The 55242-nt window shown below is 65.1% G+C and carries 56 protein-coding genes (2 of these 56 only partly in view); 38 read left to right on the top strand and 18 right to left on the bottom strand.

Translation table 11 applies throughout. The features are described 5' to 3' along the window. The 4 genes from ACUYMZ_RS13345 to ACUYMZ_RS13330 form a co-directional block, all read left to right on the top strand. Positions 1-1546, top strand: partial view of a transporter gene (locus ACUYMZ_RS13345; RefSeq protein ID WP_481603800.1) — the 3' portion only. Its footprint begins 26 nt before the window's first position; only the last 1546 of its 1572 coding nucleotides appear in the window; the start codon falls outside the window, past its left edge; it ends in the stop codon at positions 1544-1546. Between the two features lie 77 nt (positions 1547-1623). Further along, complete coding sequence (gene nagB, locus ACUYMZ_RS13340) at positions 1624-2406, top strand: glucosamine-6-phosphate deaminase (RefSeq protein WP_426003192.1); 783 nt, start codon at positions 1624-1626, stop codon at positions 2404-2406. A gap of 8 nt (positions 2407-2414) precedes the next feature. Further along, complete coding sequence (locus ACUYMZ_RS13335) at positions 2415-2750, top strand: DUF3039 domain-containing protein (protein ID WP_426003190.1); 336 nt, start codon at positions 2415-2417, stop codon at positions 2748-2750. Between the two features lie 112 nt (positions 2751-2862). After that, positions 2863-4635: a DEAD/DEAH box helicase gene (locus tag ACUYMZ_RS13330; protein WP_426003189.1), complete on the top strand. Its 1773-nt coding sequence runs from the start codon at positions 2863-2865 to the stop codon at positions 4633-4635. A gap of 66 nt (positions 4636-4701) precedes the next feature. On the opposite strand, the gene ACUYMZ_RS13325 is transcribed toward ACUYMZ_RS13330, so the two are convergent. Together ACUYMZ_RS13325 and ACUYMZ_RS13320 are read right to left on the bottom strand one after the other, a co-directional pair. Next, a complete protein-coding gene (locus tag ACUYMZ_RS13325) occupies positions 4702-5328 on the bottom strand; it encodes an isochorismatase family protein (RefSeq protein ID WP_442423586.1) in 627 nt (208 codons plus the stop codon). Next, positions 5328-6683 carry a nicotinate phosphoribosyltransferase gene (locus tag ACUYMZ_RS13320; protein ID WP_442423587.1) on the bottom strand — a complete coding sequence of 452 codons (1356 nt, stop codon included), beginning with the start codon at positions 6681-6683 and terminating at the stop codon, positions 5328-5330. Before ACUYMZ_RS13320 ends, ACUYMZ_RS13325 begins: the two co-directional genes overlap by 1 nt. A gap of 11 nt (positions 6684-6694) precedes the next feature. Between ACUYMZ_RS13320 and clpS the strand changes: the two genes are divergently transcribed. The 6 genes from clpS to rdgB all read left to right on the top strand — a co-directional run bounded on the left by clpS (position 6695) and on the right by rdgB (position 11090). After that, the gene (gene clpS / locus ACUYMZ_RS13315; protein ID WP_426003185.1) at positions 6695-7057 is read left to right on the top strand and encodes an ATP-dependent Clp protease adapter ClpS; all 363 of its coding nucleotides are present in this window, start codon (positions 6695-6697) and stop codon (positions 7055-7057) included. Next, complete coding sequence (locus tag ACUYMZ_RS13310) at positions 7050-7616, top strand: DUF2017 domain-containing protein (RefSeq protein WP_426003184.1); 567 nt, start codon at positions 7050-7052, stop codon at positions 7614-7616. Before clpS ends, ACUYMZ_RS13310 begins: the two co-directional genes overlap by 8 nt. A 212-nt stretch (positions 7617-7828) precedes the next feature. After that, on the top strand, positions 7829-8782 hold the full coding sequence (gene murI / locus ACUYMZ_RS13305) for a glutamate racemase (RefSeq protein ID WP_442423615.1): 954 nt from the start codon (positions 7829-7831) through the stop codon (positions 8780-8782). Next, a complete protein-coding gene (locus tag ACUYMZ_RS13300) occupies positions 8779-9576 on the top strand; it encodes an MBL fold metallo-hydrolase (protein ID WP_426003182.1) in 798 nt (265 codons plus the stop codon). The genes murI and ACUYMZ_RS13300 overlap by 4 nt, the downstream gene beginning before the upstream one ends. A 96-nt stretch (positions 9577-9672) precedes the next feature. After that, a complete protein-coding gene (rph, locus tag ACUYMZ_RS13295) occupies positions 9673-10431 on the top strand; it encodes a ribonuclease PH (RefSeq protein ID WP_426003181.1) in 759 nt (252 codons plus the stop codon). Further along, on the top strand, positions 10428-11090 hold the full coding sequence (gene rdgB / locus ACUYMZ_RS13290; protein ID WP_481603791.1) for an RdgB/HAM1 family non-canonical purine NTP pyrophosphatase: 663 nt from the start codon (positions 10428-10430) through the stop codon (positions 11088-11090). Before rph ends, rdgB begins: the two co-directional genes overlap by 4 nt. 72 nt (positions 11091-11162) lie before the next feature. Here rdgB and ACUYMZ_RS13285 read toward each other — a convergent pair whose 3' ends face one another. After that, a complete protein-coding gene (locus ACUYMZ_RS13285) occupies positions 11163-11927 on the bottom strand; it encodes a VTT domain-containing protein (RefSeq protein ID WP_426007565.1) in 765 nt (254 codons plus the stop codon). A gap of 142 nt (positions 11928-12069) precedes the next feature. On the opposite strand from ACUYMZ_RS13285, the gene ACUYMZ_RS13280 reads away from it, so the two are divergent. From ACUYMZ_RS13280 to ACUYMZ_RS13260, 5 genes are all read left to right on the top strand, one after another. Then, positions 12070-12468, top strand: coding sequence for a GntR family transcriptional regulator (locus tag ACUYMZ_RS13280; RefSeq protein WP_426007564.1), 399 nt, complete (start codon positions 12070-12072; stop codon positions 12466-12468). Next, positions 12465-13397, top strand: a complete 933-nt coding sequence (locus ACUYMZ_RS13275; protein WP_481603789.1) for an ABC transporter ATP-binding protein — start codon at positions 12465-12467, stop codon at positions 13395-13397. The genes ACUYMZ_RS13280 and ACUYMZ_RS13275 overlap by 4 nt, the downstream gene beginning before the upstream one ends. Continuing rightward, positions 13394-14080: a hypothetical protein gene (locus ACUYMZ_RS13270; RefSeq protein ID WP_481603787.1), complete on the top strand. Its 687-nt coding sequence runs from the start codon at positions 13394-13396 to the stop codon at positions 14078-14080. Before ACUYMZ_RS13275 ends, ACUYMZ_RS13270 begins: the two co-directional genes overlap by 4 nt. Positions 14081-14177: 97 nt before the next feature. Further along, complete coding sequence (locus tag ACUYMZ_RS13265) at positions 14178-15215, top strand: 3'-5' exonuclease (RefSeq protein WP_481603785.1); 1038 nt, start codon at positions 14178-14180, stop codon at positions 15213-15215. Between the two features lie 66 nt (positions 15216-15281). Then, positions 15282-15827 carry a DUF4395 domain-containing protein gene (locus ACUYMZ_RS13260; protein WP_481603783.1) on the top strand — a complete coding sequence of 182 codons (546 nt, stop codon included), beginning with the start codon at positions 15282-15284 and terminating at the stop codon, positions 15825-15827. 6 nt (positions 15828-15833) lie between these two features. Here ACUYMZ_RS13260 and ACUYMZ_RS13255 read toward each other — a convergent pair whose 3' ends face one another. Next, the gene (locus ACUYMZ_RS13255) at positions 15834-16904 is read right to left on the bottom strand and encodes an ADP-ribosylglycohydrolase family protein (protein ID WP_481603781.1); all 1071 of its coding nucleotides are present in this window, start codon (positions 16902-16904) and stop codon (positions 15834-15836) included. Positions 16905-17001: 97 nt separating this feature from the next. On the opposite strand from ACUYMZ_RS13255, the gene ACUYMZ_RS13250 reads away from it, so the two are divergent. From ACUYMZ_RS13250 to ACUYMZ_RS13225, 6 genes are all read left to right on the top strand, one after another. Continuing rightward, positions 17002-17358 (top strand): YidH family protein, encoded by a 357-nt coding sequence (locus ACUYMZ_RS13250; RefSeq protein ID WP_426003169.1) that lies wholly within the window; start codon positions 17002-17004, stop codon positions 17356-17358. 2 nt (positions 17359-17360) lie between these two features. Then, positions 17361-17708 carry a DUF202 domain-containing protein gene (locus ACUYMZ_RS13245; RefSeq protein ID WP_426003167.1) on the top strand — a complete coding sequence of 116 codons (348 nt, stop codon included), beginning with the start codon at positions 17361-17363 and terminating at the stop codon, positions 17706-17708. 100 nt (positions 17709-17808) lie between these two features. Beyond that, positions 17809-18741 (top strand): MIP/aquaporin family protein, encoded by a 933-nt coding sequence (locus ACUYMZ_RS13240; protein ID WP_481603778.1) that lies wholly within the window; start codon positions 17809-17811, stop codon positions 18739-18741. Positions 18742-18813: 72 nt separating this feature from the next. After that, on the top strand, positions 18814-19983 hold the full coding sequence (locus tag ACUYMZ_RS13235; RefSeq protein WP_481603776.1) for an exonuclease SbcCD subunit D: 1170 nt from the start codon (positions 18814-18816) through the stop codon (positions 19981-19983). Beyond that, positions 19980-22982 carry an AAA family ATPase gene (locus ACUYMZ_RS13230; protein ID WP_481603774.1) on the top strand — a complete coding sequence of 1001 codons (3003 nt, stop codon included), beginning with the start codon at positions 19980-19982 and terminating at the stop codon, positions 22980-22982. The genes ACUYMZ_RS13235 and ACUYMZ_RS13230 overlap by 4 nt, the downstream gene beginning before the upstream one ends. An 86-nt stretch (positions 22983-23068) precedes the next feature. After that, the gene (locus ACUYMZ_RS13225) at positions 23069-24481 is read left to right on the top strand and encodes an MFS transporter (protein WP_481603772.1); all 1413 of its coding nucleotides are present in this window, start codon (positions 23069-23071) and stop codon (positions 24479-24481) included. A 1-nt stretch (position 24482) separates the two neighbouring features. On the opposite strand, the gene ACUYMZ_RS13220 is transcribed toward ACUYMZ_RS13225, so the two are convergent. Beyond that, positions 24483-25127, bottom strand: a complete 645-nt coding sequence (locus tag ACUYMZ_RS13220; RefSeq protein ID WP_426003160.1) for a TetR/AcrR family transcriptional regulator — start codon at positions 25125-25127, stop codon at positions 24483-24485. Between the two features lie 187 nt (positions 25128-25314). On the opposite strand from ACUYMZ_RS13220, the gene ACUYMZ_RS13215 reads away from it, so the two are divergent. From ACUYMZ_RS13215 to ACUYMZ_RS13190, 6 genes are read left to right on the top strand one after another with little or no spacing between them, the layout of a single operon-like run. Continuing rightward, on the top strand, positions 25315-27024 hold the full coding sequence (locus ACUYMZ_RS13215; RefSeq protein ID WP_442423594.1) for an amidohydrolase: 1710 nt from the start codon (positions 25315-25317) through the stop codon (positions 27022-27024). Positions 27025-27040: 16 nt separating this feature from the next. Next, a complete protein-coding gene (locus tag ACUYMZ_RS13210) occupies positions 27041-28033 on the top strand; it encodes an ABC transporter substrate-binding protein (RefSeq protein ID WP_481603770.1) in 993 nt (330 codons plus the stop codon). Positions 28034-28060: 27 nt separating this feature from the next. Further along, entirely contained in the window at positions 28061-28834 is a 774-nt protein-coding gene (locus ACUYMZ_RS13205) for an ABC transporter permease (RefSeq protein ID WP_426003156.1), read from the top strand. Continuing rightward, positions 28834-29613 carry an ABC transporter permease gene (locus ACUYMZ_RS13200; RefSeq protein ID WP_426003155.1) on the top strand — a complete coding sequence of 260 codons (780 nt, stop codon included), beginning with the start codon at positions 28834-28836 and terminating at the stop codon, positions 29611-29613. The genes ACUYMZ_RS13205 and ACUYMZ_RS13200 overlap by 1 nt, the downstream gene beginning before the upstream one ends. After that, the gene (locus ACUYMZ_RS13195; RefSeq protein ID WP_481603767.1) at positions 29610-30485 is read left to right on the top strand and encodes an ABC transporter ATP-binding protein; all 876 of its coding nucleotides are present in this window, start codon (positions 29610-29612) and stop codon (positions 30483-30485) included. The genes ACUYMZ_RS13200 and ACUYMZ_RS13195 overlap by 4 nt, the downstream gene beginning before the upstream one ends. Continuing rightward, a complete protein-coding gene (locus ACUYMZ_RS13190) occupies positions 30482-32089 on the top strand; it encodes a sulfatase family protein (RefSeq protein WP_481603765.1) in 1608 nt (535 codons plus the stop codon). The genes ACUYMZ_RS13195 and ACUYMZ_RS13190 overlap by 4 nt, the downstream gene beginning before the upstream one ends. 55 nt (positions 32090-32144) lie before the next feature. Here ACUYMZ_RS13190 and ACUYMZ_RS13185 read toward each other — a convergent pair whose 3' ends face one another. Next, positions 32145-33104, bottom strand: a complete 960-nt coding sequence (locus ACUYMZ_RS13185; protein WP_481603763.1) for an AraC-like ligand-binding domain-containing protein — start codon at positions 33102-33104, stop codon at positions 32145-32147. 259 nt (positions 33105-33363) lie between these two features. Here ACUYMZ_RS13185 and ACUYMZ_RS13180 point away from each other — a divergent pair, with 259 nt between their 5' ends. After that, entirely contained in the window at positions 33364-34836 is a 1473-nt protein-coding gene (locus ACUYMZ_RS13180; protein ID WP_481603761.1) for an APC family permease, read from the top strand. Between the two features lie 63 nt (positions 34837-34899). Here ACUYMZ_RS13180 and ACUYMZ_RS13175 read toward each other — a convergent pair whose 3' ends face one another. Beyond that, the gene (locus ACUYMZ_RS13175) at positions 34900-35694 is read right to left on the bottom strand and encodes a MoaF C-terminal domain-containing protein (protein WP_426003147.1); all 795 of its coding nucleotides are present in this window, start codon (positions 35692-35694) and stop codon (positions 34900-34902) included. A 138-nt stretch (positions 35695-35832) separates the two neighbouring features. Then, the gene (locus ACUYMZ_RS13170) at positions 35833-36579 is read right to left on the bottom strand and encodes an IclR family transcriptional regulator (RefSeq protein WP_426003146.1); all 747 of its coding nucleotides are present in this window, start codon (positions 36577-36579) and stop codon (positions 35833-35835) included. A 175-nt stretch (positions 36580-36754) separates the two neighbouring features. Between ACUYMZ_RS13170 and ACUYMZ_RS13165 the strand changes: the two genes are divergently transcribed. Next, complete coding sequence (locus tag ACUYMZ_RS13165) at positions 36755-38089, top strand: MFS transporter (protein WP_481603758.1); 1335 nt, start codon at positions 36755-36757, stop codon at positions 38087-38089. Between the two features lie 45 nt (positions 38090-38134). Here the strand turns inward: ACUYMZ_RS13165 and ACUYMZ_RS13160 are convergent, their stop codons facing one another. Continuing rightward, the gene (locus ACUYMZ_RS13160) at positions 38135-38785 is read right to left on the bottom strand and encodes a phosphoribosyltransferase (protein WP_442423600.1); all 651 of its coding nucleotides are present in this window, start codon (positions 38783-38785) and stop codon (positions 38135-38137) included. A gap of 86 nt (positions 38786-38871) precedes the next feature. On the opposite strand from ACUYMZ_RS13160, the gene ACUYMZ_RS13155 reads away from it, so the two are divergent. Further along, the gene (locus ACUYMZ_RS13155) at positions 38872-39285 is read left to right on the top strand and encodes a MarR family transcriptional regulator (RefSeq protein ID WP_481603756.1); all 414 of its coding nucleotides are present in this window, start codon (positions 38872-38874) and stop codon (positions 39283-39285) included. Positions 39286-39306: 21 nt separating this feature from the next. Here ACUYMZ_RS13155 and ACUYMZ_RS13150 read toward each other — a convergent pair whose 3' ends face one another. The 5 genes from ACUYMZ_RS13150 to ACUYMZ_RS13130 all read right to left on the bottom strand — a co-directional run bounded on the left by ACUYMZ_RS13150 (position 39307) and on the right by ACUYMZ_RS13130 (position 44097). Next, the gene (locus ACUYMZ_RS13150; protein ID WP_442423601.1) at positions 39307-40134 is read right to left on the bottom strand and encodes an alpha/beta fold hydrolase; all 828 of its coding nucleotides are present in this window, start codon (positions 40132-40134) and stop codon (positions 39307-39309) included. A 1-nt stretch (position 40135) separates the two neighbouring features. Then, a complete protein-coding gene (locus ACUYMZ_RS13145; RefSeq protein WP_426003137.1) occupies positions 40136-40465 on the bottom strand; it encodes a biotin/lipoyl-containing protein in 330 nt (109 codons plus the stop codon). Next, positions 40458-41528: an alpha-ketoacid dehydrogenase subunit beta gene (locus ACUYMZ_RS13140; protein ID WP_426007563.1), complete on the bottom strand. Its 1071-nt coding sequence runs from the start codon at positions 41526-41528 to the stop codon at positions 40458-40460. The genes ACUYMZ_RS13145 and ACUYMZ_RS13140 overlap by 8 nt, the downstream gene beginning before the upstream one ends. A 4-nt stretch (positions 41529-41532) precedes the next feature. Further along, positions 41533-42573, bottom strand: coding sequence for a thiamine pyrophosphate-dependent dehydrogenase E1 component subunit alpha (locus tag ACUYMZ_RS13135; RefSeq protein WP_426003136.1), 1041 nt, complete (start codon positions 42571-42573; stop codon positions 41533-41535). Positions 42574-42711: 138 nt separating this feature from the next. After that, on the bottom strand, positions 42712-44097 hold the full coding sequence (locus tag ACUYMZ_RS13130) for an amino acid permease (RefSeq protein ID WP_442423602.1): 1386 nt from the start codon (positions 44095-44097) through the stop codon (positions 42712-42714). 177 nt (positions 44098-44274) lie between these two features. On the opposite strand from ACUYMZ_RS13130, the gene ACUYMZ_RS13125 reads away from it, so the two are divergent. From ACUYMZ_RS13125 to ACUYMZ_RS13100, 6 genes are all read left to right on the top strand, one after another. Next, on the top strand, positions 44275-44748 hold the full coding sequence (locus ACUYMZ_RS13125) for an Lrp/AsnC family transcriptional regulator (protein ID WP_426003133.1): 474 nt from the start codon (positions 44275-44277) through the stop codon (positions 44746-44748). A gap of 102 nt (positions 44749-44850) precedes the next feature. Continuing rightward, entirely contained in the window at positions 44851-45570 is a 720-nt protein-coding gene (locus ACUYMZ_RS13120; RefSeq protein WP_481603753.1) for an NUDIX hydrolase, read from the top strand. Then, on the top strand, positions 45567-46874 hold the full coding sequence (nadA, locus tag ACUYMZ_RS13115) for a quinolinate synthase NadA (RefSeq protein ID WP_426003131.1): 1308 nt from the start codon (positions 45567-45569) through the stop codon (positions 46872-46874). Before ACUYMZ_RS13120 ends, nadA begins: the two co-directional genes overlap by 4 nt. A gap of 63 nt (positions 46875-46937) precedes the next feature. Then, positions 46938-48701, top strand: coding sequence for an L-aspartate oxidase (locus ACUYMZ_RS13110; protein ID WP_481603751.1), 1764 nt, complete (start codon positions 46938-46940; stop codon positions 48699-48701). Then, a complete protein-coding gene (gene nadC, locus ACUYMZ_RS13105) occupies positions 48694-49572 on the top strand; it encodes a carboxylating nicotinate-nucleotide diphosphorylase (protein ID WP_481603749.1) in 879 nt (292 codons plus the stop codon). Before ACUYMZ_RS13110 ends, nadC begins: the two co-directional genes overlap by 8 nt. Then, positions 49569-50732 (top strand): cysteine desulfurase family protein, encoded by a 1164-nt coding sequence (locus tag ACUYMZ_RS13100; protein WP_481603747.1) that lies wholly within the window; start codon positions 49569-49571, stop codon positions 50730-50732. Before nadC ends, ACUYMZ_RS13100 begins: the two co-directional genes overlap by 4 nt. A gap of 64 nt (positions 50733-50796) precedes the next feature. Here ACUYMZ_RS13100 and ACUYMZ_RS13095 read toward each other — a convergent pair whose 3' ends face one another. The 3 genes from ACUYMZ_RS13095 to ACUYMZ_RS13085 are packed head-to-tail and all read right to left on the bottom strand — an operon-like array spanning position 50797 to position 52759. Next, entirely contained in the window at positions 50797-51294 is a 498-nt protein-coding gene (locus ACUYMZ_RS13095; protein WP_481603745.1) for a GtrA family protein, read from the bottom strand. 17 nt (positions 51295-51311) lie between these two features. After that, positions 51312-52160, bottom strand: a complete 849-nt coding sequence (locus ACUYMZ_RS13090) for a fumarylacetoacetate hydrolase family protein (RefSeq protein WP_481603743.1) — start codon at positions 52158-52160, stop codon at positions 51312-51314. A 29-nt stretch (positions 52161-52189) separates the two neighbouring features. Next, the gene (locus ACUYMZ_RS13085) at positions 52190-52759 is read right to left on the bottom strand and encodes a DM13 domain-containing protein (protein ID WP_481603740.1); all 570 of its coding nucleotides are present in this window, start codon (positions 52757-52759) and stop codon (positions 52190-52192) included. A 133-nt stretch (positions 52760-52892) separates the two neighbouring features. On the opposite strand from ACUYMZ_RS13085, the gene ACUYMZ_RS13080 reads away from it, so the two are divergent. Then, on the top strand, positions 52893-54143 hold the full coding sequence (locus ACUYMZ_RS13080; protein WP_481603738.1) for an SLC13 family permease: 1251 nt from the start codon (positions 52893-52895) through the stop codon (positions 54141-54143). 13 nt (positions 54144-54156) lie between these two features. On the opposite strand, the gene ACUYMZ_RS13075 is transcribed toward ACUYMZ_RS13080, so the two are convergent. Beyond that, complete coding sequence (locus tag ACUYMZ_RS13075; protein WP_426003119.1) at positions 54157-54807, bottom strand: DUF1684 domain-containing protein; 651 nt, start codon at positions 54805-54807, stop codon at positions 54157-54159. A gap of 162 nt (positions 54808-54969) precedes the next feature. Here ACUYMZ_RS13075 and ACUYMZ_RS13070 point away from each other — a divergent pair, with 162 nt between their 5' ends. Then, on the top strand, positions 54970-55242 hold the 5' portion of the coding sequence (locus ACUYMZ_RS13070; RefSeq protein WP_442423608.1) for a transglutaminase-like domain-containing protein. 534 nt of this gene lie beyond the right edge of the window; 273 of the gene's 807 nt are visible here — the first part of the coding sequence; the start codon lies at positions 54970-54972; its stop codon lies beyond the right edge, outside the window.

Genomic DNA, 55242 nt, shown 5'->3' with positions numbered 1-55242 from the left:
GTGGCGTCTCCTGCTGAATGGCTTCAAACGGAGCCCTTTGCAGTTGATCGGCATAGGGCTGGGCCTCCTGTATGCCCTGGGCATGCTGTCCCTTGTCATCGGCGGCCTGGTGGCACTGCGTTGGGCTGATGCCGGCGTTGCCCAGACCGTCGTGGTGCTCGGCGGTGCCGCGACTGTGCTGGGTTGGGCCATTATCCCGCTCGTCGCCTCAGCTGCGGACATGACCCTTGATCCTTCCCGTTTCACCGGGTTTGCCGTGCCGCCCCGGCAGCTCCTGGCGGGCCTGGCACTGTCCGGCTTCATCGGCGTCCCCGGAATCGCCACGTTGCTCGCAGCCCTGGGTACTGCAGGCACCTGGTGGCGAAGCGTCCCTGCCGTGGCAGGAGCATTGCTTGGCGCGCTGCTGGGTGCCCTGACATGTGTTGTCCTGTCCAAAGTCGTCACCACGGCCACTGCCGGGCTGGCTTCGTCACGGCGCTTCAAGGATGTCAGCAGCATCGTGGTATTCATCCCGCTGATGCTCATGGGACCGATCATGGTGGGGATCATTGACGGCGTGCGGGGCAGCGCCGATTACTTACCCGTGCTCGCGCGGACAGTCGCATGGACGCCGCTTGGTGCCGCCTGGTCCCTCGGAGGCTCGCTGGATGCCGGGGATTACTCGGGCGCGGGGCTCAAGGCGCTTATTGCCGCCGGCACCATCGCGGTCCTTCTCTGGTGCTGGCACCTGCTCCTGCAGCGTGCCCTGGTCACTCCGCCCTACTCCGGAGGCTCTTCGAAGAGGGGTGGGAAACCCGGCCTCTTCGGCGTTTTGCCTGCTACTCCGGCAGGCGCGGTGGCCGCACGGGCGTTGATTTATTGGCTGAAGGATCCCCGCTATGCCGGGTCCCTGGTAGTGGTTCCGCTGTTGCCGGTGATCTTTTTCTTCGCAGGATCGCAGGAAGGCAGCTACGGCACCCTGATGATCCTGGGGCCCCTGACGGCGTTCATCATGGCCTGGGCCATTTGCGCCGACGTTTCCTACGACAACACCGCTTTTGCCCTCCACCTGGCAGCCGGAGTGCGCGGTATCGATGACAGGCTGGGCAGGGCCTTGGCATGCATGGCTATATCGTTGCCGGTTGTTGTGGTCTTCACTGTGGGACCGCTGTTCGTCACCGGTTCCTGGGAGTGGCTGCCGAACCTGCTCGGCTTGTCACTGGGAACGCTCTTTACTGGACTGGGGTTGTCCTCGGTGCTCTCGGCACGCTACAACATAGCTGTTCCCCTGCCGGGGGACAGCCCGTTCAAGAAGCCTCCGGGGAACGTGGCCCAGACGCTGGCGGTGCAGGCCATAGGCATGGGCGTGCTGGCGGTCCTGCTGATACCGGAGCTGGCTTTCGTGGCAGTGCAGCTCTTTGCCGGCAGCCCGGAAGCCGGCTGGATCAACCTGGCGGTGGGGCCGGTGCTGGGCACCGTGCTGTTCGTTGCAGGAGTTCGCCTGGGCGGAAAATGGCTGGATGCGCGTGGGCCGGAAATGTTCGCGCAGCTCAGCGTGAACCGCTGAATCCGTAACAATAGTGCATAGGTCGGACATGGGATAACCTCGCACTGAGCTCATTTTTACTAGGAAGGCCGTAGACGATGGAAGTTGTTATTCTCCCCGGTACCAAGCAGATCGGGGCCCTGGCGGCCGATGCCATCGAGGCCTTGGTCCGTCGAAAGCCCAACGCCGTGCTGGGCCTTGCCACGGGCTCTTCCCCCCTCCCCATCTACGATGAGCTGGCTCGACGGTACGAGGCCGGCGGCCTGGACTTCAGCCAAGCGCATGGCTTTGCGCTGGATGAATATGTTGGCCTGGAAACAGGGCATCCGGAGTCCTACCGTGAGGTCATTCGGCGTGAGTTCACCAACCGAGTCAACATCAAGCCGGAAAACGTCCACGGCCCCGATGGTGCAGCCGAGGATCTCGAAGCGGCATGCCAGGCGTACGAGGACGCAATAAAGGCCGTCGGCGGCGTGGACCTGCAGATTCTGGGTGTTGGTACGGACGGGCACATCGGCTTCAACGAGCCCGGTTCTTCGCTGGCATCGCGGACGCGCATCAAGACCCTGATCGAGCAGACCCGCAAGGACAACGCCCGTTTCTTCGACTCCATTGACGATGTACCCCACCATGTCGTTACGCAGGGGCTGGGCACCATCATGGATGCCCGGCACGTGATCCTGGTAGCGACGGGAGCTCAGAAGGCCCAGGCTGTCAGGGATTTCGTCGAAGGTCCGGTCGCGGCAATCTGTGCCGCTTCCATCCTGCAGATGCACCCGCACGCGACGATTCTGGTGGACGAAGCCGCCGCATCCTCGCTCAAGCTGGCCGATTACTACCGCCACACCTACGACAACAAGCCGGAGTGGCAGGGGCTGTAGACGGTAGGATGGATGCCATGACTACGCTTCCTCCGGATCCATTCGAGAACGACCCCATGCGCGAGCTTTCCGGAGCCGGAACGTCCACCGCCACCATTGAGCGCGAAGAGACGCGCCAGGAAGTGGAGCCCGGCGACCGTGAGCGCTTTGCGCACTACGTGCGCAAGGAAAAGATCATGGAGTCGGCCATGACCGGCGAGCCTGTAATTGCGCTCTGCGGCAAGGTCTGGACCCCGGGGCGGGATCCCAAGAAATTCCCGGTCTGCCCGGAATGCAAGGAGATCTACGAAGGCCTCCGTCCCGGTGACGACGGCGGAAACAGCGGCCCGGGCAACTCCAAGTAGTGGGTGGGGAGAACAACAAGGTCCCCTCTGACTACCACCGCCCAGCGGTGCAATGCCGCGTGCCCGGGGTTCCGGGACGCGCCGGCGCTGCCGTCAGGACGGGGGAGTCCGTATGACAGAAACACTTTTTGGTGGTCCGTCCCTGCCCCCGGCGTACCCGGAGCGGGCAGCCTGGGGTACAGCTCCCAAGCTCCGCGCCTGGCAGCAGGAGGCCCTGGACCTTTACATGACGCGCAAACCCAAGGACTTCCTGGCCGTTGCTACACCCGGCGCCGGAAAGACCACGTTTGCGCTGCGTATTGCCACCACGCTGCTGGATAGCGGAGTGGTCAACAGGGTCACGATCGTGGCACCCACTGACCACCTCAAGCGCCAATGGGCTGACGCGGCGGCCCGGGTTGGCATCGCCATCGACCCGAACTTCAAGAATTCGGACGGGCAGCACGGACGCGGATTTGTGGGCGTCGCCGTGACCTATGCGCAGGTGGCCAGCAAACCAATGCTGCACCGGGCCAAGACAGAGGCGGCCCGGACCTTGGTGATCCTCGATGAAATCCACCATGGCGGCGAGGCTTTGTCATGGGGCGACGGTCTTCGTGAAGCGTTCGATCCCGCCGCCAGACGGCTCGCCCTGACGGGAACGCCTTTCCGCTCGGACACCTCCCCGATCCCCTTCGTGGAATACGTCGAGGACCGGGACGGTATCCGCCGGTCCAAGGCCGATTACACCTACGGCTACGGCAACGCCCTGCGCGACCACGTGGTGAGGCCCGTGCTGTTCATGGCCTATTCGGGCCAGATGCGGTGGCGGACCAGCGCGGGCGATGAAATGGCGGCCTCGCTGGGTGAGGCAGCCGTTACGAAGGACATCACCTCCCAGGCGTGGCGCACGGCCCTGAACCCCGCGGGGGAGTGGATTCCCGCCGTCCTGGCGGCAGCCGACAAGCGCCTCAGCGAGGTCCGCCGGACCGTTCCCGACGCCGGGGGCCTGGTCATCGCCACGGACCACGAGGACGCGCGCGCCTACGCCGGCCAGCTCAAGAAGATCACGGGGGAGTCCCCCACGGTCATCCTTTCCGACGACTCCAAGGCATCCAGCAAGATCGAGGAGTTCTCGGCGGGGGACAAGCGCTGGATGGTTGCCGTGCGCATGGTGTCCGAAGGCGTCGACGTCCCGCGGCTTTCGGTGGGCGTCTACGCCACGTCCACGTCCACGCCGCTGTTCTTCGCCCAGGCCGTGGGGCGTTTCGTCCGTGCGCGCAAAAGGGGAGAGACGGCGTCGGTGTTCCTGCCGTCCGTACCACCGCTCATGGTGCTGGCCAACACCATGGAGGCCGAGCGGGACCATGCGCTGGACCGTCCGGACAAGGACGACGACGGCCTCTTCAGCCCTGAGGAAAACCTCATGGCAGAGGCCAACCGGGAGGAAAAGGCCTCTGACGAACTGGCCAAGGGCAAGTTCGAAGCCCTGGACTCGCAGGCTTCGTTTGACCGGGTCCTTTTCGATGGCGGCGAGTTCGGTACGGGTGCCGATATCGGCTCGGATGACGAACTGGACTTCCTGGGCATCCCGGGGCTGCTGGATGCCGAGCAGGTTGGTACGCTGCTGCGCCAGCGCCAACGCGAGCAACAATCCCGCCGGAAGCGGCAGCCTCCTGCGTCGGAAGCGGCTCCGGCCGTTCCTGACCACCGCATGCTGATGGACTTGCGCAACGAACTGGCCAAGAACGTCTCGGCGTGGTCGGCCCGGACCGGAACGCCGCACGGGGTGGTGCACACCAAGCTGCGCGAGGTCTGTGGCGGACCTGCAGTGGCGCAGGCCAACGAAGAGCAACTGCAGGCGCGTCTGCGCAAGCTTCAGGACTGGTTCATCGGCCGCAAGTAGCAACCCGCCAACACCAACGATGAAGGGCGCCGCAACTGCGGCGCCCTTCCTCGTTGTCCGGAAGTACTAGGAGCGCTCCACTTCGACGCCGGCCGCTTCCATCTCGTCAAAGGCGTCGTCAAGGTCATCGGCGATACCCGCCGTCAGTTCGGCAATGACGGTGGTGGTGTAGCCGGCCTGCACCGCATCAAGGGCTGTGGCCTTGACGCAGTAGTCCGTCGCGAGCCCTACAACCACTACTTCCTCGACGTCGTGGCTTTGCAGCCAGTCATCCAGCCCGATGGCGTCTTCATCGAGGACCTCCGCCACCGGGGCACCTGCTTTCAAGTCGCCGGACGGGACATCGTCTTCGGGTGCCAGAACGCCCTCGAATCCGGAGTAGGCCGCGGTGTACTGGCCTTTGCGGAAGTAGGCCTGGATGTACTCGGGGTCAAGGTCCTCGTGGAGTTCGGCACCCTTGGTCCGTGCGCGGCAGTGGGGCGGCCAGGAGTCCACCATGTCTGGTTCATCCGAGAAGTGGCTGCCGGGTTCGATGTGCCAGTCCTGCGTGGCTACGACGTGGTCGAAGTGCTGCTGGTTGGCGTCGAGGTATTCGCTGATGGCTCCGGCCACAGCGGCCCCGCCTTCCACGGCGAGGGTTCCGCCTTCGCAGAAATCATTCTGGACGTCAACGATGATCAGGGCCTTGGCCATCAGTTCTCCTCGTAGATGGTGGGGATGGCGGCCTCGCCGCGCTGGAGGCGGTTCACGACGGCGGGAAGTTCAGCCATGCTGGCAGCGTGCCGCTCCTTCGCCCTCACCACCCCTTCCGGGCCGGTCCAGCCGGGAAGGAGTTCCCCGTTCTTGACGAACTGCTGCAGCAGGGGACGGTCGTTGCCGTCGTCTTCGGGCCGGTGACCGATGCCAACGATTTCCTGGGTGGCAATGCCCCGTTCGTTGAGCTTGCGCAACGCGTATTTGCGGCCACCGACGCTGACCTTGTTCTTGGCCGCCTTGGCCACGGAGATGAACTCCCCGTGGTCGTTGGTACGGCTGACCAGCTTGTAGACCATGCTTGCCGTCGGCGCGCCGGAGCCGGTGACCAGCGACGTACCCACACCGTAGGAATCCACCGGCGCCGACTGCAGGGCGGCGATGGCGAATTCGTCGAGGTCGGAGGTCACCACGATGCGCGTGTTGTGGTTGCCGAGGTCGTCCAGCAGTTGCCTGACCCACTGTGCCTGCGCCACGAGGTCGCCGGAGTCCAACCGGACGGCACCCAGCTTGTCACCGGCGAGTTCGACGGCGGTCCTCACCGCGGTCTCGACGTCATAGGTATCCACCAACAGGGAAGTACCCGGGCCGAAGGCAGCGATCTGCGCTTCGAATGCTTCGCGTTCGGTGTCGTGGAGGAGGGTGAAGGAGTGCGCTGCCGTGCCCACCGTCTTGATGCCGTACCGGCGTCCGGCTTCCAGGTTGGAGGTGCTGGCGAAGCCGGCAATCACCGCCGCCCGTGCTGCCGCCGTCGCCGATTCCTCCTGGGTGCGCCGGGAGCCCATCTCGATGCACGGACGGTTGCCGGCCGCCGTCGTCATCCGGGAGGCTGCAGAAGCAATGGCGCTGTCGTGGTTGAGGACGGAGAGGATGTAGGTCTCCAGGATGCAGGCTTCGGCAAAGGTGGATTCCACAATGAGGATGGGGGAGTTGGGGAAGTAGGCTTCGCCTTCGGCATAGCCCCAGATGTCGCCCGTGAACTTATAGTTGGCCAGAAAATCCAGGGTCTCCCGGTTGACCACCTTGTTGTGTTCAAGGAAGGCGAGCTCGGCATCGCCGAACCTGAAGTCGGCGATCCCCTCCAGGAGGCGGCCCGTGCCGCCCACCACGCCGTAGCGACGGCCGTCGGGCAGCCGGCGCGCGAACGCTTCGAAGACCGAACGGCGGTGCGCGGCGCCCGAATGCAGGGCGGCCTGGAGCATCGTCAGCTCGTAGTGGTCGGTGTATAAGGAAGTGGCGGGATGGTCCCATGACGTGGCTCTACTCACGAAATTCACTCTAGTGCGCGCCGCCATAGAATGGACAGATGAGCCCTAGCGTTGCGTTTGGTACGGACATCGATGAACGGACGGAAGCCGCCGAGCTGACCTCCACGGGTGTCCTGACCGCCCCGGACATCCCTTGGAACCTGGTGATCTGGAATGATCCCGTCAACCTCATGAGCTATGTCAGCTACGTGTTCCAAAGTTACTTCGGCTACTCCGAGTCCAAAGCGCACAAGCTCATGATGGAGGTCCACAAGAAAGGCCGGTCCATCGTGGCACACGGCAGCAAGGAACAAGTGGAGCAGCACGCGGTGGCCATGCACGGGTTTGGCCTGTGGGCCACCGTTGAAAAGGCGGCAAGCGGCAACGAAGCACCCGGAAAGGGCGGCCGCGGACGTGGCTAAGGCATTCAAATACGGACTCAAGGGCATCACCGGCTACCTCGAACCGGCAGAACGCGACCTCCTGCGGGGATTGGTGGCCGACGTCATCTCCATGCTCGAGGCTGATATCCGCGAGGACGAGGATCCGCTGGCGGCACTCATCGGCCTGGACATGGACGTCAAGCAGCCAACGGACCGCGCCCTCCTGCGGTTGCTGCCCAATGTCATGAAGAACGACGACGCCGCGTCCCTGGAGTTCCGTCAACTCACCGAGCGCTCCGTCAGGGAAAGCAAGATCGGCGCACTGCGCGCCACCGCCCTGGGCCTGGACAAGGACGATCTCCTCCTGACGCCGGAGGACGCCAAGCGGTGGTCCATGGCCCTCAACGATGTGCGCCTCGTGCTGGCCGAAAGGCTGGACATCCGCGATGAAGCCGACGCGGAGCACATCCACTCCATGCAGGACTGGAGCCAGGCCGAGGACGTGGAGAGCTACCTTGCCTTGGTGTACAACTTCACCACCTGGCTGCAGGAGTCGCTGGTGCAGTCGATGATGGCCGCCAGGCAGGCAAAATCCTGATCAGCGGGGCCTGCCGTGGTGCCGGGGTTTGTGACACATCAGACACGAGGCGGTGACCACAGGTAATGGCCGCAGCACAGGTGAAGCCTTATTCTCGAATAATCATGACTTCAGCATCGGGCAGTTCAGCAGGCGGCAGATCCTTCCGCCCCGCGTCTTCGGAAATCCCCGTCACGGCCGCGGCTGACGGCTTGGGCAGCGAGGACGCCCTTATGGGTTCGCGGCCGATCGGCATCTTCGATTCCGGGGTCGGTGGCCTGACGGTGGCCCGCTCCATCATCGACCAGCTTCCGAATGAGTCGATCCTGTATGTGGGCGACACCGCCCACGGCCCGTATGGCCCCCTCCCCATCGCGGAGGTCCGGGCCAACGCCCTGGGCGTCATGGATGAGCTGGTCGATTCCGGCGTCAAGCTGCTCACCATTGCCTGCAACTCGGCGTCGGCCGCCGTCCTCCGGGACGCCCGCGAGCGGTACACGGCCCGCTACGGCATTCCCGTGATCGAAGTCATCCAGCCGGCAGTCCGGCGTGCCGTCTCCGCTACCCGCTCCGGAAGGATCGGTGTCATCGGAACGTCCGCCACGGTCGGTTCGCGCGCCTACGAGGACACGTTTGCCGCAGCGCCGGACCTTGCCATTACGTCTGTGGCGTGCCCTGCGTTTGTCAGCTTCGTCGAAGCCGGCGTCACTACGGGTCCGGAACTCCTGGCCGCCGCGAACGAATATCTGGCGCCCCTGAAACAGGCCGGCGTGGACACTGTGGTGCTGGGCTGCACCCATTATCCGTTGCTGACGGGCGTGATCTCCTTCGTCATGGGTGAGGATGTCACGCTGGTGTCCAGTGCCGAGGAGACGGCCAAGGATGTCTACCGTGCCCTGGCCAACGGCGGCATTCAACGGACGGAGGGCACGCCTCCGGGCCATGAGTTCATTGCCACCGGCGACGCCGCCCAGTTCGAAACCCTCGCCCGCCGTTTCCTGGGACCGGAGGTTCTCTCCGTGAAGCATGTGGACCACGTGTCGGCGCAGTATCCCACCGGCAGCCTGGCCCGGATCACGCCGGAGATGCTGGAAGCGGCCCGATCGGGGGCTGGCCTGTCCCGCCGGTCGTATTTCGTGCAACCCGCCGATGACCTGAACCGGGGCCCGTTGGAGAGTGGCCTGTGAAACTCACCATTGTGGGCTGCACCGGATCCTTTCCCGGTCCCGGCTCGCCTGCGTCCTGCTACCTGGTAACCGCGCACGACGGTGAGCGTGAATGGAAGATCGTGATGGACCTGGGCAGCGGTGCCTTGGGGGCTATCCAGCGGTACACCGACCTCGAAGACATTGACGCGATCTTCCTGACCCACCTCCACCCTGACCACTGCATGGACCTTTGTGGCCTGCATGTGGCAGTCCGCTGGAAACCAGGGGGCTGGGGCCGGGACCGCCTTCCCGTGTGGGGGCCGGCGGCCACTGCGGACCGGATGGCCACCGCCTACGGCCTGGACCTCGATCCGGGCATGCATGAGGAATTCGACTTCACCAACTGGGCCGAACAGAAGCCCGTGACGGTAGGTCCGTTCACCGTGACCCCCTTCAGCGTGAACCATCCGGTGGAGGAAGCGTACGCCCTGCGGGTCACGGCGACCGAACCGGGCAAGGACGGAACTCCGGTGACCAAAACCCTGACGTACTCAGGCGACACCGATTCCTGTCCCGGCTTGGAAGAAGCCGCCCGTGACGCGGACCTCTTCCTGTGCGAGGCGGCGTTCGAGGAAGGCCGTGACGACGGTATCAAGGACGTCCACCTCACGGGCAAGCGAGCCGGCGAGGCAGCCACCAACGCCGGGGCGAGGCGCCTGCTCCTTACCCATATTCCGGTCTGGACCTCCCAAACCAAGGTCATGTCTGAGGCCAAGCCGGTCTTTGCCGGGGACGTGGCCGTGGCAGTCGCCGGCGTCCACTACACGGTCTAACCCAACCCAACGAGGTCGCATTTGTGCGCGTTTTCAGCCGTCAAAACGCGCACAAATGCGACCTGGTTGGGTGCCGGGCCTCGATAAGCTTGGGTCATGACTTCAGAAGCTACAGCCACGCCCGTCACCCGTGCCGACGGACGAACTCCGGACCAACTGCGCCCCATCAGCATCACCAGGGGATGGTCCAAGCAGGCCGAAGGTTCAGCATTGATCGAGTTCGGCAACACCAGGGTCCTGTGTACGGCGTCCCTGACCGAGGGCGTGCCGCGCTGGCTCAAGGGTGAAGGCCGCGGCTGGGTCACGGCCGAGTACGCCATGCTTCCCCGGGCCACCAACACCCGCTCGGACCGTGAATCCGTCAAGGGCAAGATCGGCGGGCGCACCCATGAGATTTCCCGCCTGATTGGTCGTTCGCTGCGTTCCATCATCGACACCAAAGCCCTCGGCGAGAACACAATCGTGCTGGACTGCGACGTCCTCCAAGCCGACGGTGGAACACGGACGGCGGCTATCACCGGCGCGTACGTCGCCCTGGCCGAAGCCATCCGGTTCGCCCGTGAGAACAAGCTCATTGCCCGCAACGCCGAACCGCTGGTTGATACCATCGCCGCCGTTTCCGTGGGCATCATCGACGGCGTGCCCATGCTGGACCTGCCCTACGTCGAGGACGTCCGGGCCGAAACCGACATGAACGTCGTGGTCACCGGCTCCGGCAAATTCGTGGAGGTCCAGGGCACCGCGGAGGGTGCCCCCTTCGACCGTGACGAACTCAATGCCCTCCTCGACCTTGCCCTGATCGGCACCGGCCAGCTGGCCGCCATCCAGCGTGAGACCCTGGCGGAGGCTCCGTGAGCGGGCCCGGGGCGGCCTCGCCGCGTCTGGTGCTTGCCACCCACAACAAAGGAAAACTGAAGGAGCTGCGCGAGCTGCTGCGTGGCCAGGTGCCAGGGCTCGACGTCGACACCCAAGTCGTGGACGCGGCTGCGGCAGGTGCGCCGGACGTCCGCGAAACAGGCGTCACGTTCGCTGAAAACTCGCTGCTCAAGGCACGGGCGGTGGCCGAGGCCACGGGGCTTGTTGCCATCGCTGACGACTCAGGTCTTGCAGTGGATGTCCTGGGCGGTGCGCCGGGAATCTTCAGCGCCCGGTGGTCCGGCAGGCATGGAGACGACGCCGCCAACCTTAAGTTGCTGCTGGCCCAGCTCTCCGATGTGCCGGACACCCACCGCGGTGCAGCCTTTGTGTGTGCCGCTGCGCTGGCCGTTCCGGGAACGGGAGGCGTGGAACGCGAAACAGTTGAGTACGGCCAGCTTGAGGGAACGCTGCTGCGCGAACCCCGGGGCGATGGAGGCTTCGGATACGATCCCGTGCTGCAGCCGGCAGGCATGGACCGAAGCTGCGCAGAGCTGAGCCCCGAGGAAAAGAACGCCATCAGCCATCGCGGACAGGCATTCAGGGCTTTGCTGCCGGCCATTGTCGGTGCCCTCTCCGGGCATGGCGCTGCAGGCTGACGGCTGTCCCCTGACAAAAAGGCGCCCCGCGCAGAGCTTCATCAGCTCAGCGCGGGGCGCCTTTGGCGTTTGTCAGTGGTCGCCGTGCTTGCCGCCCTCATGTTCTTCGATGAATTCCTCCACCGGGTCCGTGCCCTCGAGCGCCGCTTTGCGCTTGGCAACGAAACCGCGGCCGACCTCGATGAAGATCGGGATGACGGAGACCAGCACGATCACGATGAAGATGATGTCCAGGTTCTCCTGGACCCAGGGAACGCGGTCACCCAGGACATAGCCCAGCAGGGTGACGCCGGCGCCCCAGAGCAGCGCGCCGATCACGTTGAACAGGAAAAATTTGCGCTTGTCCATCTGGGCCACGCCCACGATAACGGGGACGAACGTGCGGATGATCGGCACGAACCGGGCCAGAATCAGCGCCTTGCCGCCATGCTTTTCAAAGAAGGCATGGGCGCTCTCCACGTTCTCCTTCTTGAACAGGCGCGAGTCGGGCTTGTTGAAGATGGCCGGTCCTGCCTTGGAGCCGATGAGGTAGCCGGTCTGGTTGCCGATGATCGCAGAAACCACGATCAGGGCGGCGAAGGCCCAGATGTTGAACTTGATGGTGTCCGTGGCCACCAGCAGGCCGGCGGTGAACAGCATGGAATCGCCCGGAAGGAAGAAGCCCACCAGCAGGCCGGTCTCAGCGAAAACGATGCCGCAGACCAGCAACACCACCCAGGGTGCCAAGGCGGGATCGGCGAGGAAGATCTGGGGGTTCAGCCAGTCCGGAAGGAACGAGGCCATGGGCGGCCGCACCGGACCCGCGCCCCCAATGGTGGATACGGCAAGGTCGCTCATCGCAGAAAAGATCACCCATTAAGCCTACTTGAACGCCGTGGTCCTCTTTTCTGCCCGGTTTTCTGCCCCGTGGGGCTTGACCGCTCGCTGGTTGGTTGTATGGTTAGTTACATGAGTAACGAACCAATGAGGCGGTGATGTGATGATCGATGACAGCCGACCGATCTTCATGCAGATCGCCGAACTCATCGAGAACGGCATCGTGGACGGAACCATGCCCGAGGAATCGCAGGTTCCTTCCACTAACGAGTTCGCGGCGTTCCACCGCATCAATCCGGCTACGGCCGCCAAGGGCGTCAATGTGCTGGTGGATTCAGGGATTCTTTACAAACGCAGGGGGATAGGGATGTTTGTTGCCACAGGTGCCCGCGCCCAACTGATTGCCCGCAGGACCGAAGAGTTTTTTGAGCAGTACGTCCGGCCCTTGACGGCCGAAGCCCGCAAGCTGGGAATTACTCCGGAGCAGCTGGGCAGCATGATCGAGAGAAGTTCCGGATTGGATCCGGAGACGGAAACCAAGGAAAGGAGCGCGGCCCTGTGAGCGAGATCATCGTCGAGGCCCGTAACCTGAACAAACGCTACAAAGACCTCAAAGCCCTGGACAACGTCAACCTTCAATTGACGGGCGACCGGATCTACGGCCTGCTGGGCCGCAACGGCGCCGGCAAGACCACCCTGATGTCCATCCTGACCGCCCAGGCCTTCGCTTCATCCGGCGACGCGCTCGTTTTCGGGGAAAACGCCTACGAGAACGACGGCGTCCTGTCGCGCATCTGCTTCATCCGGGAGTCCCAGAAGTACCCCGATGACTTCCAGCCCCGGCATGCTTTCCGTTCGGCTGCGCTGTTCTACAGGAACTGGGACCAGAAGTTCGCGGACCGCCTGGCCGAAGACTTCCAGTTGCCGGTAAACCGCCGGATCAAGAAGCTTTCCCGCGGCCAGTTGTCCGCGGTGGGAGTGATCATCGGGCTCGCTTCACGTGCCGAGCTCACCTTCTTCGACGAGCCCTACCTTGGCCTGGACGCTGTGGCACGCCAGCTTTTCTACGACCGCCTGGTGGAGGATTACGCGGAGCATCCCCGCACCATCATCCTCTCCTCCCACTTGATAGATGAGGTTTCCAACTTGCTCGAACACGTCGTGGTGATCGACCGCGGCAGCATCATCATGGATGCCGACGCCGACAGCATCCGCGGTTCGGCAGTCACCGTTTCCGGGTCCGCTGAGAAAGTGGATTCCTTCCTGGCCGGCCGAAAAATCCTGCACCGGGAGACACTCGGCTCGCTGGCCTCGGTCACCGTGGATGAGCCACTGGACGGCCGCACGAGGATGGAAGCACAGGAGCTGGGACTGGAACTCTCACCCGTCTCCCTCCAGCAATTGGTAGTACGCAAGACGATGGCCCGCGGCATGCCGGACAGTGCCGGAGCGCAGGACTTCAGCGAAGACACGATGGAGGCAAGCAGATGAGCAGGGCTGTAGCAGTTGCGCGCATGCAACTGATCAATAAATGGACTTTCCTGGGCTGGCCCGTGGTGATCCTGGCCGCTGCGTTCCTGATGTCGCTGGCCATCTTTGCCCTGATCCCCGTGGCGGAGAACAAGTATGGCGGCGGCAGCCAGGCGCCGATGTGGTACTTCATGGTGCTGGGCATCCAGAGCATGACCCTGGTGTTTCCGTTCTCCCAGGGGCTGAGCATCAGCCGCAGGGCGTTCTACCTGGGGTCGCTGGGCCTGTTCGCCGTCATAGCCCTGGGCATGACCGGGCTGTACCTCCTGGGCGGCGTCATCGAGAGGGCCACCAATGGATGGGGAGTTTCCGGCTATTTCTTCACGATCCCCTGGGTAGCCGACGGCCCGTGGTACTCAACGGCGGCGTTCTTCTTCGTCGTAATGATGTTCATGTTCATTATCGGCTTCTGGTTTGCCACCATCTTCAAGCGCTGGGGGACCACGGGAGTGCTCGTCTCCACGCTGGGCACCGTGGTGGTGCTGATCGGACTGGCCGCACTCGCTACGCTGCTGGAGTGGTGGGGGTCAATCGGTGGCTGGTTTGCCGGGCAGTCTCCCTTGAGCATCAGTGGCTGGGCCGCGCTGCTGTGCATCCTCCTGGCGGCAGGCTCCTACACCACCCTCCGCCACGCCACTCCCTGACCGGGTGATGTAGCGTTCACCACAAACGCTTTCCGAAAGGGCCGCCCCGCCGCCGAAACCGGCCGGGGTTGGCCCTTTCCGCCTGTAACCTTGTCCAGTGGCATTGGACTTTACGGCGATCGACTTCGAAACAGCCAACGGCTTCAGGGGGTCCCCGTGTTCGGTCGGACTGAGCAAAGTCCGCGGCGGTGTGGTGGTGGAAGAAGCGTCCTGGCTGATGCGCCCCCCGGAAAACCACGACCACTTCGAGTACCACAACACCCGGATCCACGGCATCAGGGCCGAGGACGTTGCCGGCCTGCCGCGGTTCGGTGAGCTGTTCCCCGAGATCGGGGCCTTCATCGGTGACGACATCCTGGCAGCACACAATGCGGCGTTCGACCTCGGAGTCATCCGCTCGGCCCTGGAGGTGTCCGGACTGGGTGGCCCGGCCTATGACTACGTCTGCACCGTCATGCTGTCGCGGCGTTGCTATTCGCTGGTCTCCAATTCACTTCCCTACGCGGCCGAGGAAGCCGGGGTGCCGCTGGTAAACCACCACGACGCCGCGGAGGACGCCCGGGCATGCGCCGGCATCCTGGTGGACATAGCCCGCCGCAACAACGCCAACAGCATCGCGGAGCTCTACTTGTCTCTGGGGCTGGCTGTGCCGCAACAGCCCGCCTTCCATCCCGCCACGGGCCTGTCGAAGGCCACGGCCGCGGCGCTCGCAGCCCAGGCAGCCGGAACCGGCCCCGCCGCGGCCCCGGGAGGCGTCGTTCCCGGCGGTCCCCGGAGCGGCTGGTCCGCGTGGCCGGAGGAAGGTCCCAACCCCTTGCCGAACCCTGCGGCCGAGCCGGGACATCCGCTGTTCGGGCAGACGGTGGTGTTTACCGGCGACCTGGCCATGACGCGCCCGGAAGCCAAGGCCCGCGCAGCTGACATGGGCGCCCGCCCGGAGAGCCGGGTCACTGCCCGGACTACCGTTCTGGTTGTCGGCAGTGGCTTCGTAGCCGGTGACCTGCGGGCAGGCAGGCTGACAGGGAAAGCGAAGCGGGTGCTCGAACTCCATGCCAGGGGCCAGCAGATCGAGGTGGTCTCCGAGGGCGAGTTCCTGCAGATGGTGGGTGGCTTCCAGCAGTGGCAGGCCTCGTGATGCCGCAGCGGTCATAGACCGCAACAATGCTTCCCGCGCACAGGCCGGCGCTCCTAGCCTTGGATCATGACCAAGGCCAATCCCGCCAGTGCCCGGAACAAAGGCAGGAACATTGCGCTCCGGGGCCTGGACTGGCGCGCGGTTTTCGCTTTCCCCAATCCCGTGAATGAGCACGCTGCCAGGATCACCGCAGGGCTGGTGGTGGTCCTTGCTGCGGTCACGCTCGCAACGGGATGGGGTTGGGGGTTGGTGGTGATTGCTGCAGGCTTCTGGTTACGGGTGCTTTTCGGCCCACGGATTTCCCCGCTGGCCCTGTTGTCAACCAAGGTACTGGCACCGCGGATCGGCCACGCCAAGCTCGTTGCCGGTCCTCCCAAGCGGTTCGCCCAAGGCATGGGGGCCGCCATGGCGAGTGCCGCCGTCGTGCTCTATTTCCTGGGGTTCCAGCCCGCAGCCTGGACCGTCCTGGCGGTGCTGATCGTGGCAGCGTCCCTTGAAGCGTTCGCAGGGTTCTGCCTGGGGTGCGCAGTCTTCGCCTTCCTGCAGCGCCGGGGGATGATTCCGGACAGCGTGTGCGAGGCCTGCAACAACATCGCGCTCCGCCGTACCTGACAACCGTCAGCCCACGGTGACGGCCAGCAACCGCGCGGCCATGCCCTCGATGACGTCCCTGCCCTCCAGTGCGTCCAACCAGGAGGGCGGCAGGCATGCCTCGCCGTAGAGGGCGCCGAGGATGTTTCCTGCAATGGAACCGGTGGAATCGCTGTCGCCGCTGTGATTGATGGCGACCGCCACAGCGGCGCGGAAGTGTTCCTGCGGACCGCCGCCCGCGGTGGCCAGCACAGCGTAAAGCCCGACGGCGAGTGCTTCCTCTGCGACCCAGCCTTCACCCAATGCTTCGGTCAGGCCCTCCGGAGCCAGCAATTGCCCGTCGCCGGAAATATCCAGCGCAGCCTGGAGGCGGGCCTGGAGTTCCGGGGCCTTGACCGGCAGGTCCATCACGAGTTCAAGTGCCTGGGCGGCAGCGGCCCTGGCGTCACTGCCTGCCACGAGGTGATGGATCAGCAGGCTGAAGGCGGCCGCGCTGATCCGGGCCGACGGGTGGCCGTGGGTCAGGGAAGCGGCGTCGGAGCTCAGCCTTGCCACCGCTTGAGGCGAAATATGGGGAATCAGGCCGAACGGAGCCGACCGCATGACCGTGCCGCAGCCCTTGGAGTCGGGGTTGACGGGCCGTGCAGCGGTTCCCATCTCGCCCGTGGCGAGGCCGCTGAGGCAGGCGTTCCCCGGCGCCCGGCGGTGTTTGAGGACCTCCTGCCGGTCGATCCAGCGCGGCTGGGGCACGGGGGCCGAGGGCGAAACAGCCACATCCTGGGTGGCCAGCCAGCGCAGGTAGGCAAGCCACAGGCACGCGGTTTCGTCGGCGGCCACTCCGTCGTTGGCCCATTCCAGTGCTTCCACCAGGCCGTCCACGGTGTACAGCGTCATCTGGGTGTCATCCGAAAAATGGCTGACGCCGTCGAGCTGGTCAAAGGAGGTGAGGCCGGCGGCACCGTACCGCGCCCGGATCGTCTTGATGGGGTTGAATTCCACGGCGTAGCCCAGGGAATCACCCAATGCTCCGCCGAGGAGCGTGCCGCGCACACGCGACGGGAAGGACGGGGCAGCAGCGGAAGGGGAGTCAACACTCATGGCAGTAACTTACCGTGCCCGTCGAACCCCGCTGATATGGTGGGGAGGCTGCGGGGCGACAGGGGCTGCCGGGCATGGACGAACGTGGAGAGGCACCGTGCGCGAACCGGCTTGGCGAAGAACAGGCAAAACGCCTGACTACCGTTTCTCCCTTGCCAACGAACGCACTTTCCTGGCCTGGATCCGCACGTCCCTGGCTTTGCTGGCAGGTGCCGTGGCAATCGACCAGCTCGCACCGAACATCGCGCCTCAGCCGGTCAGGGTGGTCCTCTGCGTAGCTCTGTCCGTCATTGGGGCCGGACTTGCTGCCCTGTCCTACCGGCGGTGGGGGCAGATGGAGGCCGCCATGCGCAACGACCGGGCCTTGCCGTTCTCCCGGGTGATGTTGTTCATGACGATCGTGGTGGCACTTTCGGCGTTCGGATTCGCCGTCCTGATCCTCATAGCCCGGTAGTCATGGACACCACCCGTGATCCTGGACTGCAGCCCGAACGGACCACCCTCGCCTGGCGCCGGACGCTGATCTCCCTGGTGGTGGTGGACCTGTTCATCTGGCGGAGCTGGCTGGTGTCCGAGCCATCCACCGCCCCCCTGTACCCGGGGCTCCCCGGATTGGATTACCAAGGGCTGTGTGCCCTGGTGGCTGCCGCGGCCACGGCCGTCCTTGCCGCCGTGGTGTGGGTCCGCTCACGGCAGCTCCACGGTGGAAACTCCGCCGTCCCGGCCAAACTGGTCCTGGCCAGTACTGTGGCCGTGCTTGCTTTGGGCGCCTCTGCGATCGCGGCGATCGCCCTGGGCGGCTAAGCTCGAAAGGATGCACTGCGGGGGCCGGTCCCAGCAACTCCCCAGATTCCGCTGGCAAGATTTCCAAGGCCCCGTTCCCGACTTCAAAGGATGCCCAGCCATGACCTCTCCTGTGCAAGCACCGCCCGCGCCCAGGCCTGGACTGATTGCCCGGCTCAGCGCGGAAGCCCTCGGAACCATGTTCCTGGTGCTGGTGGCTGTCGGTGTCCAGATCTTCTCCAATCCCCAGGCAGGTCCGTTGCCGGCCACCCTTGCTGCCGGCTTGGCGGTGACGGCGGCCATGCTGGCTTTTGGCTACGTTTCGGGAGGCCACTTCAATCCGGCCATCACCCTGGGCAGCCTCATCGCCGGCCGCATCCGCCCGGTCGCTGCCCTGGCCTACGTGCTGGCACAGGTGGCCGGTGCCGTGGTGGGTGCTGCGTTGGCCTTCTTCGTGGTCCTCACTGTGCCGGTCCTGACCGACGCCCGCGGGGCTTTCGGCACTGTGGCTGCCGGCTTTGGCGAGCACTCCGCAGCGCAAACCCAGCTGGCAGGCGTCCTGCTCGTTGAGGTCATCGGGTCCGCGCTCCTGGTGGCGGTGTACCTGGGGGCGACGGCCGGACGCCGCGCCATCCCGGCGTTGGCGCCCTTCGCGGTGGGCCTGGCCCTTGCTGTCCTCCTTCAACTCGGCCAGGTCCTGGGCAACCTTCCGTTCAACCCCGCCCGGGCAACAGGCCAGGCGTTCTTCAGCCCGTCCTGGGCCCTTGAAAGCCTGTGGCTGTTCTGGGTTGCTCCCTTGATGGGTGCGGCCCTGGCAGGGTTTGTTTTCCGCGGATTCAGCGACTTCTCCCCGGCTCCGGCGGCCGCCGGCGACGCCCCTGAAGAAGCCGCTGAAGAAACTGCTGAAGAAGCCGCTGACGACGACACCGACGACGACACCGCGGCGGAGGAAGCGGGTCGCGCTGATGCCGGGGCGGATGCTGCAGCCGGCAGCAGGCCGGTCAAGCCGGCCGCCAATGAGGCCCGCGACTTCTTCGACGGCAGGAAAGGCTAGGAACGGGTCAAGGATCGACGGCGGGCGGCCTGCCTTCGCTTTTTTGTCGGTGCCCACCGTTAGCTTGAAAATATGCGGTTACTTCATACCTCCGACTGGCACCTCGGCCGGTCCTTCCACGGCGTAGGGATGCTCGAGGCCCAGCGTAGCTTTGTGGATCAGGTGGTGGCTTTCACGGAAGCCAACGCAGTGGACGTCGTGCTCATTGCCGGGGATGTCTATGATCGCGCCCTGCCCGGGCTGGATGTCGTCAGGCTCCTTGACGAGGCCTTGGTCCGGCTCACCGCGGCAGGCGCAAAGGTGGTGCTGACCAGCGGCAACCACGACTCCGCGATCCGGCTCGGCTTCGCTGCCCGCTTGCTGGAACGCGGCGGCGTCCACGTGAGGACCCGCGTCGAGGACCTGAATGTTCCGGTGCTCTTTCCGTTCGATGGTGCTACCGGGGCTACGCTCGCCGTGTATGGAATTCCTTATCTGGAGCCCCGCCTGGCAGCCGGTTCCTTGGGCCTGAAGGAAGCAGGTCATTTCGAGGTCACCCGTGAGGCTGTCGACCGGATCAGTCAGGATGTTGACCGCCGGCGAGCGGACGGGCCGGTTTATCCCGTGGTTTTGGCACATACGTTCGCCAGTGGCGGCATTACCTCGGACAGTGAACGGGACTTGAGTGTCGGGGGCCTGGGCGCCGTCCCCTTGGATCTGTTCCAGGAGTTTTCCTACACGGCCCTCGGACACCTGCACGGGCGCCAGGAACTGACCCATAACGTCCGCTACTCCGGGTCTCCGCTGGCCTACTCGTTTTCAGAGGCCAAGCACCGGAAAGGCGCGTGGCTGGTGGACATTGCAGCAGATGGCAGTGTGGAGGTGCAGGACGTTTTTTGGGATGCTCCCAAGCCGCTGGCTGTCCTCCGGGGCACGCTGGCAGAGCTGTTGGCAGCTGAAGAGCACCAGTGGGCTGAAACTGCCTACTGCCACGTCACCTTGACCGATCCGCAGCGTCCCGCGCAGGCCATGGAACAGGTCAGGACCAGGTTTGCCGGGACCCTGGTCCTTGCTTTCGATCCCCAGGGGGCGCAGGCCAAGGCTGTCACGAGTTACAGCAGCAGGCTTGCTGCCGCAGAAAACGACCTCGGGATCTGCTGCGGGTTCCTCGACCACGTGCGGGACTGCGAGCCCGTGGAGGCGGAAGAAGCGGCCCTCCGTGAGGCGCTGGAAGCGGTTCGACTGGAAGAGGCCGCACAATGAGGATCCACCGCCTGGAAATTGAAGCCTTTGGGCCGTTTGCCGAGCCGCAGGTCATCGATTTTGACCAGCTCGGAGCACAGGGCCTGTTCCTCCTCAACGGTGCCACCGGGGCCGGGAAGACCAGCATCCTGGACGCTGTCTGTTTCGCACTTTATGGTTCCGTACCGGGCGCCCGGCAGGATGGCAAGCGACTGCGCAGCGACCACGCCGCCCCGGCCGCTGAGCCGCGTGTCGTTTGTGAATTCTCGGCCAGGGGACGCCGGTTCGAAGTCAGCCGCTCGCCGGCCTGGGAACGGCCCAGCAAAAGGGGCAGGAACGGAACCACCACCCAGCAGGCCAAGACTCTCCTGCGCGAGTGGGTCTCCGGTGAGTGGCAGGAGAAGACGTCCCGCAATGATGAGGCCGGGGCGGAACTTGCTGATGTGCTCGGCATGGACCGGGAGCAGTTCACCCGTGTGGTGATGCTTCCCCAAGGGGACTTCGCAGCCTTCCTCCGGTCCAAGGCCGCTGATCGCCTTGACCTGTTGCAGAAGCTGTTCGGCACCCAGCGCTTCGAAGCCGTGGAGCGGCAGGTCGCACGGCAGGCAGCGGAGGCGTCGGGTGCCGTGGAGGACAACGCGGCCGAGCTGAAGATGCTGCTGGACCGCGCCGCTGCCGAACAGGAACACTTGGGCGGGGAGCATGCGCCCTTCGATCCCGCGGCCGGGGAGCCGGAGACCTGGCTGGCGTCGGTTGAAGCAGCCGTGACAGCCGAAGAGGACCGGTGCCGGACTGCGGCCCGAGCTGCCGAAACCCACGCCGCCGGGCTTTCGGCCAAGCTGCAGGAAGACCAGGACAAGGCCAGGCGCCATGCCAGGCTGGCTGCCGCGGTGCAACGCCGTGTCCTCTTCGAACTGGCTGCGCCGCAAGCACTCGAGGATCGGGAGCGACTTGATGCCCACCGGCGTGCGGCGGTCCTGAAAGGCCAACTCGACGCAGTTGACGCCGCTGCGCTGAAGGTCCGGTCCGCTGTCGCCCGCAGGGACCACGCAGCGAGTCAGCTGACTGAATCAGGGCATGCTGGCCCGGAGGCCAAGGCGGCACTGGAAACGGTGAAGGCTGCCGTCGCCGTGCTGGAAGCCAGCCTGCCTGATGAACAGCGTCTTGAGGCGATCGCGCGGCGGATGGCCGACCTGCACAAGGAACGTGCTGCCAGCGCGGCCGCGGTAGAGTCGGCGGCTGCCACCCTTGTCCAGTTGCGTGCCGAAGGCGATGCCCTGGACGCGGAGATCACCTCGCTTGAGCCCTTGGCAGCCCGGCAGCCCGACCTTGACCGCGAGGCGGAAGCGGCGGCAGCTGCGGTGGACGTCGTGGCCCGGCATGCAGTGGCTGCCAAGGAAGCGGACCAGGCAACGTCACGCTGCTCCCGGGCAAGAACGATCTCGCAGGACCTCCGGCAGGCGTGGCTGGATCTGCGTGAAGAGCGGCTTGCCAATGCTGCAGGCGAACTCGCCGCTGCCCTGGTTGACGGTGAACCTTGCGGCGTATGCGGAAGCTCCGAGCATCCCCACCCGGCGCGGGCGGCCAGGACGGCGTTGTCCTTGGCACAGGAGGAGGCAGAGGCGCGGGAGGCATTCGAGGCGAGCGAAAAAGAGCTCGATCAGCTGTCCACCGAGCAAGCCGCCGCAGGACAGGCCCTCGCGGCGCTCGCTGCCCAGGGCGGAGACGCTGATCCCTTGGTGGCAAAAGAGCGTCTGGAGGAAGCCCGGCTGGCGGCGTCGCAGGCACTGGCTGCGGTGAAGAAACTTGAGGGCCTGCGCGTCAGCAAGGATAAGCTCACGGCACGCGTCACGCTCGTGCAGGAGGAGCATGACGCCTCCCTCAGCAGTGAAGCGCAGGCGTCATCGGCCCTGACGCTCCTTGAGGAACAGCACCAGGAGCTCGAAACGGAGCTTGCCGGCTTGAGGCAGGAGCACCCGAGCCTTCGCCACCGCCTGGACATTCTCCTGCGGCAATCCGAAGTGCTGCAGGCGTATGTCGCCGCGGACGACGACGCCCGGCTGGCGCTGCAGATGGAAGCAGACGCTCATTCGGCACTGGAGCGCGCCCTGCCCGACGCCGGGTTCACCTCCGCTGATGCAGCCCGGAAACAGCTGCTGCCGGCTTCGGACGTTGTGGGGCTGGAAACTGCGGTCGCAGACTTCAATACCGAAGGTGCCCGCTTGGAGGAGTTGTTTGCCGCCGAGGAACTGGTCCTGGCCGCCAAGGAGGCTGCGCTGGGGGAGTTGCCCGTTCCGGAGCCAGAGCTTGCCGCGGCCGGGGAAGAGGTTTCCCGAGCCACCCGGACAGCCACGTCGCTCGCGGTGGCTGCGGGGGTGGCGCGTAAGGCAGTGACCGCGCTGGCCAGGATCCGCAAGGACTACACCGACCTCAATGCAGCCGGCAAGGAGCCCCGGGAACGGGCCCGCATTCTGTCCGGTCTGGCTGAAACGCTCCGGGGTGCCGGCGACAACAAGTACAAGATGAGCCTGAACACCTACGTGTTGGCGGCGCGCCTGGAGCAGGTGGCACTGGCCGCCTCGGAGCGCCTCGTGGCCATGAGCGATGGCCGCTACACGCTGCAGCACACGGACGCCAGGGCTGCCCGCGGTGCCAAGTCCGGCCTGGGCCTGGAAGTAGTGGATGAATGGACGGGCCACCGCCGGGACACTTCCACACTCTCCGGCGGCGAATCCTTCATGGCTTCCCTGTCCCTGGCACTGGGATTGGCGGATGTGGTGCAGCAGGAAGCCGGGGGAGTGGATATCGAAACCCTGTTCGTGGACGAAGGCTTCGGCAGCCTGGATGAGCAGGCACTCGAGCAGGTCATGGACGCACTGGAAGGCCTCCGCAACGGCGGCCGGGTGGTGGGGCTGGTCAGCCATGTCGCCGAAATGAAACAGCGGATCGGAAGCCAGTTGCACGTGGTCAAGGGCAGGAACGGATCCACGGTCCGCATGGCCGAGGCTGTCCCGCTCTGATGCGGATCCGATAGACTTGATCCGTTATTCCGGGTTACGCGCATCGGGAGGAGGGACGGTGCGCACCTTTAGTGAACCCGGAAAACATGGACAATACTTCCCATCCAGTCCACCACGTGGTGGCTCCCACATCTCCCGCCCCAAAGCAGCCCGTCCTGCAGGCTGATCCGCGGCGCTCCCAGGGCCAGCCGGTGGCCGCGGCCCGGCGAACCTCCCGTTTGCCCGGCAGGTTTGCGCGACTGCCGGAATTGGCCGGTCCGGGGTTTCTGCCCCTGGGGCTGTTCGCGCGCCTACCCCTTGCGATGCTGACCGTGGGGACCTTGACGCTCATCACCGCGGTGAGCAACTCCTACGCCATAGGCGGTATGGCAGCGGGCGCTGTAGGCATTGGTTCGGCTGTCGGTGCCCCCGTCCTGGGTTCCCTCGCGGACCGTGCCGGCCAGCGGGCTGTCCTGCTCGCGGCCGCAGTGATCAACACCCTGGCCGTGGCCGGGTTATTGGCGGCCGCCTATCTCACGCCTTCGTACGGATCGCCGGTCGACGCCCTCGCAGTGCTTGTCGTGGCCTTTGTTGCCGGCGCCAGTTGCCCGCAGGTGGGTCCCATGGCCCGTGTCCGGTGGATGGCGCTCACTACCCGCAACCTGGCGTCGCCAACCACTGGACACCGAAGCGTTGCAGCCAACCGTGCCGATCTGGACACGGCTTTGTCCTATGAGGGGACGGCCGACGAAATCACGTTTGTCCTGGGACCCGCGTTGGTGGGTCTGCTCGCAAGCCTGGTGGCACCCTGGCTTCCCCTTGCGCTGGCGGCGGCCATGACCATCACCCTCGTGCCGGCCTTCGCCGTGCATCCCAGTCACCTCGCGGTGGTTCCGCACCCACGTAAGCCGCGTTCCGCCGTCGTTGGTTCAGAAACCGCCCAGCCACGACGCCGGTGGGCGATGGCTGTCGTGGCTGTCCCGGTCTTGGCCATGATCTGCATGGGCACCTTCTTCGGGGCGACGCAAAATGGATTGAGTGCCTTCGGCGCCGGGTTTGCCACTGCGGAAATTGCCGGCCTCCTGTACGCGGTGATGGGTCTCAGCTCAGCGGTGGCGGCGTTGTCGGTGGCTTTTTGGCCGCAGCGCTTCGGCTTGGCTGCCCGTTGGGTGGCCGCAGCGTTGGCGATGTCGGTGTTGACCGTCTTGTTGCTGCTGCCCGCCGGTCTCTGGTCAATGATCGTTGTCCTCTTGGTCCTCGGCATCCCGGTGGGTCCTGTGATGGTCACAGTCTTCAGCATCGGCGGCGTGGTTGCCCCGAACGGGCGCATGGCGACGGTCATGACCGCACTCGCGAGTGGAATTGTTGCCGGAACTGCGTTGGGCGCCTACCTGGGTGGCCAGTTGGCCCAAACGCAGGGATACGGTGGCGCCTTCCTGGTGTCGATGGCCGCAGCAGGTGGATTGCTGCTGCTGGGATTGGTGACGTGGTTGGTCATGCGCCGCAAGGGCAAAGCCTGACTCAGCTGTAGTCCAGCCCGGACGCCAGGGAACGGGCCATGAGCTCCACAAGCCGCAAGGAGCGGTCCTCGTCCGGGTCGGCAAGGTGCTGCATGCTGATGCCGTCAATGCCTGAGATGAAGAGCCTGGTGATGTCTTCCAGGTTGTGGGGGAGCGGCTCGCCGGAGGCTTTGGCAGCGTTGCGGAACAATTCCAGCGTGGAATTCACCCAGCCGTCGTACATTGACCGGTTCATAAGCAGGGCCTGGGGCTGGTCCACCGCCTCTACCCGGTACCTCCTGAGCAGCAGCTCGAAGGTGGTCACCTGCTCGTGGGGGTTCTCGAGCATCCTGCTCCAGATACGGCGGGCGTGGGCGCCGATCATGTGGCGCAGTCCCAGTCCGGGGTCGGCTACGGGTTCCAGCGCCTTGGCGTAGTCCCTGCTGAGGAAGTTGTAAACCTCTTCGAGAAGTTCGTCTTTGTTGCGGAAGCAATAGTGGAGAGCTGCCAAAGGGGCGTCGGCCTCGCTCGCTATCCGTCGGGTAGTAGCGGAGGCGAGCCCGTCCTGGGCAATAACCCGTGCTGCTGCTTCCACGAACTGCAATCGCCGTTCCTCGGCGGGAACCCTGGCCATCCGCGCCCCTCTCATCATGTGCTGACCGGTCATGCCGGTCCCAAACGATCCTAGGCGTTGTCCGCCCGGGTCGGCTTTCGGCGCCACCGGAGAGGCTGGAAATGACCTCCGGGAAAAATTTTATCCGAAAACCTAGTCAAGTGACCTAGTCAGTTGACATACTCTTTTCAGAAACGTTGCCTGCATCACATTCATGGGTGCAGAAACCTGAGGAGACCCGATGCAGGAATTCGCTGACCTGGTGATCATCAATGCCGGGGTCCACACCATGGACCCCGGCGACCCCGGCAGGGTTTCGGATGCGCTCGCCGTGAAGAACGGCCTCGTGTCAGGCCTCGGCCGCGCGCACGTGGATGCGATGACCGGCCCGGCCACGATCGTCGTGGATGCTGCAGGTGGCGCCCTCATCCCGGGCATCAATGACGCGCATCTGCACTTCATCTCCGCGGCCATGGCCTCCTTCGGCTACGTCCGCCTGGACGCCTCAACGGCACCCGACTGGTCCGCCGTCGTCGATGTCATCCAGACCGCACCTGTTGGCGCGGACGGCTGGATCCGAGCCCACGGCTGGGATGAAGTCACGCTCGGACCCGCAACCGGACAGCTGCTTGACGTCCGGCCAGGCATTCCGGTGGTGGCCTTCGACCAGACAGGCCACCAGTTGCTGGCGAACCGCGAGGCGCTGCGCCTGGCGGGTGTCAGCGCGGCAACCCCGGACGCAGGGGGCGGCGTGCTGGTGCGGGCGGCGGACGGCAGTCCCACGGGTCTGCTCCAGGACGGGGCGATGGCGCTGGTTTCCAAGGTCATGCCACCGGTGCCCGAAGAGACCCTCCGCCCCGCGTTGCTCCGCATGCAGGAACAGCTGCATTCGCTTGGCATCACGTCCCTCACCGACCCGGGGCTGGGTCCCGCCAGTGCCGGACTGATGGACGGAGCAGGCTCGACGGCGGCCCTGGCCTTGCTGGGCGATCTTGCCGTAGAGGAGCTGCTCACGCTGCGGATCAACGTCCTCATGCTTTTCGCCGGAACCGGTGGCGCCACCGCATCGGCTGTCGAAGAGGGGCTTGGCAGCGGGCTTGCCGAGGCCTGCTCAAGCAGGGGAATCGACTCCCGGCAGCTGCGGATTGCCGGGGTCAAGGTTTTCGCGGATGGCATCCCGCGCAGCGGCACTGCCTGGATGAGTGAGCCGTATGGAAAGGCCTGCACCCACGGGCAGCTGGTGATCCAGGGCAACAGCGACGCCGAAAGGGTCGCCGAACTGCACAGGATCCTCCGCCTGATCGACGGCGCGGGACTCCAGGCCGGCATCCATGCCACCGGTGACGCAGCCACCGGCGCCGCGGTTGAAGCCATCCTCGCCGCCGGTGACGTAGCGGGCGATCGGCGGCACTACATCATCCACGGTGCCTTCAGCGACACCACAACTCTGTCCACCATGGCCGATCACGGCATCGGCTACAGCACGAATCCACTGATCCGTTCCGAGGCCGGCGACATCATGCGCCGCGTCCTGGGCGAGGAGCGATTTGCCCGGCACCAGCCCCTCCGCTCGGCCCTCGATGCCGGAGTGTGCTTCAACCTAGCCTCGGATGCGCCCGTCACCAGTCCTGATTGGCGCCGCACCATCGTGGCGGCCGTACGCAGGGGGACAGCATCCACACCCGGTGACCCGAACGACCCCGAGCGGATCACCGGCCTCCAGGCGCTTGCCTCCATGACCAGCAAGGCAGCCTGGCAGGACCATGCAGAACATTTCAAAGGGTCGCTGCTGCCGGGAATGGCAGCGGATCTGTGCCTGTTGTCCGATCCCTGGCCCGGGGACGGAGACATCGAAACACTCCCGGGCACAAGGATCACACTCACCGTGGCCGGTGGACGCATTGTCCATCAGGCCGCCACCGAACTCTCCGCCTTATCCAACCGTTCGTAAACCAAGGAGTACCTCCATGAAACGCACACTTCCCGTGGCTTTGGCAGCAGTCCTGGCCATGTCCCTTGCTGCGTGTGGCACCTCGTCCGGTCCGTCCGCCACGGCCGCGCCGGACGGAACAACCACCCTCAAGGTGGGCACCATCGGCATCGGTTCAGACGCCGCCATCAAGCTTGCGGCAGACAAAGGCTACTTCAAGGAACAGGGTCTCAACGTCGAGATCTCCGTCATAGCCAACCCGCCCGCCGGTATCGCAGCCGCCCAGAGCGGACAGCTGGACCTCACCTACACGCCGTCCATCCCGCTGCTCAATGCGCTAAGCCAGAACGTTCCCCTGAAGGTCGTCGCTGCAGCCGACGGCTACAAGGACGGCGCCAGCGAGGGCGCTGACCTGAACCGCGTGGACGACACCGGACTCCTGGTCCAGGAGGCTTCTGCGATCTCGCGGCCCAAGGATCTGGAAGGGAAGAACGTGAGCGTACCGGCCCGCAAGGCCCAGCTTGAGGTCACGGTCAGCAAACTCGTCAAGGACGACGGCGGTGATCCCGCCAAAGTGAACTGGATGGTCCTGGATCCGTCATCAGCACTTCAGTCCCTGAACTCGGGCCGTGTCGATGCAGCATCGCTGGTTGCGCCCTTCACCTCCAAGGCTGTCTCCGAAGGCAACCGCCTGCTGGCATCCCCGGGCGTCAAGTTCTTCGAAGAAGGTGCCATTGGCCTGTGGGTGGCCGGGGCCAACACGGTCAAGGGCAAGCAGAAAGCGTTGGAAGGCTTCCGTGCCGCCATCTACAAGGCCAACGCCTACGCCAACGGCCACACGGACGAGGCCCAGCAAGTCAGTGCCGAGATCACCAAAACCCCGTTGGATGTTGTGAAGTCCGGTGCCGTGAACTACTGGCCGGAGGACGTGCGCCTTGAGGACATCGAACGGGCCAACAAGAACCTGGCCGACCTGGGCTTCCTCAGTTCACCGGTGAAACTGCCGGGCGACCTCATTTTCGGAAAGTAGGACGTGGCTGACGATGGGAGCTTCACCATGAAACCGTCACTGCGTCCGCTCGTTTTCAGCGGGGCGGGGATAGCAGTCGCATTGATCGCCTGGCAGTTGGCCGCCACTGCCAAGGTGGCCGGCAACGCCCTGCCGCAAGCCACCACGGTCTTCACCACCTTGGCGGGAATCCTGGGATCGACCACCTTCTGGGCCGCGGTGGGATCCACCATCGGCATTGCGCTTTTCGCGTTGGGAATGTCCGCAGTTGCGGGCGTGGTTCTTGGTTTGCTGGTAGGCAGCTTCGAAACCATCCGCTACGCAACCCTTGCAGTCCTCGAATTCCTCAAGCCCGTGCCGCCCATCGTCGTGTTGCCACTGGCCGTGCTGGTCCTTGGGCCCACCGCCGAAATGTCGTTGTTCCTGGTGGTGTTCGGCTGCTTCCTGCCGATCGTCATGCAAACAGTGGACGGTGTGCAGGGAACGGATCCCGTGGCCCGCGATACGGCCCGCAGCTATGGAATGTCCAGCGCAGAGATCCTGTTCCGCGTGGTCCTGCCCAGTGCGCTGCCGTACATCGGAACGGCGATGCGCGTGGCGGCTCCTGCCGCCCTGGTGGTCACCGTCGTAGCAGGCCTGCTGGGGGGAGGGCCTGGCCTGGGCCAAAGCATTTACCAGGCCCAGGCCGCGGGCGACTACGCCACCCTCTACGCATTGGTGATCGTGTTGGGCGTCCTGGGCCTCTTGTTCCAAGGTGCCACCAGGCTCGCCGAACGCCGGGTCCTGCACTGGCATGAGTCCTACCGGGAAGTGGTGCCCTGATGAAGAATACAAAGATCCGCAACTGGTTGGTGGGTGCAGGCACCCCGGTGCTCCTGCTCGTGGCATGGTGGCTCTTGTCCGCCCGATCGATCGACCCCTTCTTCCCGCCACTGCAGGACATCCTGCTGCGGTTCCGGCAGCTCTGGCTGTTCGACCATTTCCAATCCGATGTGCTGCTGAGCCTGGGCAACCTGTTCCTCGGATTTGTCATCGCGGCCGTTGGTGGCGTTGCCCTTGGATTCGCCACGGCTCTGGTTCCCCAGGTCCGGTGGATGGTGGACCCGCTCATCCACTTCCTGCGTGGCATCCCGCCGGTTGCCTTGGTGCCGATTTTCATTTCGCTGATCGGCTTCGGGACGCAGATGCGGGTCACGAGCATTGCGTTGGCGGCACTCTTTCCCACCATGATCGCCACCGTGGACGGAATCCGGGGCGTCGGCAACGACATCATGGATGTGGCCCGCGTGTACCGGCTCACGCGGAAGGAAAGGCTGTTCAATGTCCTCCTTCCCGCAGCAGCCCCGCAGATCTTCTCGGGCCTCCAAGTGAGCCTGCAGGTTGCCTTCATCGTCATGATTGCCAGCGAGATGCTGGGCAGCTCCCAGGGCATCGGTGCCATGACGCTCCTGGCACAGCAAAGCTTCATGACGGCCGACATGTGGGCGGGGATCCTGCTCCTTGGGGTCATCGGCTTCCTGGTCAACGTGGTCTTTGCACTGATCAAGCGCAAGGTCCTGGCCTGGTACCTCGGTTCCCGTGCCCTGGCGCGTGTGGCATGAGCATCCGGCAGTCCACCAAGCTTCCCCTCCAGAACAGAAAGTCCGTCATGCCACAGCAACCAGAAACCACACGGCAACCGCAAACCACCAACGGGCCGGAAAACACGCCGCGCCTGGACGTTTCCCATCTCGCCAAGACCTACGGCAGCGGCGAGAAAGCCCGCACGGTCATCGAGGACCTCACCTTCACGGTGGATGCCGGTGAAATCGTCTGCATTGTGGGCCCCTCCGGCGTGGGGAAGACCACGCTCCTGAAGTGCCTTGCCGGCCTGCACCCGGCCAGCAGCGGCCGGGCAGCCATCGACGGCCGCACCATTAGTGGGCCACCTCCTGAAATGGCCCTGGTGTTCCAGGACTACAACCGTTCGCTCATGCCATGGCTGACGGTACGGAAGAACCTCGTCCTGCCCCTGAAGCACATGAAACTGCCGGCAGCGGAAGTGAAGGAACGCTGTGACAGCGCGCTGGTTGCCGTCGGGCTTTCCCACGCCGACAACCAGTACCCGTGGCAACTTTCCGGCGGCATGCAGCAACGTGTGGCGATCGCCCGGGCGCTGGCGTACAGGCCCGAAATCCTGATCATGGATGAGCCGTTTGCCTCGGTCGATGCGCAGACCCGCTTCGACCTGGAAGACCTGTGCCTGAAGATCCGCAAGGACTTCAACATGACCATCCTCGTGGTCACCCACGACATCGACGAGGCCGTCTACCTTGCGGACCGGGTAGTGGTCCTTGGCTCCCGCCCGGCGCGCGTGCACCGGATCGTCGAGGTCGACCTGCCCGCTCCCAGGGACCAGATCACCACGCGGTCCCTGCCGGCCTTCGCGCAACAGCGCACCGATGTTCTGTCCATGATCAAGAGGCCCGCATGACGAAGAGCAAAAAACCACGCGCCAAGCGTCCCAATGTGCTGTTCATCATCGCGGACCAGCTCCGCGCAGACCATCTGGGTTTTGGCGGCAACAGTACGGTCCGGACACCCAACCTTGACGCGCTCGCAGCGAGGAGCCTGGTCTTCAATAATGCGACCGTAGCCAACCCCACGTGCATGCCCAACCGGGCGAGCCTGATGACGGGCCGCTGGCCGTCGGCGCACGGGACCCGCTGCAACGGCATCACCTTGGACCCCTTCACGCAGACAGTTCCCGGCTCGCTGGCTTCCTCGGGTTACAGGACGGTCGGTGTGGGCAAACTGCACCACCAGAACATGGGCTGGGAGTTCGAACCGCACCAGGCGGAGGAGATCCGGTCCACGGATCCCCTGCTCCTCGACAGGACAGTGGGGGACGCACATAGCCGGAACCTGGCGCCGGGCTGGGACCAGTGGGAGAACCGTGAGGCCCACGACCAGCGCTTCATCGCACTTCCGGCCGATTACTACGGCTACCAGCACGTTGACCTGGTGATAGGCCACGGCGACCGTCCCGGCGGGCACTATGTGCATTGGGCCCGCGAACGAGGTGTGGATCCGGAGACGCTGGGCGGCCCCGCCCGCTCCTCCAGCACGTACGGCGGCTGGGACCAGGTCTACCAAACGGCAATCCCTGCCGAGGCCCATCCAACGAGCTACGTGAGCGAGAAGGCAATCGAACACCTCAAGGATGCCGCAGGCCAGGACCAACCGTTCTTCATGTTTGTCTCTTTCCCGGACCCACACCACCCGTTCTCCCCGCCGGCCGGTTACGCGGACTTGTACGAGCCCGCTTCCATGCCCCTGCCGCTTGGCTTCGAGCAGGACCACGGGGCGTCGCCGGACCATATCCGCACCATGGTGGAGCGGCGGGGCGAACCAAACCCGGATCCGACCATGACCTGGTCGGCCACGGAGGAGCAATACCGGCACGCCGCCGCGGCACAGTTTGGCCTGATCACCATGATGGATGAGCACATCGGCCGGATCCTGGATGAACTTGGGCGGCAGGGCCTGGCCGATGACACAATCATCGTGTTCACAAGCGACCACGGCGATCTGTTCGGTGACCACGGACTCATGCTGAAGCACTTCGTCCACTACCGGGCGGTGACCAACGTGCCGCTGGTTGTCCATGTCCCGGACGGCATAAAAGGTCGAAGCGATGCCCTCGTTTCCAGCGCGGACCTGGCGCCGACGTTGTTGGAACTCACCGGTTCCAGCACCTACCGCGGCATCCAGGGGCGCTCCCTGGTGCCGCTGCTGCACGGCCTTGCAGGCAGCCACCGGGACGCCCTGCTCGTGGAAGAAGAACAGCCGTTCGGCCTGGAAGGGTTGCCCGGACCGGTCCGGATGCGGACGGTCATCACCGCCGAAGGTCGGCTGACCCGCTACTTCGGAACAGAGATCGCAGAACTCTACGACCACCGGTCGGACCCGGGTGAGTTGGTGAACCTGGCAGGTGATCCATCCGCGTCGGGGCTGGAGGACCGGCTGCTGCGCGCCATGGTGGAGGAGATGGCCGCCTTGGCTGACGAAGGGACGGCGCCTACCGCGGCCGCGTAGCCGGCGTCAGTCGGAGGCGTTCGACGGCGGCCCTCCCCGGTGCGGGCCGGGTACCTCAGCTGCTGCTGCGGTACCCGGTGGGGGAGTTTCCGAAAGCCGCCCGGAAGATCCTGCTGAAATGGGCGGCATCGGTGAACCCCCATCGGGCAGCAATGGCCGTGACGGGCCGGTCCGCGAGGACCGGGTCCACCAGGTCCCTGCGGCAGCGTTCCAGCCGGCGCTGCCTGATGGAGGCGGCCACGGTGGTGCCAATTTCCTGGAAGAGGTCGTGCAGGTGGCGGGTGGAGATATAGTGGGCGGCCGCGATCGACCCGGGGGACAGCTCCGGATCCCCGAGATTGGATTCGATGTAGTCGTGGATCCGCGCCAGGAGGAGCAGGTGGGGATCGCGTCCGGCTTCGATGAGCTGGTCGAGTTCGCCGTTGAAGAGGGTGGTGACCAGGTCGAGGGCGTTATGCACCAGCCGGAGGCCGTTGGTGCCGGAGAGTGCCTCGAGATTGTCAGCGAGCCGGACCAGGAAGGGACTGATCAGTTCACCGAGGCCTTGGTCGCCCGGGATCCGCAGGGCTGTCACGTGGCCCATGGCGTCGGCGGGAAGGTCCAGCAGCACATGCGGAAACATCAGCACCAGGGTGCGGAAGTCGTCGTCGAACGTCAACTGGTACGGGCGGGAGGTGTCGTAAATGGAGAGGTCGCCGGGGCGGAGGACGGCCTCGCGGTCATCCTGGACCAGGCGGCCGGTGCCGGCCAGTTGGATGCTGAGCTTGAAGAACCGGCCGGTGGATCGGGCGATCAGTTCCGGTGTCCGGTGTACTGTATGGGGGCCTGCCGTCACCTCCACCACCGAAATCTGCCCCAGGACACGGGCGCGCATGGTTCCGTGGAACGCCGTGTCCTTGGGCCCGGAAGCCAGCAGCGGCACGAACGACGCCGAGATGGCCCGGCTCCATTCCTGGAATGACCCGGCCGCCACTGTCTGCACGGTTGAGGGGCCCGTTTCGGCCGCGACGGTCATCACTATCCCTTTCAATGGCCGGCCGTGCCATGAGCATTGGATGCAGCAGCGCGGACGTGAGCTTGCCCACGATTCTACACCTGGGGTCCGCCCCGCCCCGGTGCTTGCGTGGACAGTCAAGAGCCCTGCGGTGTGAGACAAGTCACTCCTGCCTTGGGGGGTGGAAGATGGCGGAGTCACCCAGAAAGTGCCGCGCCATCTCCCGCGGCACCGAGACCCGCGGCTCGGATCCACGCGGTGAAGAGGCAGGAGCATACATATGAGCGTTGACAACCCGGTCCGGGGCAAGACCAGCGGAACGGCCGGCACCGGCGGCCGCCTGGGCGTGCCCGCCGTGACTTTCATGATCATCGCGGCTTCGGCTCCGCTGACGGTCCTGGCAGGCGGGGTAAGCACCACGTTCGCCGTCACCGGGGTGACGGGCGTGCCGCTGTCCTTCCTGATCCTCGGCGGCATCCTCACCCTTTTTGCGGTGGGGTACGCAGCGATGAGCCGCCATGTCACGAACGCAGGCGCGTTCTACGCCTATATCGCGCAGGGCATATCGCGTCCGGCCGGGGTGGGGGCCTCGCTGGTGGCCTTGATGGCCTACAACCTGATGCAGGTGGGCATCTACGGCCTCTTTGGATTTACCGTCTCGTCCCTGCTCTCGGCAAGGTTCGGCATCGCCGTGCCGTGGTGGATTCCCGTGGTGGCCTGCATTGCGGTTGTGGGCTGGTTGGGAGTCAATAGGGTGGATCTCTCCGCCAAGGTCCTCGGCGTCCTGGTGGCCCTCGAGTTCCTGGTGGTGATCGTCTATGACGTCATCAGCCTGGCAGCAGCACCGGAAGGCATCAGTGCCGCCACGTTCAACCCGGCCTCCCTCTTCGTGCCGGGCATCGGGGCGGTCCTCTCGTTCGGCATTGCTGCCTTCATGGGCTTTGAATCAGCAGCCATCTACGGCGAAGAATCCAAGGACCCCAAACGCACAGTCGCCCGGGCCACCTTTGCCGCCGTCGCCATCATTGCCCTCTTCTATGCCGTCTCCGCGTGGGCCATGACCGTGGGCGCCGGACCGTCGGCGGTTGTTGATACCGCAGCAGCCAACGGGCCGGACATGGTCTTCGCCTTCCTCACCGCCCACGGAGGCGTCCTGCTCAGCGACATTGCGCAGTTGCTCTTCGTGACCAGCCTTTTCGCGGCATTGGTCAGCTTCCACAACGCAGTAGCCCGGTATTTCTTCTCGCTCGGCCGGGAGCGTGTCATCCCGGCTGCCCTCTCCGCAGTCCGCCCCAATGGCGCCCCCTATGCCGGTTCCCTGGCGCAAACGGCGATTGCCGTCGTCGTGACCCTGGCCTTTGCCGTGGGGGGAGCAGGTTCGGACCTCGGCGAACTGTACCCGGTCCTGACGATGTTCACCTGGCTGACCAACAGCGGCGCCATGGGACTTGTCCTGCTGATGACCGTGGTGTCGGTGGCGGTGATCGGCTTCTTCCGCAAGCAGCCCCACGGCGCAAGCCTTTGGGTGCGGATGGTGGCTCCGGGGCTTGGGTTTGTGCTCCTGGCCTTGGTTTTCATCCTCATCGTGACCAACTTCAACGTCCTCCTGAGGCAGTCCGAATCCACCCCCGCCACCTTCATCCTGCCACTGGTGGTGTTGCTGCCAGGAGTCGTGGGGGTTCTCTGGGCCCTGCGCCTGCGGCGTTCGCAGCCCGCCGTTTATGCGAGGATCGGGCACGGTTCCGAGGGCTGAGCAGCGCAGGAAGACGGCCCCGGCAGTCCTGGAAACCAGAACTGCCGGGGCCGTTTGCTGACATCAAGCGGCCGGGTCGAGCCCGGGGCTGTGATGGCTGACGCTGATCAGGCGCCCATGCGCTCCAAAAGTGAAATGGACGGGCAGCGTCCCGGATTCGTCCCATCCAAACAAACTGCCATGGGAGCGGATCGCGCCCACATCCCTGTGGTCGGCGATCGTCACCGAACCGCAGGGGATGACCTTCTCCCGCCACGTGAAGACGAAAATGCCCGGCCTGACCTGGAGGACCGTATTGGAATCGGTGTCCGCCAGGCCGCGTTCCGGTCCGGCCAGGCATTGCCAGGTGTACCAGGTGGGGCTGAGGTATACGTGCTCATAGGCGTGGTCCGGACTGTAAACCCATTCCACGCGCCTGCCGATCAGTCCCGTGCTTTCGCCGATGGGCCGGCCCTTCGGGGATGCGCCGTCAAGGTCGCCGGGGCGGAAGTCGTGCTGCACGGCCGTGCTGCCCGCTGTCGATCTTCCCAGCACTGCGCCGATATAGAGGGCCCGGCCGTTGGCCAGGTCAAGCACCAGCGACACAGCCAGGTCCGGTTCCACGGGACTGTGCCACTGCGCGTAGTAAAGGTCATCGGCCACCTGGAAAGCTTCGTATGCGGCGGTTCCGGAGTGCCCTGCGGCCGCCCAGTTCACTTCATCGTCGTCGAAAGTGAAGGTCATGGGTCCGCCGTCGCCACGGACCGCGAAGTGGCGGCCTGCCAGGTCCTGCACGGTCGGTGCCTTGTTGGCATCAAAGCCTGGCGCCAGGCCGTCGAGTGGCAGCCAGTTGGAGGTGTCAAGGAGGTTCAGGCTCATGGGTTTCCTTCTGATCTCGGCAAAGGACAGGGCCAGGGTGGTCCTGTCCGTCCTTCGAGTATTGGGAACCCGGTGCCGCCAGGTCTTGTGTGCCAAGGCACACTGCTTGGCGTGGAAGGAATGGCTGGCGTGATGGGGTCAGGCCAGTTGGCTTTCGATGCGCGCGGCGCATTCCACCAGCGCCTTGCCCACGGCGTCGGCGTCCTGGTCCAGCCGGATGTAGACGACGGCGACCGCGGCCGGCCGTCCGCCGGGCACGTGGATCGGGGCGGCCAGGGATGACAGGCCGGCGATGACTTCATCGTGGCTGGTGGCGTAGCCGGCGCGGCGGGCTTCGCGGGCTTCAGCGCGGTAGGGGATCCCTCCGCCCACTTGGTGCCAGCGCTCTTCCGTCATGGTGGATTGGATGGCGATGCCCGGGGCTCCGGTGCCCACCGGGTGGCGCGTGCCCGGGTGCTGGGCCAGTGCCGTGCCCGAATTGCGGGGTTCCACGGTCACCAGCGTGACGCATTCCTGGTGGTCCCAGACAGCAACGAAGGCGGTCATGTGCAGCGTGTTGGCGAGTTGGGTAAGTTCGGGCAAAGCAGCTGCCTGCAGGTTCCGCGAGACGCCGCGGGCCAGGACGGCAAGTCCGGCGCCCGGCTGCACCCGCCCCGAATCGTCGCGGAAGACAAGGGAATGGTCTTCGAGCGTCCGCAGGATCCGGTAGGCAATGGACCGGTGGACTCCCAGTGCCGCGGCCAGTTCGGCTATGCTCAGCGGCCGCTCGGCTTCGGCCAGGATCTCCAGCGCCCGGATTCCACGGGAGAGCGTTTGCGACGGCGGGACCTGGGTGGCGGGAGCCTGTTGGCTTGTGGCGTCGCTGCGGGAAGTCATGCGAACCATCCTATGTCCGCTCTGCGGTGGTGGCAGTTGCCGTCGGCAGTGCGCGAGGCCGCGGGGCCAAGCATCGGCGGATGCTGTGCTTGGGATCACAATTGTAGTATTCTTCCTAACTGACCGTTCTGTCGGTTATTGCAGTGCCGCGTACCGACCAGTCACTCACCCCCATGGAGTTCCAATGACCGCAGCCTCCACAGTCGATTCCCCGTCAGGGCCCAGCAGCAAGCGCGAAGAGCGCAGGGTCCTCGCAGGGACCCTGGTGGGCACCACCATCGAGTGGTATGACTTCTTCATCTTCGCCCAGCTCACGGCAACACTGCTGTCCCCGTTGTTCCTGACGCCCCTGGAGCAAGCGAACCCAGGCGTGGCGCAGATCCTCTCCTTCGCCACCATCGGCATCAGTTTCCTTTTCCGGCCGCTGGGTGCCACCGTGGCAGGCCACCTCGGTGACCGCGTCGGCCGCAAGGCCGTCCTGGTCATGACGCTCGTGTTGATGGGCGTCGCCACGGCACTGATCGGCCTCCTGCCGACCTACGCCAGCATCGGCCTCTGGGCTCCTGTGCTGTTGATCTTCCTGCGCGTGGTGCAGGGCTTCTCTGCCGGTGGCGAATGGGGTGGCGCAGCCCTCATGGCCGTGGAACACGCGCCGCTGCACAAGCGCGGCTTCTTCGGCGCCTACCCGCAGATTGGTGTTCCCATCGGCATGATCCTCGCGACCGGGCTCCTGTTCTTCCTGCAGTCCGGCATGTCCAAGGAGGACTTCGCCGCATGGGGTTGGCGTGTTCCGTTCCTGCTCTCCGTGGTCCTGATCGTGGTGGGCTACCTGATCCGGCGCGCCGTCGGAGAAAGCCCGGTGTTCAAGGAGATCGCCCAGCGCAAGGCTGAAAGCAAGGCGCCCCTGGGCGAGCTGTTCCGCCACAACACCAAAGAGGTGGTGCTGGCGGCACTGATCTTCATTGCCAACAACGCCGCAGGTTACCTGCTGATTGCCTTCTTCATCTCCTACGCAACCCGTGCCCTCAAGATGCCGGCTCCCCAGATCCTCCTGGCCACCACCGTCGCCTCCTTCGGTTGGCTGATCTTCACCATGGTCGGCGGATGGCTGTCTGACAAGATCGGGCGCGTGAAGACCTTCCTCACCGGCTACGCCCTGGTCTTCGTATGGATGGTGCCCCTGTTCGCCCTGATCGACACCAGGGACATCTGGCTCTATGGCGTGGCGCTCTTCGTGCTGACCATCGGACTGGGTCTGTCCTACGGTCCCATGTCCGCAATGTATGCCGAGATGTTCCCGCCCCAGGTCCGCTATTCCGGCATTTCGATCGGCTACGCATTGGGCGCGATCCTGGGTGGTGCCTTTGCGCCCACCATCGCCCAGGCACTGCTGGATGGCACCAAGTGGTCGGGATCCGTGGGCCTGTACATCATGGGCCTCTGCGTCATCTCGGCGGTGGGCGTCATCCTGGCCAAGGAAACCAAAGGCCGGCCCCTAGGGTACAGCGTCCACCACTAGCAACGCCGGCGGACAGCCGACGGGAAGGGGCATGGTCCGGCAGGGCTATGCCCCTTCCAGTTGCTTCATGACCTCAGCGTCCGTCAACTGTTCAAAGTGCTCATAGAACGCACCGACGGCATTGAACTTACCGGGGATATGCAGTGCGTGGACGAGATCGCAAACCCGGCCAAGGGATGTTGCAGCTTCCAGGGAAGCGACCGGAACGGCAGCCACCACCGTTCGCGCCCCGGCCGAGCGCACAGCCTCCACGGCAGCCCGCATGGTAGCTCCCGTGGCCAGGCCGTCGTCCACCAGAATGGTCGTCTTGCCCCGCAGATCATGGTCTACGCCCGGATATTCCCGCGCTCGCCGTACCAGTTCGGCCCGTTCGTGAGCTTCCACGGCCTCCAGCGCAGCTTCACTGATGCCCAGTGCCTGGATGTGGTCCTTCAGCGGACGGTTGATGAGGCGGACAACGTCCCCCTGGCTCCAGGCGAGGGCTCCGAAGGCAGTTTCGGACCGGCCGGGGATGCCCAGCTTGCGGACAAGGACCGCACCGAAGGGCAAGTAGAGAGCGGAGGCGGCTGCCGCTGCGAGGGGAACGCCTCCCCGGGCCAGTCCGAGGACCACCGTATGGGGCCGTTCCCTGAACTGGGGGAGTCCTTCAGCCAGGCGCTGCCCGGCCTCCGCCCGGTCCCTGAACCGCATGCCCATCTATCCCACTTCCACGTTGTCCGGCGCTGCTTCCAGCCTATCGTCCCATCCTTGCCCGGTGCGGGATCCGCTGGAAGCATGGCACTGTGGACAAGCCCATTGGTTACTGGATCAAAAAGCTGGACGCCGCACTCGAGGCGCAGTTGGACTACACGCTGGCCCGGATCAAGCTCAGCCGCGCCCAGTGGCAGGCGCTGAATGCCCTGGGCGAAGCACCCATGCGGCCCGAGGAACTTGACGCCGTCCTGCGGCCGTACTGGACCGATGCCGCCCACCAGCGCGAACGCGACCTCGCGGCGCTGGTCGGCAGGGGCCTGCTGAGCATGATGGACGAACGCCTCGTCCTGACGGAGCGCGGACGGGAAACCTACCACCAGGCCATGCGGCTGGTGGAGGCCACCAGACAGGATCTGTCCCTGGGCATCGGCATCGACGAATACGCCATGGCCGTCAGCGTGCTCCAGCGAATGAGCATCAACGCTGAGCGGCTGTCCCGCTAGTCCGCGCCCCAGGCTCCCGGGCTAAACGCCCAGGAACTCCACGGCCGCGTCCTTGAATGCCCTGCTGGTGACCACATTGGTGTGCGTCCTGCCCGGAATGACGAGCGTTTCCACCAGCGCTCCGGCTTTGCCGGCAATGGCGGCCAGCCGGGGCATGGTGAGGGCACGCTCGTCCTTGTCCCCGGCAACCAGAAGGATGGGCAGGTGCGGGGCCGCCTCGGCCGGGTCAAAGGGCTCGCCCTTGATGGCCTCGATAAGGGACAACATGGCGAACAGGTTGTTGCTGGGCAGCATCGCCGCCATCTTCAGCAAGCCCGCAGTGGACTCGTCCTCAATGGGCGTTCCGTCGGCCAGGTACTTCTGGGCGGCTGCGAGGTCGAAGGCGGCCAACGGATCCTGGGCGCTGGGGCCACCGAGCACCAGCCGGTGCACCAGGTCCGGTTGCGTGGCAGCGAACTCCCAGGCGAGCCGGGAACCCAACGAATATCCGATGATGTCCAGGCCGGTGGCCGGGTCTCCATCCCGCAGGGGGCGTGCCCCGGCGTCGATGGCGATCTGAAGCAGGTCGGCCCGGATGCGGCTGGGGGTGTAGGAGTCCAGGTCCTCCGGGGAGTGGCTTCGGCCGTGGCCCGGGAGGTCGACGGTGATCACCCGCCTTCCGGCTCCCTGGAGCGTTGCCACCCAGCCGCTGTCAACCCAGTTGAGTTTGCTGGAGGATGAAAAGCCGTGGATCAGCAGGACAGGCCGAAGCCCGGCGTCGGTGGCAGGTTGGTGGACTTCGACGAACAATCCTGGATCGGTGCCTTCGACGGTGTGCCGCTGTTCCACGGTGTGCCTGCCGGTCATCATGTCAGTCCTCATCGGGTACGGCGCTCAGGCGGACCCGGCGCTTGGGTGCTTCGTCCTTCGGAACAGTGCCCACGATCCCGGCGGTGTCATCCGGGACCTCGAACACAATCAGCGGTTCGCCGACATTGATGGTCTGACCCGGCTCGCCGTGAATACGCACCACTTTACCTGCCTGCGGGCTGGGCAATTCGAGGGCCGACTTGCTCGTTTCCAGCTCAACGAGCGGCTGGTTGCGTTCCACCTGTTGGCCCGGTTCCACGAGCCAGTCCAGCACGGTTGCTTCGATGAGGCCTTCGCCAAGGTCCGGTAGGGGAAAGGACAGTTCAGCCACGGCGATACTCCAGTACGCGTTGGATCCCATAAAGGATGCGGTCGATGTTGGGGATGTATTCGTCCTCCAGGTCGCCGGAGGGGTAGGGCACGTCGAAGCCGGTGACGCGTTCCACCGGCGCCTTCAGTGTGTCGAAGCAGTGCTGCGTGATCAGTTGGGCGACTTCGGCGCCCAGGCCTGAGGTCAACGGAGCTTCATGCACGACGACGGCGCGACGCGTCTTGGCGACGGATGTCGCCAACGCCTCTGCATCGATGGGCTTGAGCCACCGCAGGTCCAGGACTTCGACGTCGATTCCGTCCTCAGCGGCCAGTTCGGCCACCTGCAGGCACCGGGCCACCATGGCACCCCAGGCCACCAGGGTGAGGTGGCGCCCCTCCCGGACGATCCGGGCACCGGTCAGGTTCCCGCCGGGGTGCGTACCGGCGTCGTGGGTTCCGCTGTCCGGGGCCGTGGCGGTGGTGAGGTCCACCGGACCTTTCTGCCAGTACCGGGATTTTGGCTCCATGAAGATCACCGGATCCGGCCTTGTGGCTGCGTACTTAAGCAAGTGGTAGGCGTCGTGCGGCGTGGAGGGTGAGACGACTTTGAGGCCGGGAACATGCGCGAAGAGGGCTTCGAGGCTTTCGCCGTGGTGCTCGGGGGCGCGGATGCCGCCAAAGCTGGGAACGCGGAGCGTGATGGGCATGGGCAACGTTCCGCGGCTGCGGTAGTTCATCCGGGCAATCTGGCAGATGATCTGGTTGATGGCCGGGTAGGCGAAGCCGTCGAACTGGACCTCGGGAATCGGGTGGTAACCGGCCATGGCCAGCCCCACGGACATGCCGAGGATGCCGGATTCGGCCAGCGGGGTGTCGAAGACCCGGTCTTCGCCGTGCCTGGCCTGCAGGCCGTCGGTGATCCGGAAGACGCCGCCGAGCTTTCCGCAGTCTTCGCCGAAGACCACGGCCTTGGGGTTCTCCGCCAGGACGTCGTCCAGGGCGCGGTTGAGGGCTTGCTGCATGGACAGCAGTTCCACGGTGCCGGAAGCGGCGCGCGGAGCCGCGACGGTGGTGGCAGTCATTGCCTCAGGCATGGTCGGATTCCTTTCGCCACGCGGTGGCCTGGTGCTGCAGTGCGGGTGTGGGTTCCTGGAAAACCAGGCTGAACATCTCGGCCCCGGGACGCGGTCCCAGGTTCTCGATGGCCGTGCGGATCGCTTCTTCTTCCTCCCGGGCCTGGCGCCCTGCCTCCGCAAAAAAGGCTTCGTCCGCCACGCCGTCGGCCAGGAGTGTCCGGCGGAACCGTTCCAGGGGGTCCTCACCGGCGTCGAGCCGTTCTTCCTCAAGGGAGCGGTATCGCCCGGGATCGTCCGCGGTGGAGTGCGGTCCGCGGCGGTAGGTCATGGCTTCGATGACTACGGGCCCGTTGCCGGAGCGGCAGTGCGCCAAGGCCGAACGCGTGGCTTCGTACACGGCCAGGACGTCGTTGCCGTCCACCTGGATGCCCGGGACACCGTAACCGGCGGCGCGGGCTGCAACGGAACCGCCTGCTACCTGTCGTTCGGTGGGTACGGAAATGGCCCAGCCATTGTTCTGGACAAAGAAGACCACGGGCGCCTTCATCACCGCAGCAAAATTCATGGCCTCGTGGACGTCGCCCTGGGAGGAAGCGCCATCCCCAAAGTACGTGATGGCGACGCCGGACCCGCCGGACAGGGTCTGGCCGTGGGCCCAGCCGACGGCGTGCAGGACCGACCCTGCCACCACTGCCTGGATGGGAGCGAAACGGGATTCCACGGGGTTGTACATTCCGCCGTGCCACGTTGCCTTGTGGGTGGACATATAGCCCACCATGTCCACGCCCATGGCCCGGGCCACGCCCATCTCACGGTAGGTCGGAAAGACGAAGTCCCGGCTCAGGTCCACGGCGTAGCCGCTGCCGACCTGGGCCGCTTCCTGGCCGAGCTCCGGCGCGTAGCCGGGAATGATTCCCTGGCGCTGCCAGGCGACTGCGGCCGTGTCCAGGTGGCGGACGGATGCCATCAGCGTGTAAAGCTCGCGCAACTGGTGGTGCGTGAGCGGGGCCGCGTCATCCTCGACGGCGGCAATCACAGGAATGCTTGTCATGGCTGTGACAGTAATCACCAAAAGTGGCGGTGCGCAATCAGCCCAGTTTGAAGCAAACACATTGTACAAACTGAAGAGAAAAAGAGGCTCCTTGCAGAACAAACTGCAAAGAGCCTCTTGATTTCATCTGACAAGCCGCTACTTGGCGGTGCTGCCAACCTTCCCGGCCTTCGCGCGGGCGTTGAGGAAGCATCCGAGGGCGATCACAAGGATCAGGGCCGTGGTGCCGAACAGCTGTACCGCACTTTCCGGGTTCGCAAAGCCAACAGCGAAGATGATTCCCAGCAGTACCAGTCCCACGATGGTCAGGACCGGGAAGCCCTTCATCCGAAGCGGAAGTTCCGTGCCGTCGCGGTCGGCGCGGCGGCGGAGGATGAGCTGGGACACCAGTGCCGTGCCCCACACCACCAGGCAGGTGGAGCCCACGAGGTTCAGGAGCGCCGGGAGCACCATTTCGGGGAACAGCAACTCCAGGACGGTTGCGGCGAACCCGAACGCCACGGAAATTCCGACGGCGGCAACCGGCACCTTGGCGCCGCTCAGCCGCGACAGGAAGCGGGGGGCTTCGCCACGTTCGGACAAGGAGAAGATCATCCGGGACGCGCCGTACAGGTTGGCGTTCAGTGCCGAAAGCAGCGCTACGACGGCCACCAGGGTGATCGCCGCGCCGGCCCCCGGGATGCCGGCCAGGTCCAGCACGCCGGCAAACGGGGACTTGAGGCCGTCGGAGCCGACGGGGAGGACCGCTGCAATGACGAACACGGAGCCGATGTAGAAGACGAGGATGCGCCACACCACCGTGCGGATGGCCTTACCGACGCTGTGGGCGGGGTTTTCCGTCTCGGCGGCGGCCACGCTGACGATCTCGGTGCCACCAAAGGCAAAGATCACCACGAACAACGCCGCAGCAATGCCGCTGAGTCCGTTGGGGGCGAAATCTGCGAAGCCGGACAGGCCGGGGGATGCGACGTTGGGAAGCAGGCCAAGGAGCAGGGCTGCGCCGATCAGCAGGAAGATTACGATTGCCGCCACTTTGAGGATGGCGAACCAGAACTCGAATTCACCGAAGTTCCGGACTCCCACCAGGTTGATGCCGGTGAAGACAACCATGAACACCAAGGCAAGGACCCAGACCGGAATGACGGGCCACACGGAGTACAGCAGACCGGCTGCGCCCAGGGCCTCAGCGGCAATGACCACCACCAGCTGCAGCCACCAGAGCCAGCCGATGGTGCCACCGGCCGTTTTGCCCATGGCTTTTTCCGCATAAACGGAGAAGGCGCCGCTGTTGGGGTTGGCCGCTGCCATCTCGCCCAAGGCCCACATCACCAGGATGATCAGGGTTCCCGCCACCAGGTAGGAGATGAGGACTGCGGGACCGGCTGCCTGGACCCCCGCGCCGGAGCCCAGGAACAGCCCGGCTCCGATGGCGCTGCCAAGGCCCATCATGGTGAGCTGGCGTGGCTTGAGTGAATGGCCGAGGCCGGGCGCAGTCGCAGGAGCCGCGATGGACTTCGTTGTCATACGTGTCTACCTTCTATGGATTTCATACGTGGTTGTGCCGTGCCGGCCTCTTGGGCCGGGCAAGCGGAGCGTCGACGACGCAGCAAGAGCCGTGGAATAATTCTCGCAGTTTGTAAGATACATCACTTTTCGCAGTAGCGATGTGATGGGTATGGCTCCCCGGGGACAGGAACTTTGATGCTGGTCGATGCTCTTGATGCAAAAATTGTACGTTTCTTCACGGATTCGCCGCGATCCTCCGTGCTGGAGGCATCCCGTGTGCTGAAGGTGGCACGGGCAACGGTGCAGTCCCGGATTGACCGGATGATTGAAAACGGTGTCATCGGTTCCTGGGTGCCGCAACCGGACCCTGCCAACTTCGGCTTTCCCGTGGTGGCCTTCTGTTCGGTGACCATCACGCAGGAAATCGGGCATGACGCCATCATTGAGAGCCTCAGTGCGATCCCGGAGATCATAGAAGTCCATACGGTCACGGGGAACTCGGACCTCATGGTCCGGATTGCGGCCCGCTCCAACCCGGATATGCAGAGGGTGCTCGATGCCATGATTGCCACCAAGTCGGTGGTCCGTTGTTCATCGGTGATCGTCCTCAACAGCCACATCCAGGGACGCACCCTGCCGCTCATGGAGTCGGCCGCCAAGCCTGTGTGACGAAAAGCATTTTGCGCTTGGCCTCCCGAGTCGTACCATTAGTTCTAGTCAATCTGACTTTAACTAAACCGGAACTGATGGTTCCAGCGGCGAAGAAGCGAGGTGAACGCCGTGAACGTCAACTCAGCCAACGTCGCAGAGCGGCGGCTCGCACCGCCGTCGTTGGCCATATCCACGGTGATTTTTGCCCTCAGGCCCAGCGAGAAGACCGGGCGCCCCACCCTTTGGCTGCCGCTGGTCCGCCGCATCCGTGAGCCGTACAAGGACCAATGGGCGCTCCCGGGCGGGCCGCTGTCCCACGATGAGTCCCTTCAGGACGCAGCCTCCCGGAACCTGCGGGAAACAACGGGCCTGGCTCCGAACTACCTGGAACAGCTCTATGCATTCGGCGGAGTGCACCGCTCTCCGAGCCAGCGCGTGGTGTCCATTGTGTACTGGGCGCTCGTCCAGCCCACCGAAGCAGCCCTGGCGGACGAATCCGAAAACGTGAAGTGGTTCCGCGCGGACAGGGTGGGCGAGCTCGCCTTCGACCACAACGCGATCGTGGACTACGCCCTCTGGCGGCTGCGCAACAAAATGGCCTACGGGTCCATCGCCTACCACCTGCTGGGGGAGTACTTCACGCTCGCCCAGGTCCGTGAGGTCTACGAAGCCGTCCTGGACCGGCAGTTGGACCCGGCAAACTTCCGCCGCCACATCAAAGCCACACCGGACATCGAAGAAACCGGTGAATACCTGCAGGGCGGAAAACACCGTCCGCCACGCCTCTACCGCTTCACCGGCACGCCCGGCCTCGGGCCAGACAACAGGAGTGCACCATGAGCAGCGTCAACACTGCCGTTCAGCTGATCACCCGCGAGGAAGCCGAGAAGGGCCTTTCCGCTGCCGGAGCCACCTGCAGCCCCGCACTCGCGAAGGGTCCGTGGGAGTACGACCTCGCCGAGGCCCTTGCCGGAGTCCCGGCGTACGGCCCGGGTGCCTCCAGCGCCGACGTCGCCCCGCAGGCGACGCCACGCCAGGGCCAGCTCCCCGAAGAGTACAAGCTGGCTTCCGAGGCCGAGCTCGACCAGCGAATCCGCGCCGCGAAGGAAACCCTCGGCGACCGTGCCGTGATCCTGGGCCACTTCTACCAGCGTGACGAAGTGGTGCAGTACGCGGACTTCGTGGGTGACTCCTTCCAGCTCGCCAATGCCGCCCTCACCAGGCCGGACGCCGAGGCCATCATCTTCTGCGGCGTGCACTTCATGGCCGAGACCGCGGACATCCTCTCCACGCCCGAACAGGCTGTCATCCTGCCCAACCTGGCCGCAGGCTGCTCCATGGCGGACATGGCGGACGAAGACTCCGTGGAAGAGTGCTGGGAACAGCTGGAGGAGATTTTCGGAACCGACGCCGATGAGCACGGCCGGGTGCCGGTCATTCCCGTCACGTACATGAACTCCTCGGCCGCACTGAAGGCTTTTTGCGGCCGGAACGGCGGAATCGTCTGCACGTCCTCCAACGCCAAAATCGTGCTGGAGTGGGCCTTCGAACGCGGCCAGCGGGTGCTGTTCTTCCCCGATCAGCACCTGGGCCGCAACACCGCCAAGGCCCTTGGTGTTCCGCTGGAGCAGATGCCCATGTGGAACCCGCGCAAGGAACTGGGCGGCAACGAGGCCCGGACCTTGCAGGACTCACGCGTGATCCTCTGGCACGGGTTCTGCTCCGTGCACAAGCGCTTCAACGTCGGCCAGATCGAGAAGGCCCGCCAGGACTTCCCGGGCGTCAACGTGATTGTGCACCCCGAGTGCCCCATGGAAGTGGTGGACGCGGCAGACTCCGCCGGTTCAACCGACTTCATCAAGAAAGCCATCGCAGCAGCCACCGAACCCACAACGTTCGCCATCGGCACCGAGATCAATATGGTGAACAGGCTCGCCGCGGAGAACCCGCAGCACACCATTTTCTGCCTTGACCCCGTCATTTGCCCGTGCTCCACCATGTACCGCATCCACCCCGGCTACCTCGCCTGGGTCCTTGAGGAACTGGTGGCAGGACGCATCGTCAACCGCATCACCGTGGACGACGCCGTGCAGGACAACGCCAAGATCGCCCTCGAGCGCATGTTGGCCGCCAAGCCCGCATAAACGTGCGCTTCAAGCACGGCACAGGAATACCGGTTCACCGCAACTAGCCGAATCGAGTCCCACATGACCTCGACACACCTCCCGTCGAGCCTTTCCGGCCCACCCGCGCAGCGACTGATTGTTGTGGGGAGCGGCATCGCAGGCCTCTATGCCGCGCTGCTGGCCGCGGAGGCGGGCGCCGCCGTCGTCCTCCTGACCAAGGGCACGTTGGCGGACAGCAACACCTGGTTCGCCCAAGGCGGGATTTCGGCGGTCCTGCCGGAACCAGCCCCAGGTGACACGGTGGCCGCCCACATCGCCGACACCCTGAAGGCCGGCGCGGGCCATTGCGACCCCGAGGCCGTGCGGGTGCTGTGCACCGAGGCCCGTCTGGACATGGTCGGCTTGGAACGCTTCGGGGTGCGTTTCGACCTGGACGACGACGGCGACCCCGCCTTGGGGCTCGAAGCCGCCCACTCGGCGCCGCGCATCCTGCACGCCGGTGGGGATGCCACCGGTGCCAAGGTGGCAGCTGCGTTGATCGGGAGCGTCCTGGAATTCGAGGCGGCAGGGCGCATCCGCGTGGTCAGTGGAGCTTTCGCCACCTCCTTGCTCAGGACAACCGGTCCCGAAGGCCGCATTTCCGGTCTGACCTACCTGCACGAGGGCCATGAGGTTGCCCTTGCCGCGGACGCCGTGCTGCTGGCCACCGGCGGTGCCGGACAGCTCTTTGCGCAGACAACCAACCCCTCGGTTGCCACCGCCGACGGTCTGGCCCTCGCGTGGCGGGCCGGAGCTGCCGTTGCAGACCTCGAATTCTTCCAGTTCCACCCCACCTGCCTGGTTCCCCAGGCCGGAATGCAGCATGCTGCCGCAGGCGCCGACCCCCTGCTGATCTCTGAAGCCGTCCGGGGTGAAGGGGCCGTCCTGGTGGACGCCAACGGCCAGCGGTTCATGGGCGATTACCACCCCGATGCCGAACTCGCCCCGCGCGATGTGGTATCCCGCAGCATCGCCCTGCACTTGGCCGCCCTCGGCGACCCCAACGGACACGTCTACCTGGACGCCACGGTGATCGAGAAAGAACGCGGCGAAGGTTTCCTCGAGAAACGCTTCCCGACCATCAGCCACCGGACCCGGCAAACCGGTATCGACTGGACCACCGAACCCGTTCCCGTAGCGCCGGCAGCGCACTACTGGATGGGTGGGGTGGTGACGGACCTGTTCGGCCGGACGTCGGTGCCTGGTTTGTACGCCGCAGGTGAGGTTGCGTGTACCGGTGTGCAGGGCGCCAACCGACTGGCCAGTAATTCCTTGCTTGAAGGGCTTGTGTTTGCGCGGCGTGCCGTGGCGGGGTTCGTCTCCGGCGACCGCGGCGCTGCAGGCCCCTCGGCGCCTGCGCTCGCGGCTCGCACCGGCGATCGCCTCGCAAGCTCGGCGGCCGGTTCGGCCGCTCACGCGACAACGGCGCTTTCGGGGCCTCCAGCACCGCTTGGTGCGGGCGGACTGCCTTCTCCTGCGGATTTCTCTCGACTGGCCCTCCAGCAACTTATGACTGCCAAGGCCGGGGTGCTCAGGAATGGAACTTTGCTGGCGGAAGCCGAGGCTGTTCTCGATGGCTGGGCTGAGGATGTTTTGCCCTTGGTCGGAGCTGGTTCCTTGGATCCGCGGGAGCACGAGGACGCCAATTTGCTGCTGGCCGCGCAACTGCTTGTGCGGGCCGCCCGGGAGCGGCGTGGGTCCCTGGGGGCGCACTACCGCAGCGACAGCGTGACCGAACCAGCCGCCGTCGACCATTTTGACAAGCGTTACACCATGAGCCGGAAAGCGAGCCTCGTCCATGACTAACCTGACCCTCCCCGCCGCAGCAGTCCGGGACATCCTGGAACGGGCCTTCGCCGAGGACGCACCCAACGGAGACATCACCTCGCAGCTGCTCATCCCCGCGGACGCCCGAGCCACCGCCGTCCTGAACGCGCGCGTTCCCGGTGTCCTGAGCGGCGGAACGGTGTTTCGTGACGCGATGAAGCTCATCGACCCGGACACTGACGTTGAGTTGCTGCTCGCCGACGGTGAAACGTTCAACGCCGGTACCCACCTCGCGCGGGTCAGCGGACGCGCGCGTTCAGTACTGCTGGCTGAGCGGGTGGGCCTGAACCTGGTTCAGCGCATGAGTGCCATAGCCACGAAAACTGCCGAATTCGTGCGCTTGGTGGAAGGTACCCGCGCCAGGATCACCGACACCCGAAAGACCACGCCCGGGCTCCGGGTGCTGGAACGCTACGCCGTGCGTTGCGGCGGGGGAGCGAACCACCGCTACAGCCTGTCCGACGCCGTCCTGGCCAAAGACAACCACTTGGCCGTCATGACAGGAGGAGACTCCGCCAAACTTACCGGGCTGCTGCTCGCTGCCAAGGACCAACTGGGCCACACCACCCACTTCGAAGTGGAGGTGGACCGCGCCGAACAGATCGAGCCCGTCCTTGCCGCCGGTGTGGACACGATCATGCTGGACAACTTCACCACCGACGAACTCCGCGCGGGCGTCAAGCAGGTCGACGGCCGGGCCATGGTGGAGGCCAGCGGAAACGTCAACCTCCACACTGTCGCGGAAATCGCGGCGACCGGCGTGGACGTGATCTCCGTTGGCGGCCTCACCCACAGCGTCACTGCCCTTGACCTGGGCCTGGACGTTGAACTCGAACTGAACCAGCCGTGATTTTCCTGGACGCAGCTGCCACCACACCCGTCCGCAGGGAAGTGCTCCAGGCCATGTGGCCCTACCTCAGCGGTGAGTTCGGCAACCCCTCAAGCCACCACAGCCTGGGTGAAGCGGCGGCGACAGCGCTCGCGGGGGCGCGGTCCGCCGTCGCGAATGTCCTGAACTGCCGCTCCGGCGAGGTGACCTTCACCTCCGGAGGCACGGAAGCGGACAACCTTGCCGTCAAGGGCATCGCCTTGGCCCGGAAGGCCGCAGACCCGGCGTTGAACCGGGTGGTGATCAGCGCCGTCGAACATCCGGCGGTGGAGGAATCGGCCCGGTACCTGGAACGGGTCCATGGCTTCGCCGTGGATGTGGTGCCGGTGGACGGGGACGGGCTGGTCACACCGGAGGCCCTGCGGGCAGTACTTCGTCCGGAAGCCGCATTGGTCAGCATCATGTATGCCAACAATGAGGTAGGAACGGTCCAGCCTGTGGCCCAACTGGCGGCGGTGACGCATGAACTGGATGTCCCCTTCCATACCGATGCCGTCCAGGCTGCCGGATGGCTGCCCCTGGACACCAAAGCCCTTGGCGTGGATGCCCTCAGCCTTTCAGGCCACAAGCTCGGGGCGCCGAAGGGCTCAGGGGTGCTGTTTGCCAGAGGCCGGCTGCGCCTGGAACCACTGGTCCACGGCGGTGGCCAGGAACGTGGCAAGCGCTCGGGCACTGAGAATGTGGCCGGAGCGGTAGCGCTCTCGACGGCGTTGACGCTCAGCCACGCCGAACAAAGCACTGCGGCAAGCCAGGTCGCCGGAATGCGGGACCGGTTCATTGAAGCGATCCTCGCGAAAGTCCCGGGAGCTGTGTTAACGGGGCATCCTGTGAATCGGCTGCCGTCGGTGGCATCCTTCTGCTTTCCGGGAACCAGCGGCGAGTCGGTCCTGCTGGAACTCGAACGGCTCGGCGTGGTGTGTTCGAGCGGGTCGGCCTGCGCGGCCGGATCGGATGCACCTTCGCCTGTTCTGTTGGCGCTCGGCCTGGATCCTGGAACGGCGCAGACCGCTGTACGTTTCAGCTTTACCTCTGCCGTTACCGCTGCAGAACTTGAGCAAGCAGCGGTTGCCGTGGAAACCGCCGTCGGGCGCGTCAGGAACCTGGCCCACCACCCCAACTAGGTCGCAGTTGTGCGCGTTTTGCCCCCTCAAAACGCGCACAAATGCGACTCAGTTGGGTGAGCCGTTAGATGTGGCGGGCGCGGCGGAAGATCCAGTGGCGCAGGAGCGTGAACCGCACAGCGGTGGCAAGGAACCCGGACAATGTGGTGGTCCACAGTTCTTCAGTGACCGTCGCTTCGGGTCTGACGAGGTGCAGGACCCCGAGGCTGCCGCCGGTGATGACCAGGGCAATGACGATGACGGTCAGCCCGTTCAGATGGTCCTGGGTCCGCTTCCTGCTCCCGGAGATCTTGAAGGTCACGCGGCGGTTCAGGGTTGTGTTCATCAGTGACGTCAGGATAAGGGCGATCGCGTTGGCCAGTTGGGGATCGATCCAGGGCCGGAGCGCGGCGTAGATGGCCAGCGAACCGGCGGTACAGATGATGCCCACCCCCGTGAATCGGATGAGCTGGCGGACCACGGGGTATTTGAGGATGCCCCTGTGCCGTTTGCGCAGCAGTTTCGCTGCTGGGCTATCCGAGGGAGACGGGCGCAGTCCAGTGGCGTCCGCGGCTGTCTCCATGCCATAAGCCTGTCACACTATGCGCCCTGGTTATCCCACGAGGCCCCAGTGACCGGGTTGCGCAGCTCTCCGATGCCCTCCACACGGCACACCACCACGTCCCCGGGGCGGATCCGGGCACATTCTGCCGGGAAGCCCGTCAGCACCAGATCGCCCGGCTGGAGGGTCATGAAGGCGGTCAGGTAGACCAGGATCTCGTCCACTTTCCAGCCGAGGTCGGCCGAACTGGCCGCCTGCAGTTCCTTGCCGTTGTGGATGATGCCGATGGCCAGGTCCGAATCGTCCAGGTCCGTGACGATCCACGGCCCAACGGGCGTAAAGGTGTCCTGGCTCTTGGCACTGATCCACAACTCGTCTGTTCTTTGCAGGTCCCGGGCGGAGACATCATTACCGATGGTGAAGCCAAGGATCGCGTCGCGGGCCGTTTCCAGGGTCAATCCCCGGGCTGTGCGGCCGACGACGATCGTCAGTTCGGCTTCCGGGTCCACGTGGCCCGCCCCGTGGCCCAGCTGGATGGCTTCGTCCGGGCCGATCACGCTGGAAGCCGCCTTGTGGAATGCCTGCGGTGGCAGGTCCCGCCCGGGTTGCCCCGTGTTGTGGGCCATCCCGAACACATTGACCGGTACCGAAGGGGCAAGGAAAGTGAACATCTTCTGGTCCACCACTGCGCCGATGTCCCAGCCCGCCCGGGCAGGGCCTGGAGCGTTGGCCCGTGATCCGGGAAAGGGGGTCTCGATGACAGTCCAGCTCCTGCCGGCATCCGAGTCGAAGTCCCGGGCATCATTGGCCACGAAGAACTGCTCGTCCGGCGTGGTGGGATCAAGGGGACGGACGCGTGCGATGCGGCGGGGGGAGAGGGACGTCATGGAGACATCCTACGTCCTCCGACGAGGTGCTAAGCAAGCGGAGCGGATCCGAAGGCGACGCTGAACCGATCGCACCACAAGACAACAGAGGCCAGCCCCGAGACATCGGTGCCCGCAGGAATGGCGTAATTCTGGTTGCCATGGGTGGCCTTGACAGCGCCGAGGTCAACATAGCGCCCCGACCGGTATTTGAACCAATCGCCGCCGGCTGGCAGGCTGCTCAGCCACACTTTGACGTCGGGCCCATCGCTGCTGGCCAGGTTCTCCAGGCGGAGAACATGGCTGCCGTCCGCGAGCTTCAGCAGCTGGGCGGTGCCACTGGTTCCATGTTCCTGCGATTGGAATGCGCCGGTACCAACCACAACCGGTACAGGGGTTTGTTGCGCTTCTGCTGGGACGGCCGCCTCGGCGCCGGAGGCGGAAGTATCAACCGCTGCGGGCGCCGAAACTCCCGGTGGCGCTTCGTCCACGGCACTGCTCGTGAAGAGCCGCCAGGGCTGGAACAGTGCTGCCCCGGCGACCAGCAATCCAAGGATTGCCGCCGCCGCAACGGCGACGAGCATCCGCTGGGTCCGCGGCCGGAAGAGTAGTCTGTTCATGCTTCAAGGCTAGGCTTCCACGGGCTCTGGCGGTGGGCCCATTGCTTACGATGCCATGACGCATTCTCCTGGCCGACAGCGAAGAACCCGGGCCGTGGGCGAAGAGCCGTGCCGTGGGTTTAGAATCCAGTCCATGCGTCTGGCGATCTTCGGGTTGGTCCTGCTGGTGGCCGGTGGGGTCACCGTTGCCGCGGGTATCCTGCCCTGGCACGAAGTGGCGGTCCTCGTGGACCGGGTGGCACCCATTCTCGGCTTCGTCGTTGCCATGACCGTGGTGACCGAGCTCGTCAGCGAGGCCGGCGCCTTCGAGTGGATCGCACGGCGCTTGGGCCGGTGGGGACGTGGAAGCAGCGTTTTGCTGTGGTTGTTATTGGCATTCTTCGCTGCGGTGAGCACCATTTTTCTGTCGCTGGATACGACGGCGGTCCTCCTCACCCCCGTGGTGGTCACCGTGGCAAAGCAGGCAGGCCTGCCGGTCCTGCCGTTCGCGTTGACCACGGTGTGGCTGGCCAACACGGCTAGCCTGTTGCTGCCGGTTTCGAACCTGACCAACCTCCTGGCACAGCACCACCTGGGCAGCATCAGCCCAGCGCAGTTCGCGCAATTGATGTGGGCGCCGTCCCTGGCCGCGGTCCTGGTGCCACTGGCATTCATTGCCGTTGTCTTCCGCCGCGACCTGCGCAGGGCCTACCCACGCAATGCTTCTGCTCCTGCGACCCCTGGTCCGTCCAAGACCACTGTGCCGTCCAAGACCATTGTGCCGTCCAAGACCACTGGGCCGTCCAAGGCTGCCGGAGACCGCGTGTTGCTGTCCGTCAGCGCGGTGGTGTTGGTTCTGCTGTTGCCCGCACTGGTATCGGGAACAGCGATCTGGATTCCATCCACGACCGCCGCAGCCGTTCTGTTGGTCACGTTCGCTGTTCGCCGCCCCAAAGCACTGAAGGTGGCCCTGGTTCCGTGGTCCCTGCTGCTCTTCACCTGCGGACTCTTCCTGGTGGTCGAGGCCGCCCAATACCTTGGGGCATCGTCGCTGCTTGGAGAAGCCGCAGGCCAGGGTGAGGGATTCCCGGACCTGCTGAGATTAGCGCTGACAGGTGCCCTGGGTGCAAACGTCGTCAACAATCTGCCGGCCTACTTGCTCGCTGAACCGCTGGCGGAAAGCCCCCTGCGAATGGCCGCTTTGTTGGTCGGAGTCAATGCCGGACCCCTTGTGGCTCCCTGGGCATCGCTGGCGACACTGCTGTGGCACGATCGCCTGAAGCGGATGAATGTGCTGATCGCATGGAAGGGTTACGCCGTCTTTGGCCTGATCGTGGCACCCCTGACGATACTGACGGCCATTGCCTGCCTCTCCCTTGCCGCTGCAGCCGGCCTGACTGGCTAGCCAACGCGAAAGGTTAGCCGGTGTACAACTCTCCAACAGGGATCTCCTCAGAGAGCCGGTTGGCCGGACCCGCGAGGGGGCACGCCCAGGCTTCGTTGTACGCGCACGAGGGGTTGTAGGCGAAATTGAAGTCCAGCACGAACTCCTGTTCCCCAGTGCCTTGACGCACGCCGTGGTAAGCGCCCTTGATGGTGTCCAGAAGATAGCGTCCGGCGCCGTAGCTGCCTCCGTCCTTGCCCGCGGTGGCGTCCCGGAAGGGGACGAAGATTCCGCCGCCATAGCTGCGCAGGCGCCAGGCAGCCAGGGAGCCGAGCCGGGGAAGCTCAAAGGTGCCGATCCTGATGAAGGGTACAACTCCGTCCGTGCCCGTGTTCACGTTCATTTCCTGGCCGGCACCCTCGGGCGACAACGGGACATACAGCCGGAAGGCGGGGTCGTAGTCCGCAGTCTTGAGGCCGGAGAAGGAAGCTTTCGCGGTATCCGTCAAAGCCGAGGCCGGATGTGTTCCAAACATGCGGTCGCGTTCCTGCCGCCAGTAATTGTGGGCGTCGAAAGGATCCCGGACGGCCAACTCACGCACGTGGTGGTACAGGGCGAACGTCCGCAAACGCCAGTCGGCGATGTCCACGGCGGACATGGTGGGAAGGCTGTCGTCGGAATCCATGCCTTCAGCCTAGTCCTGTGCGTGTTCCGGGGTGTCCCGCGTCCGGATTCCCGAACGTCCAGTGGATGCTACTGTCTCTGAAGGCCGATCTATAGTCCCGACGTCGGCCGGTCCACGCACGGCGGCACGGGGGCTGTCCCGCCGCAACCAACCCGGAGATTAATGGAACGCAACGTAGCCGCCAAGCTCGTTTTCAAGACCGCAGCGAACACCAAGGTCGCCATGGCCATTGCCGTGGCCAACAACCCCGGCTACGACTCCCTGGCCGAGACGCTTTCCATCACGTGCGACGGGCAGGACGTTCCGTACGCTGAGCTTGCCGACCACCACGGCGGACGGTTCCACTACATGGAGTTCACCGAACCCAGCGAGGTCACGGTCGACTACCACGCCACAGTGGTGGGCACGGGAGTCGCAGATACATCCGAACCCATG

This window comes from Arthrobacter sp. T572 (assembly GCF_056780115.1).
Note: the sequence above shows the minus strand (reverse complement) of the source record. Positions and strands in the feature narration are given on the sequence as shown.

Bases quoted from the DNA above. Each gene is read 5' to 3' on its own strand.
- nagB (WP_426003192.1), top strand. From the start codon at position 1,624: ATGGAAGTTGTTATTCTCCCCGGTACCAAGCAGATCGGGGCCCTGGCG.
- ACUYMZ_RS13335 (WP_426003190.1), top strand. From the start codon at position 2,415: ATGGATGCCATGACTACGCTTCCTCCGGATCCATTCGAGAACGACCCC.
- ACUYMZ_RS13330 (WP_426003189.1), top strand. From the start codon at position 2,863: ATGACAGAAACACTTTTTGGTGGTCCGTCCCTGCCCCCGGCGTACCCG.
- ACUYMZ_RS13325 (WP_442423586.1), bottom strand. From the start codon at position 5,328: ATGGCCAAGGCCCTGATCATCGTTGACGTCCAGAATGATTTCTGCGAA.
- ACUYMZ_RS13320 (WP_442423587.1), bottom strand. From the start codon at position 6,683: ATGGCGGCGCGCACTAGAGTGAATTTCGTGAGTAGAGCCACGTCATGG.
- clpS (WP_426003185.1), top strand. From the start codon at position 6,695: ATGAGCCCTAGCGTTGCGTTTGGTACGGACATCGATGAACGGACGGAA.
- murI (WP_442423615.1), top strand. From the start codon at position 7,829: ATGGGTTCGCGGCCGATCGGCATCTTCGATTCCGGGGTCGGTGGCCTG.
- rph (WP_426003181.1), top strand. From the start codon at position 9,673: ATGACTTCAGAAGCTACAGCCACGCCCGTCACCCGTGCCGACGGACGA.
- ACUYMZ_RS13285 (WP_426007565.1), bottom strand. From the start codon at position 11,927: ATGAGCGACCTTGCCGTATCCACCATTGGGGGCGCGGGTCCGGTGCGG.
- ACUYMZ_RS13280 (WP_426007564.1), top strand. From the start codon at position 12,070: ATGATCGATGACAGCCGACCGATCTTCATGCAGATCGCCGAACTCATC.
- ACUYMZ_RS13270 (WP_481603787.1), top strand. From the start codon at position 13,394: ATGAGCAGGGCTGTAGCAGTTGCGCGCATGCAACTGATCAATAAATGG.
- ACUYMZ_RS13260 (WP_481603783.1), top strand. From the start codon at position 15,282: ATGACCAAGGCCAATCCCGCCAGTGCCCGGAACAAAGGCAGGAACATT.
- ACUYMZ_RS13255 (WP_481603781.1), bottom strand. From the start codon at position 16,904: ATGAGTGTTGACTCCCCTTCCGCTGCTGCCCCGTCCTTCCCGTCGCGT.
- ACUYMZ_RS13245 (WP_426003167.1), top strand. From the start codon at position 17,361: ATGGACACCACCCGTGATCCTGGACTGCAGCCCGAACGGACCACCCTC.
- ACUYMZ_RS13240 (WP_481603778.1), top strand. From the start codon at position 17,809: ATGACCTCTCCTGTGCAAGCACCGCCCGCGCCCAGGCCTGGACTGATT.
- ACUYMZ_RS13235 (WP_481603776.1), top strand. From the start codon at position 18,814: ATGCGGTTACTTCATACCTCCGACTGGCACCTCGGCCGGTCCTTCCAC.
- ACUYMZ_RS13230 (WP_481603774.1), top strand. From the start codon at position 19,980: ATGAGGATCCACCGCCTGGAAATTGAAGCCTTTGGGCCGTTTGCCGAG.
- ACUYMZ_RS13225 (WP_481603772.1), top strand. From the start codon at position 23,069: ATGGACAATACTTCCCATCCAGTCCACCACGTGGTGGCTCCCACATCT.
- ACUYMZ_RS13220 (WP_426003160.1), bottom strand. From the start codon at position 25,127: ATGACCGGTCAGCACATGATGAGAGGGGCGCGGATGGCCAGGGTTCCC.
- ACUYMZ_RS13215 (WP_442423594.1), top strand. From the start codon at position 25,315: ATGCAGGAATTCGCTGACCTGGTGATCATCAATGCCGGGGTCCACACC.
- ACUYMZ_RS13210 (WP_481603770.1), top strand. From the start codon at position 27,041: ATGAAACGCACACTTCCCGTGGCTTTGGCAGCAGTCCTGGCCATGTCC.
- ACUYMZ_RS13205 (WP_426003156.1), top strand. From the start codon at position 28,061: ATGAAACCGTCACTGCGTCCGCTCGTTTTCAGCGGGGCGGGGATAGCA.
- ACUYMZ_RS13200 (WP_426003155.1), top strand. From the start codon at position 28,834: ATGAAGAATACAAAGATCCGCAACTGGTTGGTGGGTGCAGGCACCCCG.
- ACUYMZ_RS13195 (WP_481603767.1), top strand. From the start codon at position 29,610: ATGAGCATCCGGCAGTCCACCAAGCTTCCCCTCCAGAACAGAAAGTCC.
- ACUYMZ_RS13190 (WP_481603765.1), top strand. From the start codon at position 30,482: ATGACGAAGAGCAAAAAACCACGCGCCAAGCGTCCCAATGTGCTGTTC.
- ACUYMZ_RS13185 (WP_481603763.1), bottom strand. From the start codon at position 33,104: ATGACCGTCGCGGCCGAAACGGGCCCCTCAACCGTGCAGACAGTGGCG.
- ACUYMZ_RS13180 (WP_481603761.1), top strand. From the start codon at position 33,364: ATGAGCGTTGACAACCCGGTCCGGGGCAAGACCAGCGGAACGGCCGGC.
- ACUYMZ_RS13175 (WP_426003147.1), bottom strand. From the start codon at position 35,694: ATGAGCCTGAACCTCCTTGACACCTCCAACTGGCTGCCACTCGACGGC.
- ACUYMZ_RS13170 (WP_426003146.1), bottom strand. From the start codon at position 36,579: ATGGTTCGCATGACTTCCCGCAGCGACGCCACAAGCCAACAGGCTCCC.
- ACUYMZ_RS13165 (WP_481603758.1), top strand. From the start codon at position 36,755: ATGACCGCAGCCTCCACAGTCGATTCCCCGTCAGGGCCCAGCAGCAAG.
- ACUYMZ_RS13160 (WP_442423600.1), bottom strand. From the start codon at position 38,785: ATGGGCATGCGGTTCAGGGACCGGGCGGAGGCCGGGCAGCGCCTGGCT.
- ACUYMZ_RS13150 (WP_442423601.1), bottom strand. From the start codon at position 40,134: ATGATGACCGGCAGGCACACCGTGGAACAGCGGCACACCGTCGAAGGC.
- ACUYMZ_RS13140 (WP_426007563.1), bottom strand. From the start codon at position 41,528: ATGACTGCCACCACCGTCGCGGCTCCGCGCGCCGCTTCCGGCACCGTG.
- ACUYMZ_RS13135 (WP_426003136.1), bottom strand. From the start codon at position 42,573: ATGACAAGCATTCCTGTGATTGCCGCCGTCGAGGATGACGCGGCCCCG.
- ACUYMZ_RS13130 (WP_442423602.1), bottom strand. From the start codon at position 44,097: ATGACAACGAAGTCCATCGCGGCTCCTGCGACTGCGCCCGGCCTCGGC.
- ACUYMZ_RS13125 (WP_426003133.1), top strand. From the start codon at position 44,275: ATGCTGGTCGATGCTCTTGATGCAAAAATTGTACGTTTCTTCACGGAT.
- nadA (WP_426003131.1), top strand. From the start codon at position 45,567: ATGAGCAGCGTCAACACTGCCGTTCAGCTGATCACCCGCGAGGAAGCC.
- ACUYMZ_RS13110 (WP_481603751.1), top strand. From the start codon at position 46,938: ATGACCTCGACACACCTCCCGTCGAGCCTTTCCGGCCCACCCGCGCAG.
- nadC (WP_481603749.1), top strand. From the start codon at position 48,694: ATGACTAACCTGACCCTCCCCGCCGCAGCAGTCCGGGACATCCTGGAA.
- ACUYMZ_RS13095 (WP_481603745.1), bottom strand. From the start codon at position 51,294: ATGGAGACAGCCGCGGACGCCACTGGACTGCGCCCGTCTCCCTCGGAT.
- ACUYMZ_RS13090 (WP_481603743.1), bottom strand. From the start codon at position 52,160: ATGACGTCCCTCTCCCCCCGCCGCATCGCACGCGTCCGTCCCCTTGAT.
- ACUYMZ_RS13085 (WP_481603740.1), bottom strand. From the start codon at position 52,759: ATGAACAGACTACTCTTCCGGCCGCGGACCCAGCGGATGCTCGTCGCC.
- ACUYMZ_RS13080 (WP_481603738.1), top strand. From the start codon at position 52,893: ATGCGTCTGGCGATCTTCGGGTTGGTCCTGCTGGTGGCCGGTGGGGTC.
- ACUYMZ_RS13075 (WP_426003119.1), bottom strand. From the start codon at position 54,807: ATGGATTCCGACGACAGCCTTCCCACCATGTCCGCCGTGGACATCGCC.